Here is a 55615-nt window from a genome sequence, read left to right as displayed (position 1 = left end):
AGAACGCCGCCTCGGCATCGATGCGCCGTGCCGCCGGGCGCACCCGCGTCTCGACGAAGTGGTCGACACCGTCCAGCATCACGCGTCTCCTTCCGAGGGGTAGCAGTAGAGGACGTGCGTCCCGACGAGGCACCGCTCGCCGTCCTGCGTGGTCGCGGTCATCGCCGCGAACGCCTTGCGGGCGGCGAGGTCGAGCCGCTCGATCACGTAGTCGACGGTGACGGTGTCGCCCAGGTACACCGGGTGGAGGAACCGGACCCGGTCGTAGCCGTACGAGACGGCCGTCACGCCGTGCGCCTCGCACAACTGGGCCGCCGCTGTCGACGTCAGCCCCAGCGTCAGCACGCCGTGCGCGATGCGGCGGCCCTGCGGCCGCGACCGCATGTACTCGTCGTCGACGTGCTGCGGCGCGAAGTCGCCGGTGATGCCGGCGAACAGGCCGACGTCGGACTCGGTGACGGTCTTGCGGAACGTGCTGCGCGCGCCGACCGGCGGGAACCACGAGGCGGTCATCGCGGCACCTCCACGACGCCGTCGGCCAGCAGCTCGGCGGCGTCCAGCCCGAGCTCGGCCAGCAGCTCGGCGGTGTGCTCGCCGAGCAGCGGAGCGGGGCGCCGGGCCGGCAGCTGCTCGCCGTCCAGCGTGATCGGGTTGCCGACCAGCTCGACGGTGCCGGCGACCGGGTGCTTCACCTCGAGGCGGCGCCGGTCCCACCGCACGTACGGGTCGGTGGTCATCTCGCGGTGGTCGTTGACCGGCGCGCACCACACGCCGGCCGCGTCGAGCACGTCCAGCAGATCTTTGGCCGGGCGGGCGGCGACCAGCTCGCCGACCAGCGCGTTCAGCTCGTCCCGGCTGGCCGTCGCGGCCTCCTTGTCCGGGAACCGCTCCAGCAGCTCCGGCGCGTCCAGCCCGTCGGCCAGCGCCTCCATCGTGGTGAGCGAGATCGCGACGTAGCCGTCGGCGGCCGCGTGCACGCCGTAGGGCGCCTCGATGTAGGCGCTGCCGGGCGCGGTCGAGCGGCGCGGTGGCTCGCCGGAGTTCACCGTGGCAACCACCTCCTGCACGGTCTGGTGCAGCATCGCGCCGACGAGGTCGACCTCGACCAGGCGGCCGCGGCCGGTGCGCTGCCGCTCCACCAGCGCCGCCGTCGCGCCGAGCGCCAGCATGGTCGCCGCGTGGACGTCGGCCACGAAAGGGCCGGCCGGCGTCGGGGCGTCGCCGGCGGTGCCGGTGAGCCAGAGCGCGCCGGTGCGGGCCTGGGCGAGCAGGTCCTGGCCGGGCTTGCGCGGGTCCGGCACGCCGGCGCCGTAGCCGCTGGCGGTGCAGTAGATGAGTGACGGGTTCACGTCCCGCACCCGTTCCCAGCCGAGGCCCAGCCGCTCCATGACGCCGGGGCGGAAGTTCTGGATCAGCACGTCGGCGGTCCGGATCAGTGCTTCGGCGACCCGCAGCCCCGCCGGGGTCTTGAGGTCGACGGCGAGCGAGCGCTTGTTGCGGTTCATCGCGAGGAACTGGGCGCTGACTCCGTTGAGGAAGGTGGTGCCGGACTGCCGGCCGCGTTCGCCGGTGCCCACCACCTCGACCTTGATGACGTCGGCGCCGAGGTCGCCGAGCATCTCGGCGGCCCACGGGCCCTGCATCATGTGAGCGAAGTCGAGGACGCGGACGCCGTCCAAGGGGAGGTTCGGCATGGTGCTCACCTCCCGTCGAAGACCGGCGCGCGCTTCTCCAGGAAGGCGGCGGTGCCCTCCTGGAGGTCGTGCGTGGCCAGCGTCTCCTCGACCAGCGCCGTCAGCGCCCGGCGGACCCTCGGCAGCCCGGCGGTGACCAGGTCGTCGTTGAGGAACCGCTTGGTCATCCGGATCGCGTGCGGCGACGCGGCGCGGATGCGCTCGACGGTGCCGCGCACCTCGTCCTCCAGGTCCATCGGCGGGACGACCCGGTTGACGATGCCGAACCGGCGTGCCTCGGCAGCGTCCAGCCGGGGCATCTCGTAGGCCAGCTCGCCGGCCAGCTTGCGGCCGCTGACGTGCGGTGCGACGCCGACGGCGACGGTCGGCCAGGCGCCGATGCGCCCCTCGGGCAGGCTGAACGTCGCGTCGGCGGAGGCGATCGCGAGGTCGCTGACCAGCACCAGCTCACAGCCGCCGCCGAAGGCCAGCCCGTTGACGGCGGCGATCACCGGATACGGGTGGGTGGCGATCGCCTCGATGGTCCGGTACAGCCCGCCGATGAAGAAGTCCATGCCGTCCTCGGGCGTGGCGTGCTGCTGGAACGTGACGATGTCGTCGCCGGCGCAGAAGGCCCGCCCCGTCCCCGTCAGCACCACCGGGCCGGGCGCGTCGTCGACGGCCCGCGCCAGATGGTCCGTGATGGCGCGCCAGCCGGACAGGTCGAGCGCGTTCAGCTTCTCCGGGCGCTCGATCCGGATCCAGGCGGTTCCCTCGCGGACCTCGTAACCGACGTACATGCATTTCCTCTCTGCGGCGATCTACTTGATGGCTCCCGCGCCCCAGCCCGCGACCAGGTACTTCTGGACGAACAGGAACGCGATGAGGACGGGCAGGTTGATGAGGACGGCGGCGGCCATCAGCAGCGGCCAGTCCTGCAGGCTGGCGTTGTAGAGGTCGTGCAGCGCGATCGGCAGCGTCTTCAGGTCGTCCTGGGTGATCAGCACCCGGGCGAACAGGTAGTCCTCCCAGGCCAGCAGGAACGTGAACACCGCGACGGCGATCAGCCCGGGTACGGCCTGTGGGAACACGACGTACCACGCGCTCTTGACCCGGTTGGCGCCGTCGACGAACGCGGCCTCCTCCAGCTCCGCCGGGATCGCGCGGAAGAACGGCTGCAGCAGCCACAGGCTGAACGGCACGCCGAACGATGCGTACGCGAGGATCATGCCGAGGTGGCTGTTGATCAGCCCGGCCTCGCGGAACATCCCGTACAGCGGGACGACGATGACGATCGGCGCGAACGTGTACGCGTAGAGGATCGCCGTGCTGAACGCGCGGCTGCCGGGGAACGGGAACCGTGTCAGCCCGTACGCCGCCAGCGCCGACACCGCCACCGACACCACCGTCGCGCCGGTCGCGATGATCAGGCTGTTCCTGGCGTAGGTGAGGAAGTTCGTGGTCTCGAACAGCCGCTGGAAGCCACCGAAGTCAGGCGCCGTCGTGAAGAACGTGGGCGGGTACGAGAACAGCTCCGTCCCCGGCTTCACGGAGGTGAGCGCCATCCAGTAGAACGGGAACCCGTTGATCGCGACGAGCGCGACGATGCCGACCACCAGGTACCAGCGAACCCGGGCCAGCCGGTGCAGTGCGGTGCTCATGCCGTCTCCTCCCGCTCGCGGTAGAGCGTGCGCAGGTAGACCGTCGTGAAGACCATGAGCAGCACGAACAGCACCATCGCGACGGCGGCGCCGGAGCCCAGGCGGGCCTCGCCGAAGATGCGCTGGAAGGTCAGCACGGGCAGCGTGCGCACCTCGGTGCCGGTGCCGGCGAACAGGTACACGACGTCGAACTTGGTGAACATGAACATGAAGCGCAGCAGGATCAGCGTGTACAGCACCGGCTTCAGTTCCGGCAGCACGATGTGCCAGAACCGCCGCCACGCCCCGGCGCCGTCGACGGTGGCCGCTTCCACCGTCGACGGGTCGATGGTCTGCAGCCGGGCCAGCACGCTGATGACGATGAACGGGGTGAACATCCACACGGACACCGCGATCAGCGACCAGAAGATCAGGTTCGGGCTGAGCAGGTTAGGCGGCTCCGAGCCCGGCCAGACCTTGTCGACGAGCCACGAGTAGGCGCCGGTCGTGGGGTCGAGCAGCCAGCGCCACACCAGCGCCACCACGATCGACGGCACCATGTACGGCGCCAGCGCGACCAGCCGGACGACGCCGCGGCCGCGGAACCGCTGGTGCAGCAGCAGCGCGATCAGCACGCCGAGCACGAGCTGCAGGCCCACCGTCAGGCCCGCGTACCAGACCGTCGTACGTACGCTGTCCCAGAAGTGCGGCGCGCGCAGCAGCGCGACGTAGTTGTCGAACCCGACGGAGCTGAACTTCGGCAGGTAGGCGTGGGCGTCGGTGAAGCTGAGCCGCACCAGGTAGGCGATCGGCGCCGCGATGACGCCGAGCACCAGGAAGAACGCTGGGCTGAGCAGCAGCGCACCCCAGAACCAGCCGGGCATCCGGCGGCCGCGCCGCGGCGTGGTGGTCGTGCCGCCGCCGGTGCGGGGCGGCCCGGCCGTCGTCGTTCGCGTCAGAGACATCGTCGTTCCCTTCGCGCGGTCGGTCGTCAGTCGTCGTAGAGGGGGGAGAGCAGTTCGTCGGCGCGGGCCTGGGCGTCGGACAGCGCCTCGTCGATGTCCTTGTCGTTCTCGACGACGTCCATGACCATGTCGACGAGGATCTCCGAGCCGTAGAGGTCGCTCAGGTACGGCAGCTCCAGGTCAGAGGGCTGCGTGACCATGAGCGGGTAGGCCCGGCCGGACTGGAGCATCTGCCGCTGCAGGTCGATCCAGAACCCCCAGTTCTGGACCTCCGGCAGCGCCTGGTACTCGGGGTCGTCGAAGAGCGACGCCCGCACAGGCAGGAGCTGTGTGGGCACGGAGCCGATCCAGCGCAGGTAGTTCTGCCGCTCGAAGAAGAACTCCAGGAAGTCCGCGGCGGCCTCGGCGTCGGGGGAGTCCTTGAACACCACCCACGGCTCGGCGTCCAGCTGGGTGATCCAGTCGTCGCCCGACGGGCCGACCGGCCGGTTCGGCGCGACCTTGATGTCCTCGCCCGGCACCAGCTCTGGCGCCTGGTCCTCGAACGTATACGTCGCCCGGCCGAACGAGAAGATCGTGGCGGCCTCGCCGAGGGCCAGCGCGCTCAGGCTGTCCGCGTACGTCTGCGACGACCACGCCGGCGACAGCGCGCCGCTGTCGCGCAGCTCGACCCAGTACTCCAGCACCTCACGCATCTGCGGCGTGTCGATGGTGACGTGCCCGTTCTCGTCGAACAGGCGCCCGCCGTTGGAGCCGAGCCAGAGGTACACCTCCTCGTTGACGTTGTGCGCGGCGTCGCCGGCCAACATCAGCCCGTACGCGTCGTCGTTGGCCTCGGACACCGCCTTCCACTGCTCGACGGAGTCGTCCCAGGTCTCGAGGTCCTCCGGGGTGCCGGCGCCGGGCGCGTTCGCGTACAGGTCGGCGCGGTAGACGACAGAGTCGGTGCCCCACGCGTGCACCACCCCGTAGTCGTGTCCGTCGGGCAGCGCGAACATCTCGCGCAGCTGCGGCAGGTAGTCGTCGCCGAGCGAGTCGACGACGTCGTCCAGCGGCACCAGCAGGTCCTGCGAATAGAGCGTGCGGACGAACATCGGCTCGACCTGGGTGATCTCCGGCAGGTCACCGGCGGCCAGCGCCGCCTGGAACTTCACCTGCAGGTCGCCCCAGCCGACCGACTCCTGGGTGATCGTCACGCCCGGGTTGGCGGCCTCGTAATCGGCGATGATCTCGTTCAGCGCCTCGACGGTCGTGGGCGTCGACTCGGTGTGCCAGACGGTGATCTCGACCCGGCCGTCGTCGGCGGTCGCGTCACCGCCGCAGCCGGCGAGCGCCAGCGCCAGCGACGCGGCGGCGGCAGCGACGGTGCATCGGCCCTTCGCGCGCATGTGGCCTCCTTTGGCGACATCGTGCGGTGTGGGTTCACATGGATGGAAACCGGTATCCGCCGATGATGGACACCGGTTTCCGTCCTGTCAACACCTCGTCATGTCATACCCGGTCACAGAGGTTCGGGTGTGGCGTTGACGTTCGACGCCGATCGCCGCCGTGGCCGTCGCCGTCGTCGCGACGCGATGGTCGAACAGTCCGGCGAGGGCGGCGGCGCGTACGACGCGGTGCTGCTCGGCCACCTCGTCTACGAGGACGGAGATGCCGACCGGGTCGACGACACTGTCACCGAGCCGTTCGCACCGCTGCTCGACGACGGAGCGTCGCTTGTGCCGGTACTGGGTGCCGCTGTTCGACGAGTACGACGTGCCGCTGGTGCTGGCCGGCCACGACCACGACTATCAGCGGTCGGAGGTGCTCGGCGGCGTCCTGTACGTGGTGTCGGGGGCGGGCGCGAAGCTGCGGCCGACCGGACACGCCGACTTCACCGCCGTCAGCAGCGCCACTCTCCACTACGTCGACCTGCTGGTCTACGCCGACCGCCTGATCGGGCGGGCCATCGACCACTCGGGCGCACTGGTCGACGTCTTCGCCGTGCCGCGCTAGAGCTCAGCCCGGCGGGCCGGCGCCTCGGCCGTCCGGTGGCTTCCCGTACCGGTGCCCGGTGGGGCTGGTCCAGCGGGTGGTGCCGTCGGGTGCTCGTTGGACGGTCCAGTGGCCGTGGTGTTTGAGCAGGTGGTGGGTGGTGCAGAGGGTGTGCAGGTTGTCTGGTGACGTCGGCCCGCCGGCGGTGAACGGAACGATGTGGTCGAGGTCGCAGCTGCGGGCGGGTCGGTGGCAGCCCGGCGTGCGGCAGGTCCGGTCCCGGGCGGTGATGAACTCGGCCAGTGCCGTGGTGGGCCGGTAGCGGGTGCGGCCGAGGTCGAGGAGTTGTCCGGTGCCGTCGGTGCGGAGCCAGCTCCAGATGCCTTCGGTGGCGAGGGTGCGGGCGACGTGGGCGGGGATGGGTCCGTAGCCCTCCAGCTCGCCGGGTTCGTCGCCCAGCCCGGCGAGGGTGGTGAATGGGACGGTGACGTGCACGCTGATCGGTCGCCGCCGCGGTGTCGTGCCGTCGGCGCAGCCGGTGAGGAAGGCCCAGCCCAGGTCGGCGAGGGCGTCGGCGCGGCGTTGGTCCGTGGTGCGGGCCGGGCGGCCGGCGGCGGCGTCGGCGCGTTTGGCGTCCGCGGCGGCGGCGTTCAAGGCGGTGTCCAGCGCGGTGGCGTCCTCCGCCGGCAGCAGCGCCTCCAGGTGCGCCATCCCGTCCGACGCGGGCGTCACGCACACGTAGCGGCGGTCCCTGGCGGCGCGGTTGCGGTCGGCGGTCTCCACCGGCGCCTGCTCGTGCAGCAACTGCTTGATCAGCTTCCGCAGCGCGACCGAGTCCAGGTACGGCGCCTCCGGCAGCACCGCCGCCTCCACCCGCACCCGCACATCGGGGTCCTGGCCGCCGAGCTCGTCGGTGATCACGCGCGCGCGCCGCAGATCGATCACCCCCGACGACAACGCCGCATGGGTGTCGGGGAAGTCGGTGACCAGTTGCACGCCGTGCCCGACCTGGTTCTCCGCCTGCCGGGTCGTGAGCTGACAGCGTGCGGCGATCTCCACCGCGGTGTTGGTGACCGCGTTGACTGAGCGGTACCCGGTCTCATCGGGGCGCATCTCCGGCCGCGACGCCAGCTCCGCCGACGCGGCCGCCTCACCGGCGGCGACCCACGCCGCCAGCCGCGCCCACCCACCGATCGCCTCCACCAGATCAGAGGCGTCCGCCCTCGACGGGTCGGAGGCCGCGAGCAGAGCGGCCAGCTCCGGCCCGGCCGGCACCTGGTCGAAGCCGGTGATGGTGGGGGCGGGTTCGGCGGTGCACAGCTCCCGCAGCAGCACCGGATCGATCTCCGCGACCGGGTCGAACGGGTCCACCGGCATCCAGTCACCGAGCCGCGGATGCCACGCCACCAGCTGCCCCGTCACCGGGTCGACACCCGGCGACGGAGCAGTCAGCAGCGCTTCTTCGAACATGCACACCACCCTACCGACACCCACCGACAAGGTCAGTTCGCCCGCGCCGACCAGGCCGGAAAGGTCAGCTCACGCCTCACTGAGGTCGAGGACGTCGCGCAGCCGCACGAGACCGTCCACGATCTCCGGGGACCGTCTCAGGCGCCGAGCGCGACGCCGGATTCGCCGGTCTGGACGAGGAAGGTGAACGCCTCCTCGAAGTACAGCTCGATGGTGTCGGCGTCGTGGGAGAGGTAGCCGATGGAGAGATCCTGGGCGAGGTGCAGCTCGTAGTCCCCGCCGCGGGCCGACAGCAGCAGGCCGCCGTCGATGGCCGGGGCGAAGACGATCTCGCCGTCGTGGAGGACGCGGGCGACGTGCTCGCGGATCGGGTAGCCGTGGTCGGTAGTCTCCTCGACCGCGGTGTACAGCTCGGCGGACAGCAGCAGGCTGTACGGGCCGCCCACGCCGGCGAGCCGGAGGGTGGTGAGCGCCTGGGCGGCGACGTCGGGGAGCTCGCGGACGTCGCCGGGGAGGGTGATCGGCGCGTTGGTGGTGCCGGCGACGATGCCCTCGATGCCGGCCGCCGCGAAGCCGGCGACGATGGCGCGGTCCTCGGCGTACGCGATCTTCTTCGCGGCGTCCTTCACCGGCTGCCAGTCGGCGTCCTTCGCGCCGCGCTCGACGTCGTCGACGGCCTGACGGTCGACGTTGAACGGGACCCGCAGCTCGACCACCGGTCGGACCTCGCGGCTGCGCGCCAGCACGCCGTCGCCGGGGCCGTCCAGCGTGCGCAGATGCCCGGTCCCGACCCCCTGCAGGACGTCGTCGCCCGGGCCGATGACGTCGACGACGCGGCGGGCGGCGACGTACTGGACGAACGTGCGGCGCGCCTCGGCCTCGATGTCGGCCCAGGCGGCCGCCGAGATGGGCGCGAGTTCCCGGTGCAGGTTGTTCATGAGTCGTCGCTCCTCTTGAGACTGCCGACGTTCAGGCTGCCGTCGGTCGCGGGCGTCGGACTGGGCGGATCGGCGAGGCCCTCGAGGAATTCCACGGTGGGCACGTAGAACAGCGCGCCGGTGACCGCGACGGAGAAGTCGAGGATGCGGTCATAGTTGCCGGGCGGCCGGCCGACGAACATATTGACGAGCATCTGCTCGATGACGTCGGGGTGGGCGGCGTAGCCGATGAAGTAGGTGCCGAACTCGCCGGCGCCCGGTCGCCCGAACGGCATGTTGTCGCGCAGGATCTCCAGCTCTTCGCCATCGTCGTCGGTGATCGTGGTCAGCGCGACGTGCGAGTTGCTCGGTTGCTCGGCGTCGGACAGTTCGATGTCGGACAGCTTGCGGCGGCCGATGACCCGCTCCTGCTCCTCGACGGGCAGCGCGTTCCAGGCGTCCATGTCGTGCAGGTACTTCTGCACGACGACGTAGCTGCCGCCCTCGAACCCCGGCTCGTCGGAGAGGACGGCCGCGGCCGCCGCGGCGCCGGTCGGGTTCTCCGTCCCGTCGACGAACCCCAGCAGGTCGCGCTGGTCGAAGTACCGGAACCCCGGCACCTCGTCGACGACGGTGACCGCGCCGGCCAGCCGCCCGGCGATCAGCGTCGCCAGCTCGAAGCACAGGTCCATGCGCCGCGCCCGGATGTGGAACATCAGGTCGCCCGGGGTGGTGACGGCGGTGTGCTTGCGGCCGGCGATCTCCTGGAACGGGTGCAGCTCGGACGGCGGGTCGCCGCCGACCAGCCGTGGCCACGCACCGGCGCCGATGCCGGCGATGCAGGTCAGGTTGTCCTCGACGCTGCGGAAGCCGACCGCCCTGGTCAGTCCGGAGACGTCGGCCAGCAGGTTGCGTGCGACGTCCTCACCACCGTCGTCGACCGTGACGACCAGGAAGATCGCGGCCTCGGTCAGTGGCCCGAGCACTGCCTGCGGCGTCACGGGATCGGTCACGGTCGCATTATTGCCCGCCGGACTCGCCGCGCGCAGGAAGGGCGCCCGGCTCCATGGCGGAACCGGGCGCCCTCCGTGGTTCACCAGCGCTGCAGGCCGAAGTGGTAGCCGTCGTCGAGCTCGTCGATCCGGACGACCGGTGAGGCCTGCTCGCAGGACCCCTCGAAGTCGCACCGCACCAGCGCCGCCTGCCGCTCCGCACCATCGACGAGGCGGACGCTGATGAGCACGTGCTCATCGTCCTCGAACGTGGCATCGCTGATGAACCGGCCGTCGTACGTGTGGACCACCTCGCCGGTGCGGGCGTCGACCACGACGGCGAGCATGTTGCCCTCGCCGTCCCGATAGTCGTGGGTGCCGACGAGATACCGACCATCCGGGCTGAAGTGGTCGAACGAGTACTCGCAGGTGCTCCAGAGCGGCTCGTCCGCGTCGGCCTCGTACACCGCCGAGCAGGTCCCGTCGTCCCGGATCTCGGTGTAGCCGGCGACCAGCCCGGCGGGCTGCGACACGGCCACGACCCGCACGAAGTCCCAGGGCGGCGTGACCGGAGGCGTCGGGTCGCCCGGTGCGAAGCTGTCGATCCGGATGCCCGCCCACAGCTCGGCGTCGGTCGAGACGTTCGACACCAGGGCGTAGTCGTCCAGGAAGCCGGCCGGGTCGAGCCGCTGGTCGGGAGCCACGTCCCGGCTGCCGGGTCCGGTTCCGCCGCCGTCGGCCTGGCCCGCCCAGACGTGGTCCTCCTCCGGGTCGTAGTACGCGATCAGGAAACCGTCGTAGGAGAGCACCGGGCCATTGCCCGGCCCACGGCTCGCTACGGCGCCGGTGGCGTCGGTCGTGGCGATGTCGGGTATCGGGCCCTCGGTGCCGGGCATCTGACCTATCGCGCCGTCCCGGATGGCGAACGGGCGGAAGAAGTCCTCCGGGATCGGCAGCGTCCGGCCGTCCTCGGTGTGGAAGGTCGTGCCCTCGACCCAGCTGATGGACGGGGGCGCTCCTTCGGCCATGCCGTCCAGCACCAGCTCGGTCGTCCCGCCGACGACGGGCTCCTCGGGCTCATCGGTCTCGGCGGGCGGCGACGGGTCCGCAGGCGGGGAGGACGGGGGAGTGGTCGGGTCCGGCGTCGGCGTCTCCGATGTCGTCGGCGTGTCGGCCGGCTGGGGCGCGGTCTGCGGGACACTGCGCAGCGACAGTGCCGTCGGGACCGCGATGGCCAGCGTGACCGCGGTGACGGCGCTGACGGCGATCGCGCGGCGCCGCCGCACCACGCGCGCCCGCCGCCGGGCACGGGTGGCCATGCCCTCGGTGCCGAGGACGTCGCCGGAGCGGCGGCGGAGCTCCGCTGCCAGCGTGTTCTCGAGATCGTCGAACTCGTTCATCGGTCGTTCCCCCTTCGCTCCTGGAGTCGGGTTCGCAGGGTCGCCAGCGCCCGGCTGGTCTGCGATTTCACGGTGCCCACCGAGCAGCCGAGCGTGGCGGCGACGTCCTGCTCGCTCATGTCCTCGTAGAACCGGAGAACGACGGCGGCGCGCTGGCGCGGCGGCAGTCCCTGGACGACCGACCACAGTGCGTCGCGTTCGACGAGCGTGTGGCCGAAGTCCCCGGCGACCGCGCGCTCCGGGACAGCGTCGGTGGTCGTCTCGACCCGCCGCCAGGCCCGGCGCCACCAGCTGGAGTGCTCGTTGATCATGATTCGTTTCGCGTACGCGTCGACGGCGCCGGCGCGCTCCACGCGGTTCCACGCCAGGTACAGCTTGGCCAGTGCGGTCTGGACGAGGTCCTCGGCCGCGTGCTGCTCGCCCGTGAGCAGGTACGCGAGACGCAGCAGCGCTGCCTGCCGCACCTCAACGTACTGCTCGAATGCACTGTCCCGATCCATCGCGACAAGCGTCGCGTCTGCTTCGACGTCCATCCCACCCCCTTGGGTCATCCCTGAAGACGCGAGCCGGGGGTGCGGAGTTGCATCCGCCTCGGGCCGGGTTCACGCAATCCATTCGCCGCTGTGTCACGTATTACAGCGCGCCCTAGCGAACAACTCATCGTCCACGAGGAGATGTCATGTCCGCTACACCCGTCCCGCTCGTCCGGAAACTCCGGATCGCCCTCGTGCTGCCGCTCCTCCTCGTCGCCACCGTGGCGACGACAGCGGCGGCGCAGGCCGACCGGGACCGCCCCCTTCCCGTCTCCGACCTCCAGGTCGGCAGCGAGGTCGTCGCGACGACCGGGCTCCGGCTCTCCGCCATCGGCACGCCCGACGACGGCAGCGGCCGGCTGTTCGTCGTCGACAAGGCCGGCCGGATCCTGGTGTTCCACCCCGCCACCGGGGCGCTCGACCCGCAGCCGCTGCTGGATCTCACCGGCCGGGTCAGCACCGCCGGCAACGAGCGCGGCCTGCTCGGCGTGGCGCCGTCACCGGACTTCGAGCGCACCCACACGCTGTTCGTCTCGTACACGGCGCTGGGCACCGGCGTCGAGAACGGCGCGCTGACCGTCTCGCGGTTCGTGCTCGACAGCGCCGACCAGGCCGTCGTCGACCCGGCCACCGAGGAGCGGGTGCTCCGCCAGCAGCACAACCTCAACTCCAACCACAACGGCGGCGACCTGACGTTCGGCCCCGACGGCTACCTCTACTGGAGCACCGGTGACGGCGGCAGCGCCGACGACCCGCTGTACGGCGCGCAGAACCTCAGCACGCTGCTCGGCAAGATCGTCCGGATCGACGTCATGAGCGAGTGCGACGGCCGGCTCTACTGCATCCCGGAGGACAACCCGTTCGCCCGCAGCTCGATCGCGCGGCCGGAGATCTGGGCGTGGGGCCTGCGCAACCCGTGGCGGTTCTCCATCGACGCCGAGGACGACTCGATCTGGATCGGCGACGTCGGGCAGAACCGCTGGGAGGAGATCAACCACGTCTCCATCGACGAGGACGACCAGCCCCGCGACGGCTGGAACTTCGGCTGGTCCTGCCGGGAGGGCGACGACATCCATCGCGTCCCCGAGTCCGCCGGCGAGGCGCCCGACCCGTTCCTCGACATCCGCTGCAACCCGCGCGCCGACCACACCGACCCGGTCTTCTCCTACGGATTGGCCGGCAACGACCGGTGCGCCGTGATGGGCGGCGTCGTGTACCGCGGTGAGGAGTTCGAGGACATCGCCGACGGCACGTACGTCGCGGCCGACTACTGCACCGGCCAGGCGTTCGCCATCCAGGAGCTGCGCCGCGGCCGGCACGTCGCCGACGACGCCGTCGGCATGCTGCCGCCGCGGATCACGTCGTTCGGCGTGGACGGCGAGGGCGAGGTCTACTTCGTCACCGACGCCGTCGCCGGCGGCACCGGCCAGATCCACCGCCTCACCTACGCCGAGGCGACGGCGCCCTGACGCCGATCTCTCACCCGTCGCCGTGCGTCCACTCGGCCCCGGCGGGCGAAGGCCGCCCGCGAGGCGCCGGCGCGGGCGCGACGTGGGTGCCGCTGTCGCCGCGGCGCTCATGCACCCGCCGCTGGCCCCCGTGGTCGTGGATTTGGACGCGCCTCGCTACACCGAGCGGCAGGTCGCCGCGGCGTTGGGCAGGGTACTGGACCGGCCGGTGGAGGTGGTCACCGTGCCGCGGCCGGCTTGGCCGGACGTCCTGCGCGACGCCGGGGTGCGGCCTGCTGCGGCCGCGCGGCGACCGGCGGCACCGCTGTGCGACCCCGATCGAGGCGACGCTGCGGGAGCTGGTGGCCGGCGTCGTGGCCCCGCCCCCGCGCGGCCGGGCGGAACCGCTCGCCCGTAGGGTGACCGGGTGAGTGCTGCGCTTCGCTGGTTCCGCATCGCGGCCGTCGCCGAGGGCATCTCCTGGGCCGGCCTGCTGGTGGGGATGTTCTTCAAGTACGTCGTCGTCGAGAACGAGATCGGGGTGCAGGTCTTCGGCCCGATCCACGGCGGCATCTTCCTCGTCTACCTCGTCACCGTGCTCGCCGCCTGGCGGGTCGAGCGCTGGAGCTTCACGACGACGATGCTCGGCCTCGCCTCGGCCGTCCCGCCGTTCATGACCATCTGGTTCGAGCGCCGCGTCGTGCGCGAGCCCGCCGCCGTGGCTCAATAGGTAGCCCGGCCGCCGCTGATGTCGTAGACCGCGCCGGTGGAGAAGCTGACCCGGTCCGAGCACAGGAACGCGATCAGCTCGGCGACCTCCTCCGGCCGCCCGACCCGCTTCATCGGGATGAGGCTGGTGATGTGCGCGAGCACGTCGGGCGAGGTGTTGTCGTTCATCGGGGTGGCGATGACGGCCGGCGCGATCGCGTTGACCAGGACGCCGCTGGTGGCCAGCTCCTTGCCGGCGGACTTGGTGAGCCCGATGACGGCGGCCTTGGAGGCGGAGTACACCGACAGGTTCGGGTTGCCGTCCTTGCCGGCCATGCTGGCGACGTTGACGATCCGGCCCCAGCCGCGTTCGCGCATGCCGGGGACGAACGTCCGCATGGTGTTCACGGTGCCGATGACGTTGACGTCGAAGACCCGCCGCCACTCCTCGGCCGTCGTCGCCTCCAGCGGCCGGTTCGGCCCGACGATGCCGGCGGAGTTGACCAGCACGTCGACCGGGCTCATCTCGGCCGCGACCCGGGCCAGCGCCGCCTCGTCGGTGACGTCGGCCGCGACGTCGGCGTCGCGCAGGTCGAGGGTCGTGACGGCGACGCCGTCGGCCCGCAGCCGCTGCGCCGCCGCGGCGCCCAGCCCGCTGCCGCCGCCGGTGACGAGCGCCGTCCGCGGGCTGCCTTCAGTGGGATTCACGCCTGACCTCCGAACCGCTGGAACCGAGCAGGAAGTCCAGGTCGGCGCCGGTGTCGGCCTGGAGCACGTGGTCGACGTAGAGCCGTTCCCAGCCGCGGGTGGGCCGGGCGTAGCCGTCGACGGTGGCCGCATTGGGGGAGCGTGCGGCCAGCTCGTCGGCGGGCACCTCGACGTCGACGCGGCGCGCGGCGACGTCCAGGCTGACGACGTCGCCTGTGCGCACCAGCGCCAGCGGTCCGCCGGCCGCGGCCTCGGGCGTCACGTGCAGCACGACGGTGCCGTAGGCGGTGCCGCTCATCCGGCCGTCGCACACCCGCACCATGTCGCGCACGCCTTGGGCGAGCAGCTTCTTCGGCAGCGGCAGGTTCGACACCTCCGGCATGCCGGGGTAGCCCCGCGGGCCGCAGCCCCGCAGCACCAGGACTGAGTCGGCCGTCACGTCGAGATCGGGGTCGTCGATGCGGGCGTGCAGGTCCTCGATGCTGTCGAACACGACCGCCGGGCCGCGATGTGTCAGCAGCTCCGGCGAGGCCGCGGCCGGCTTGATCACCGCGCCGCCGGGCGCCAGGTTGCCGCGCAGCACCGCGATGCCGCCCTCGTCGACCAGCGGCGCCGACCGCGGCCGGATCACCTCGGGATCCCAGATCTGGGCGTCGTCCAGGTACTCCACCAGCGGCCGGCCGGTCACTGTCAGCGCGGCGGGGTCGAGCAGGTCGCGCACCTCGCGCAGCACCGCCAGCAGCCCGCCGGCGCGGTGCAGGTCGTCCATCAGGAACCGGCCGGCCGGCAGCAGGTCGACCAGCACCGGGACGCGCGAGCCGATGCGGTCGAAGTCGTCCAGCGTGAGGTCGATGCCGAGGCGGCCGGCGATGGCGAGCAGGTGCACGACCGCGTTGGTCGACCCGCCGATGGCGCCGAGCGCCACGATCGCGTTGTGGAACGACGCCTTCGTCAGGACGGTGCTCGGCCGGCGGCGGGCGGCGACCAGTTCGACGGCGAGCCGGCCGGTGCCGTGCGCGGCGACCAGCAGCCGGCTGTCCGGCGCCGGGGTGCCGGCCACGCCCGGGACCACCATGCCCAGCGCCTCGGCCAGCAGCGCCATCGTCGACGCGGTGCCCATGGTGTTGCAGTGCCCCCGGCTGCGGATCATCGCCGACTCCGAGCGGGTGAACTCCTCCCGCGACAGGGTGCCGGCGCGGACCTCCTCGGACAGCCGCCAGACGTCGGTGCCGCAGCCCAGCGGTACGCCGCGGAACGTGCCAGTGAGCATCGGGCCGCCGGGGACCACGACCGCAGGCAGGTCGACCGACGCGGCCGCCATGAGCAGCGCCGGGATGGTCTTGTCGCAGCCGCCCAGGAGCACCACGCCGTCGATCGGGTTGCCGCGCAGCATCTCCTCCGTGGCCATCGCCGCGAGGTTGCGCCACAGCATCGCCGTGGGCCGCAGCTGGGTCTCACCGAGCGACAGCGCCGGCAGCTCCAGCGGGATGCCGCCGGCCTCGTGCACGCCGTCGCGGACCGACTGCGCCACCTCGCTGAGGTGGCGGTTGCACGGCGTGAGGTCGGACGCGGTGTTCGCGATGGCGATGTGCGCCCGGCCCGTGAAGGCGTCGTCCGGCAGGCCGCGGCGCATCCACGCGCGGTGGATGTAGGCGTCGCGGCCGTCGCCGCCGTACCACTGCGCGCTGCGGAGCTCGGCCACGAGACGCCCTTCCGATTATCGACACGTCGATCTACTATCTGGAATATGCCGGACGCAGACATGGTGACGGGCGGCGACCGTCCGGGTCAAGGGGCCGGCCGCGTCGTCGGGTCCGACCGCGTGCTCGTCGTCCTCAAGGAGCTGGCCGGTCACCCCGCCGGCGTCGGGCTGGACGAGCTGGCCCGCGTCGTCGGCAGCCCGAAGCCGACGGTGCACCGCGCGCTGCGTTCGCTGCGCCGGGCCGGCCTGGCCGCGCAGGACGCCCGCGGTCACTACCTGCTGGGTGACGAGTTCCTCCGGCTGGCGTTCGCCCACCACGAGACCCGGCCCGAGCACGTCCGCCTGCAGCCGGTGCTGGAGACCCTGGCGGTGCGGTTCGGCGAGACCACCCACTACGCGGTGCTCGACGGGCGCGAGGTCGTGTACCGCGCCAAGGTCGACCCGCCCAGCGGCGCCGCGCGGCTCACGTCGACCGTCGGCGGGCGCAACCCGGCGCACTCGACCGGCGTGGGCAAACTGCTGCTGGCGCACCGCCTGACCACGCCGGACGCCGTCGCGGCTTGGGCCGCCGAGGCCCCGCTGGAGCGCCGCACCGCCCGCACCCGCACCACCGTCGCCGAGCTGCGGGACGAGCTGGCGACCATCCGGGAGCGCGGCTACGCGCTCGACGACGAGGAGAACGAGACCGGCGTCGCCTGCCTGGCGCTGCCGGTGTACGCATTGTCGCCGAGCACGCCGTCGGGCGCGCTCAGCGTCAGCGCGCTGACCTACCGCACGCCGCTGGCCACGCTCGTCGACGCCGTCGACGAGGTCCGCGGCGTGCTCGGCCGGCTGGGAGAGGGCGACGCCGCATGAGCCGACCGACTGATGTCGTGAGCACCGGCACCATGCGCGCGTTCGTGCTCACCGGTCCGGGGGAGGGCGCGGTGCTGGAGGTGCCGCGGCCCGTCGCGGCGCCGGGCGAGGTCGTCGTCGACGTCGAGCGGGCCGGCGTCTGCGGCACCGACGCGGAGTTCTTCAGCGGCGACATGGCCTACCTGCGCTCGGGCCACACGACGTATCCGCTGCGGCCCGGCCACGAATGGGCCGGCGTCGTCACCGCGGCCGGCGACGGCGTCGACCCCGCCTGGGTGGGGCGGCGGGTCATGGGCGACACCATGATCGGCGACGGAACGTGCCGGCGCTGCCTGCGTGGCCACCAGCACGTATGTGAGCGGCGGCAGGAGGTCGGCATCCGCGACGGCCGGCCCGGCGCGCTGGCCGAGCAGCTGGCCGTCCCGGTGTCGTCGCTGCACGCGCTGCCGGACTCCGTCGACCCCGTGCTCGGCGCGCTGGTGGAGCCCGGCGGCAACGCGCTGCGCGCGGCCCAGGCGACCGGTGCGGGCCCCGGCGACCGCGTCCTGGTCTTCGGGCCGGGCACCATCGGGCTGATGGCGGCGATGTTCGCCCGCGCCGCCGGTGCCGAGGTGCACGTCATGGGCCGCACCGAGGAGTCGCTGCGGTTCGCCCGCGAGCTGGGCTTCCGCCACGCCTGGCGCGAGGACGAGCTCCCGGACCTGCCGTTCGACGCCGTCGTCGACGCCACCAACGCCGCACCGCTGCCGGCGCGGGCCGTCGAGCTGGTCGAACCCGGAGGCCGGGTCGTCTACATCGGGCTGTCGGCCACGCCGAGCATGCTCGACACCCGGGCACTCGTGCTCGACGACGTGACGGCGGTCGGCATCCTGTCCGCGTCGCCCGGGCTGGCCGCGACCATCGAGGCGTATGCCGCCGGGACGGTCGACCCGCGACCGCTGGTCGGCGCCACCGTCGGCCTGTCCGACGTCGCCGCCGTGCTGGCCGGCGAGCACTCGACCGGTCCCGCGCCCAAGGTGCACGTCGACCCGCGGCTCACCTGACCCCGCTCACGGGGCGAGCTCCAGATCGTCTCGCGCGATGACGTTCAGCAGCGGGTCGCCGGCGAGGTAGCGCTCGAGGTTCCGGGTGAACAGGTCCCAGATGCGCTCGACGAACCAGGTGCTGGAGCTGGAACCGGAGATGTGCGACGTCACGATGACGTTCGGCAGCTCGAAGAACGGGTCGTCCGGCGGCATCGGCTGCCGGTAGTGGTCGTCCAGGGCGGCTCCGGCGATGGTGCCGTCGCGCAGCGCGGCCAGCAGCGCGGCCTCGTCGACGACGCCCGCGCGCGCCGGGTTGAGCAGCACCGCATGCGGCTGCAGCCCGCGCAGCGCCGCGGCGTCGACCCAGCCGCGGGTGGCACTGGTCACCGGCGTCGTGACGACCAGGTAGTCCAGCCCGGCGAGGAACTCGTCGCGCTGCTCCGCGGCGAAAGTCCGGTCGGGTACCGGGACGGAGCCGGCCGGCCGGTCCAGCGGGTCGTAGCGCAGCTCTCGCGCGCCGGGCCGGAACCGCGACAGTGTCCACACCTCGAGCCCCAGCGCACGGCACAACCGGGCCAGTTCGCGGCCGATGTTGCCGTAGCCGAACAGGCCCACCCGGCGGCCGCGCAGCTCGGCCTGGAAACGGGCGTCGCGGTCCCACCGGTGCTCGCGCTGCGCGGCGAGCATGCCGGGCAGGTCGCGGCCGAACGCCAGCATCATCATGACGCACCACTCCGCGATCGGGATGTCGTTGACGCCGCTCGCGTTCGCCACCGTCGTCCCCGGCGGCAGGGTCAGCCCGTTGAGCTGGGAGTACCCGTGCGAGCCGAGCTGCACCCAGCGCAGTCGCGGCATCGCGGCCACGTTGGCCGGGCACAGGTCGGAGAACAGCACGGTCACGTCGCGGACCAGCGCCTCGGGCAGGACGGTGCTGGGGCCGAACGGCTCGACCACCTCGACGACGGCGTCCGGCGCGAGCCGGCGGACGCGGGCCAGGCCTGCGTCGTACAGGGGCTGGGCCACCAGGATGCGCTCGGTCATGTCAGCTCCGAAGTTCCTTGCCGGGAACGCTGGCGAACTCCTCCATGCCGGGCTGGAACGGGAACCGCTTCTTGACCTCGTCGGACAGCGTGACGCCGAGCCCCGGCGCCGTGGGCGGCAGCACGTAGCCGTCCTCGATGACCAGGTTGTCGCCCCACAGGGCGGTGTGCAGCTCGCCCGGGTCCGGCGCCGTCTCGACCATGAGCGTCGACGGCGAGGCGAACGCGGCGTGGACGTTCTGCAGGAAGCCGCCGCCGGCGCTCCAGGCGTGCGAGACGACGTGCCGGCCCTGGGTCGCGGCCAGCTCGCCCACCTTCACGAAGTCGGTCAGGCTGAGCAGCGCGGCGTCGGGCTGGGCGACGGCGAACGCGCCGCGGTTCATCCAGAGCCGGAACTCGTCGTAGGAGAACAGCTGCTCGCCGCCGGCGATCGGCACCGGCGACTCGCTGGTCAGCGCCGCGTACTCGTCCGGATCGTCGTAGGCCAGCGGCTCCTCGAAGAACGCCGGCCGGTACGGCGCCGCGGCCGCCATGACGGCCCGAGCGGTGTCGAGGTCCCACCGGTGCACGCCGTTGCGGTGGCCCATGTGGCCGTCGAGCATGATCTCGAAGTCCGGGCCGAGGTGACCGCGCATCAGCGCCAGCTTCTCCGCCTCGAACTCGGCCGCGGCCAGCGGGCCGGGCGCCGGCAGGATCTCCCTGCGGCCGGACAACTCCAGGTAGCCGGTGGCCACCTTGAGTGCGGTGAACCCCAGCTCGGCATACCGGTCCAGCTTGCGCTTCAGCTCGTCCGGCGGCCACGGCGACGGGCCGCCGGTGGCGTAGGCCCGCAGCTTGTCGTGCTTGCGGCCGCCCAGCAACCGGTGGACAGGGACGCCGGCGGCCTGGCCGGCGAGATCCCACAGCGCCGCCTCGACGCCGGACAGCACCGCCGACCCGGCGCCGACCCGGGCCCAGAACCCCAGGCAGCGACGCATCCGGGTGCTCAGGATCGCGGGGTCGGTGGTGCCGCCGTCGACGAGGATCGGCCGCACGTAGTCCACGACGTGCGGGACCACCTCGGGGAAGAAGTAGCCCAGGTACGTCTCGCCGACGCCGACCAGTCCGGCGTCGGTGCGCACCTCGACAAACGCCGCGGTACGCAGCTTCTTGGCGAACGTGATGTACGGGTCGTTGCTGGACGGGCCGGTGAGCAGCACCGCCGCGACGTCGGTGATCCGCATGAGGTCCATCGTTTGTGAAACACTGTTCCACGTCAATGCTCAGCTCGTCAGCGTCGGCCGGCCGAAGTGCTCCTGGCACGCGTTCCAGGCGTCGACCAGCCCGGCGTGGCGGAGGTACTCGTCCCAGGGCAGCAGCACGTCGTGCCGGTCGATCAGCTCGTCCAGTGCCGCCCGCAGCTCGGCGCGGACCCCGGCATGGGCCGGGTCGTCGATGAGGTTCGTCAGCTGGTACGGGTCCTCGATGTTGTCGTACAGAAGGTAGCCGTCGTCGCTCGCGGACCTGACGAACGTGTGCCGGCGGGTGCGGATCGCCCGCCATTCCCGGTCGCCGCGGTCCTCGGCGTGGTGGCTCGGGACGGGGTTGGCGAGGTAGCAGGCCGCCAGGCCGGCGGCGTCGGCGTCCACCAGGACCCGGTGCAGGTCGGCGCCGTCGACCGGCGCGGCGAACCGCAGGCCCAGCAGGCCGAGCAGGGTCACCGGCAGGTCGACCTGGCCGATCAGCGCGTCCGTCGCTCCGGTGCGCACCACGCCGGGCCAGGACACCAGCAGCGGGATCCGGACCGACTCCTCGTACGGCAGCTGCTTGCGGGTCAGGCCCTGGCTGCCCAGCATGTCGCCGTGGTCGCTGGTGTAGACGACGATCGTGTCGTCGCGCTGCCCCGACCGCTCCAGCGCCGCGAGCAGCCGGCCGAGCTGCTCGTCGAGCGCGGAGATGTGCGCGTAGTAGCCCGCGAGGTCGGCCCTGACGTCGTCACGCGTCAGCCGGGTCGAGGGGGTGTGAGCGATGCTCTCGGGCACGTTGGGACGCAGCGGGAGATCGCGCCCGGCATAGCGGTCGCGGTGGGCTGGGGGAGCGGTGCCATACGGGTCGTGCGGCGGTCCCCAGGAGAGGAACAGCGCCCACGGCTCGTCCCGATGCCGGTCCATGAAGTCGATCGCCAGGTCGGTCTGGGCCACCGGCTCGTAGCCGGGCAGCCGATACAACACGCCGGCCTCGTCGTGATATGCGGCGTCGTTGTAGTCGTGGTGGCAGTTGTAGGCCTTCCACTCCTGGAACCCCAGCCGCGCGCCGGCGGGCACCGGCTGGTCGCGCGGGATGCCGGCGAGGTGCCATTTGCCGATGTAGCCGGTTCGGTACCCCGCGGCGCCGAGCACCCCGGCGACGCCTTCCACCCCTGGGTCGATGGGAAGGTCGTTGCCCACGGCGCGGTGCGTGCGGCCGAACGTCCCGGTGAGCAGGGTGGCCCGCGCGGGCACGCACACCGGCGTGTTCGCGACGCAGTTCTCGAAGCGCAGCGCCTGCGTGGCGAACCGGTCGAAGTTCGGCGACCACACCTCGGCGTTCCCATAACATCCGAGGTCACACCAGCGATGCTGGTCGCCGAAGACGAACAGGAGGTTGGCCCGCGTCACTGGACCGCTCCTCGGACGCGGGCGTCGCGGGCGAGCGGCGAGTAGGCCAGCGGGTCGGCGTAGTACTGGTTCAGCACGAGGGCGCCGGAGGCGCGGGAGAGCGCGCGGTGACCGAAGACGCTGGGGCGGATGAGGTCGGCGACGCCGGGAGCGGCGTGCGAGCTCGCCGCCGCCTGCCGCCGGACGTCGTCGAGGTACTCCGGCGCGTCGAGGATGGAGCCGCCGAGCAGGATGAGCTCGGGGTTCAGCAGGTCGGCCAGCTGACCCACCGCGTTGCCCGTGTGCCGCGCGCGGTTGCGCAGCACCCGGGCGGCGGCGAGGTCGCCGGCCGCGGCCGTCTCGGCCAGCTCCCGGACCGACGCGATGCTCGTGGGCACGCCGGCCTCGTAGGCGAGGCGCAGCACCGCCTCGTCGCTGACGGCCACGTGCAGGCAGTCGCGGCGGCCGCAGAAACACCGGGTCGCGGTGCGCACCCGGACCGACAGGTGGTCGATGCTCCCGGACGCGGACCGGGCGCCGTCGTAGACCTTCCCGTCGATGAACAGCGCGGACGCGACGAGGGCGCCGATCGAGACGTAGATGAAGTTTCGCACCCCCTTGGCCGCGCCCAGCCAGGACTCGAGCAGGGCCATGGCGCGTGCATTGCTGTTCAGGACCACGGGGAGGCCGATGCGCTCCTCGAGCCGGCTGCGCAGGGGAGTGCCGACCCAGTGCGGCCGGACGTGATCCAGGACGACGCCGCGTTCGGTGTCGACCCAGCCGCCGATGCTGGCGCCGACGCCGAGGATCGGCCCGGCGGGGGAGGCGGTGTCCATCAGCCGCCGCGCCGCCGTCGCGATGTCCTCGATCAGCTCGGTAGCCGAGGTGCCGACCTGTTCGACGTCGGTTTCCGCGATGAGGTGCCCGGACAGGTCGATCAGGCCGACGCTGGTGTGCGTGCCGCCGATGAAGAGGCCGAGCACGGAGAGGGCGCCGGGGTCGATGTCGACCGGGACCTTCGGCCGGCCGCGGTCGCGGCCGGGGTTCGGCGGCTGCACCTCCATGACCAGCCCCGCGGCCAGCAGCGACGTGACGATGCTGGTGATCGCCGTCGGGGTCAGGCCGACCCGGCGCGCGATGTCGACCCGCGAGATCGGCCCGTCGATCAGGATCGTGCGCAGCACCGCGGAGTAGTTCTGCCGGCGGAGGGTGGTGCCCTGCCACGAGCGTGGGCCGTCCGGAGCCGAGCCCGACCGGCCCGGCTCCACATGGCGATGCGATGCATCGACGGGCATGCTCACGAGGCATCCTCCAGGTGTCGCGCGTCGTGGCAGGTCGGGGTCCGCACGCTACCGTGATGGCCCATTTCCCGACCGGTCCGACGGCTGTTGACACGTTTCGGACGCTATTTTAAAGTCAGCTCACTTAATTTATCCACCCATCGGGCAGTGTCGCCGGGGAGGCGTGGTGAGCAGAGTCTCGGTCGTGGGTGCCGGCCGCTCGGCGCCGGCGGACCAGCGTGGCTGGCGGCGGCGGGAGAACGCCGCGGCGTTCGCGATGCTGGGGCCGTCGCTCCTGCCGTACATCGCGTTCGCGCTGGTGCCGGTGGGGTGGCTGGTGTACTACAGCTTCTTCCGGTGGAACGGCTTCACCGACCCCACGTTCGTCGGACTGGAGAACTACCAGCGGGTCGCCCGGGACGGCGAGTGGTGGGAGTCGGTGGTCACCACCCTGCAGTTCACCGGCGGGCGGCTGGTGCTGGAGATCCCGCTCGCCCTCGCGCTGGCGTACGTGTTCTTCCGCGGCGTCCGGGCGGAGTCGCTGCTGCGCACGATCTACTTCCTGCCGTACGTGCTGTCGCCGGCGATCATCGGGATCATCTTCGGCTTCCTGTTTCGCGAGGTGGGCGGGCAGTTCAACCAGATACTGGAGGGGCTCTCGCTGATCTCCGCGCCGATCAACTTCCTCGGTGACGCGACCAACGCCCTGCTCAGCCTGATCAGCGTGGGGGTGTGGGCGCACGTCGGCATCAACATGCTGCTGTTCTTCGCCGGCATGATCACGATCCCGCGGGAGCTGACCGAGAGCGCGGCGGTCGAGGGCGCCGGCGAGTGGCAGACGTTCCGCCACGTGGTGCTGCCGATGCTGATGCCGGTGGCCCGGGTGGTCGTCCTCATCTCGATCATCGGCATCCTGCGGTCGTTCGACCTGGTGAAGACGCTGACCGACGGCGGGCCGACCGGCGCGACGGACGTCATGTTCACCTACATCTACCGCTTCTTCTTCGAACCGGAGACCGTGCCGCAGATCGGTTACGCCGCGGCGCTGGGCGTCACCGCGAGCGTGGTGGTCGGCCTCGTCTCCGTCGCGTACCTGCGGGTGGTCCGGAGGGCCGAGGCATGAGCGCCGCGACCGATCTGCGGGTGGCCGGACGCGAGCAGGCGCCGGCGCCGCGGCCACCCCGGCGGCACTCCGGGAGGACATGGCTGCGCCGCGTCGTGCTGGGGGTTCTGCTCACCGGCCTCGCGGTGGTCATGCTCACCCCGCTGGTGTTCGGCTTCTTCGCCTCGGTGTCACCGCTGCGGCAGATCGTCGGCAGCGATCCGGGGCTGCTGCCCGACAGCTGGGACTGGTCGAACTATTCCGACGCCTGGACGCGGGCGAACTTCGCCCGGTACTTCGTGAACAGCGTCGTCGTCACGCTCGTCGTCGTGGTCGTCGACACGCTGGCGTCGAGCATGACGGGCTACGTCCTGGCCCGTAAGCACCTGCCCGGCCAGCGGGTCCTCGAGACCGTCTTCATGCTGACGCTGTTCATCGGGCTGACGACCGCGATGCTCTACCCGCAGTACCAGATCGCCCGCTCGCTGGGCATTGCGAACCTGCTCGGCATCTCGATGGTCGAGTACGCGGGTATCATGATCATCCACGTCTACCTGATCAAGGCGTTCGTCCAGGGCCTGGGCACCGAGATCGAGGACGCGGCCCGCGTCGACGGCTGCGGGTTCTTCGGCACCTACCGGCGCATCGCGCTGCCGTTGATGACGCCGATCCTCGTCACCACCATCGTGCTCGGCTTCCAGGCGTCGTGGAACAACTACCAGGTCCCGCTGGTGTTCTCGCTCGCGGAGGCCGATCTGCGCACGTTGATCGTCGGCGTCTCGGCGCTGCAGTACGACGCCGTCGAGGGCATGTCCGCATACAACACCGTCCTCGCCGGGGCCAACATGGCGCTCATCCCGATCATCGTGGTGTTCGTCGTCCTGCAGCGGTTCTTCGTCCGGGGCTGGACCGAGGGGGCGGTGAAGGGATGACGCACCTGCTCGCCGTCGACGGCCCGGTGTACCGGGTGCTCGCGGGCTGGACGGCGTTCCTGCGGGCCGGCGCCGTCTGGCTGCTGCTGTGCCTGCCGGTCATCACGGCGCCGGCGGCGACGGTCGTCCTCCTGCGCACGATGCACGCGATCGCCTCCGGCGAGCCGGCGCCGAGCCTGCGCGAGTCATCGCGGGCGGCCGGGCGGGCGTTCTGGCCGTCGCTCCGGCTCGCCGGGATCCTCGCGGCCGGCACCGTCGTCACCGTCACCGCGATCCTCGGGCCATCGCCCGGCGGCCCCTTGGGTGAGCTGCTCCCGCTGGCGGTCATCCCGGTCGCCGCGATGTGGGCCCTCGTGAGCACCTGGTCGCTCGCGGTGCTCGAGGAGCGACGCGACGGCGCGCGGAACGCCCTGCGCTACGCCTACCTGCGGGTCGTCCGGCGCCCGGAGCTGGCGATCGCCGCGGTGCTCGTGTGCGCCGCGGTGGCGTTCGTCGGTGTCGTCCTGCCGCCGGCGATCTGGATTCCGTACTGGTTCACCGCACCAGCCCTCTGCGCCGTCGCCGTCACCGTCACGTGCCGGCGGGCGGGCGCCTCCGTCCGAGCGTCGAGCGCTCCCACGATCAAGGAGGATCACCATGGCTGTTCGCCTTTTCCATTGCGGGACTCACCGCCGCCGGGGACCTCGCGGTCGGCGCATGGCTAGCCAAGGCATGACCCGCCGCAGGTTCCTCGAACGCGCCGCAGCGGCGGCCGCCCTGGGCGCCGGCGGCCCGGCCCTGCTGTCCGCCTGCGGCGACGACGGCGGCGACGACGGCGGCGGCGACGCGAGCGGCGGCACCCGCACGGTGGTCGTCTGGGACCGCGCCGGCGCGGAGGCGACCGCCCGGCAGGCGTTCCTGACGGCGTGGAACGAGGGCCGGGGCGCCGAGCTGGGTATCACGGTGCAGTACGAGCCGCAGGCCACGGACAAGTACGAGGAGATCGTCCGCACCGCCTTCCAGACCCAGCGCGGGCCGGACATCTTCCACGGGCCGAGCTCGATCCTCGGCCAGTTCGTCGGCGCCGGCTGGATCCAGCCATTACGCGGCCTGATCAGCGACGACGTCCTGGGGAACGCCGACGCGTACCTGCGCGACAGCAGCGAGCTGGTCTGGGGCGGCGAGCCTTACGGCGTCCCGACCACCACGTTCACCATCCGCAACAGCATCAACCGCGGCCTGTTCCAGGCCGCCGGCCTCGACCCGGACGACCCGCCGACGACCTTCTCGGCGGTGCTCGACGCCGCCCGGGCGATCACGGCCGCCGGCGGCGGCGACGCGTTCGGCATCGCACTGCCGACGGCCTGGGTGGGCTTCCTGGCCTGGATCGTCGACCCGCCCGTACTCGCGTCGAACCCCGATCTCACGCAGCTGGGCCTGTTCGACAGGAGCTCCGGCGAGTTCGCGGCCGAAAACTACGAACCCGTCGTCGAGCTCTATCGGGCGCTGGTCCAGGAGGAGATCGCCTACCCGGGTGCCGAGACGCTGAACAGCGACACCGTGCTCGGCGCCTTCGCCGAGGGCAAGATCGGCATGTACCTCAGCAGCGGCAGCATCGTGGGCGGGCTGCAGAACCTGGGCGCGCAGATCGACTTCGGCGTCGGGCCGATCCCGGTCGCCGACGGCCAGACGCAGCGGCAGTCGCCGATGAACGCCGGCTTCCCGTACTCGATCTCGTCCACCATCGAGGACGAGGAGTCCGTGGCGGCCGTCTTCGAGGTGCTGGTCGGCGCGGAGATGCAGCAGGCGCTGGCCGACGGGGGCGTACCGCCGCTGAGCACCGAGGCGTGGGACTCCGACAGCGCGATGGGCAACGACTGGCTCCAGTTGTTCCGCCCGGCGGACCTCGACACCCAATGGCCGAAGAAGCCCGGCTCGGTCGTCGCGGTCGAGGGCGAGGACGTGACGACGACGATCACCAAGCTGATCCTCGACCCGTCGCAGGACGCACCGTCGACGCTGGCGGACCTCTCCGAGAGGTACCAGCGCGCGTTCGAGACCGGCGTGGACAACGGCGAGATCGACCCTGACGAGTTCCGGGTCTGAGCCGCGGCCGCCACCGACCGATCGACCGACGCGAGGTTCTCGACGTGACTTGCCGGCCCAACGTCCTGCTCATCACCGCCGACCAGTTCCGCTTCGACGCGATCGCCGCCCACGGCAACCCGCACGTCCGCACGCCGAACCTCGACCGGCTGCTGGCCGAGGGCGTGACGTTCCGGCGCGCCTACGCGGAGTCGCCGGTGTGCGTGCCGGCACGGGCGGGCATCCTGACCGGGCAGCTGCCGCATCGCAATGGCATCACCAGCAACTCGACGCCGCTGGCCGACGGCACGCCGACCGTGGTGCGGTCGCTGGCCGCGGCCGGGTACGACACGCAGGCCATCGGCAAGATGCACTTCACGCCGGTCCGGGCCGGCCACGGTTTCGACCGGCTGTGGCTGTCCGAGGAGATCCCGGCCGCGCCGGAGGAGGACGAGTACCTCACCGAGCTGCTCGCGTCCGGGACGGATCACGTGGTGGAGCCGCACGGGATCAGGCACGAGCTGTACTACTCGCCGCAGCCCTCGCAGCTCCCGGCTCACCTGCACACCACCGCCTGGACGGGACGGCGGACGCGGGAGTTCCTCGCCTCCCGCTCGCCCGGGGGCGCGCCGTTCTTCTGCTGGACGTCGTTCATCAAGCCGCATCCGCCGTTCGACCCGCCGTATCCCTACTACCTCTGGTACGACCCGCTCGACATGCCCGACCCGGTCCGGGCCGACGAGGAGCTCGAGCGGCTCGGCTACCACATTCACAACCAGCACCGGGTGAAGTGGACGCATCCGGAGCTGGACCTGACCCGCATCCGGGTGATGCGCGCCTACTACTACGCCTGCGTCTCGCACGTCGACGCCGAGATCGGCCGGATCCTCGACCAGCTCGACGAGAGCGGGCTGCGAGAGGACACGCTCGTGATCTTCACCGCCGACCACGGCGAGTACCTCGGCGACCACTGGGCGTTCGGCAAGCGCGGCTACCACGATGCGGCGGCCCGCGTCCCGCTGGTGCTCAGCCGGCCCGGCACCCTGCCGGAGGGCGTGGCCACCACCACGCTGGCGGGCCTCACGGACGTGGCGCCGACGGTGCTCGCGGCGACCGGGGCGGTCCCGGCCGGCCTCGACCCGGACGGCCACGACCTCCTCCCGGTCGCCGCCGGGGGACAGGAAGGCGTGCGCGACGTCCTGTTCGGCCAGTACCACGTGGGCGCGGAGGCGCTCTACCTCGCCATGAACTCCCGGTACAAGTACACCTACAGCGCGGCCGACGACCGGGAGAGCCTCTACGAGGTCGGAAGCGACGAGACCGCCGACCTGGCCGGCGACGGCCGGTACGAGGCTGAGCTGACGAAGCTCCGCGACGCCCTGCTGGACCGGCTGGCGCGCGACGGCTACGGACGACCGCTGGACGGCGACGGCTGGCGCCGGTTCCCGCCGCCCGGCCCGCGCCCGTCGTACCACGACCGGGACGTGACCGGCCGGGGGCGCCAGTACCCGGTCTGGAAGGATCTTGATGAGCTCCGTCGCGACCCGGTCTGAGGAGGACACCCGCGCATGCATTCGACCCGCGTCGCCGCCGTCCGCGTCGAACGCCGCCGCGACGGCGCGTTCGCCGACACGCCCACGCCGCGGTTGTCGTGGACGGTGGAGTCCTCGACGCCGGGTTGGCTGCAGGCGGCGGCCGAGGTCCGTCTCGACGGCGCGGACGGGGTGACCGTCCGGCTGGACACCGCTGAGTCGGTCTTCGTCGACTGGCCGTTCGCGCCGCTGCGGCCGCATGCCCGCCACACCGTCGAGGCGCGGGTGACCGGCGTCGACGGCGTGACCTCGCCGTGGAGCGACCCGGTGGAGGTCCGGAGCGTGTTCCTCGCCGACGGCGAGTGGCGGGCGGCGTTCGTCGGTCTGGCCGAGCCGTCCGGCGCGGCGTGTCCCGGTCTGGTGCGGACCGAGTTCGACGTGGCCGGGCCGATCGCGTCGGCGCTGCTGTACACGACGGCGCACGGGGTCTACCAGGTGGCGGTCAACGGTGTGGACGTCGACGACGCGGTGCTCAAGCCCGGCTGGACGAGCTACCAGTACCGGATCGAGCACGACGCCGTCGACGTCACGGGGCTGCTGACCGCCGGGCGCAACGCGATCGGGATCCGGTTCGCCGGCGGGTGGTGGACGGAGGAGTACGGCTTCTATGGTCACGCCCGCCGGGTGTACGGCGACCAGCCCGCGGTGGCGGCCCAGCTGCACGTCACCTACGCCGACGGCACGTCGGAGGTCGTCGCCACCGGGCCGGACTGGCGTGGTGCGGCGGCCGGGCCGCTGGTGAGCAGCGGCATCTACGCCGGTGAGCGGATCGACGCGCGCCGCGCGGTGCCGGGCTGGTCCGAGGTGGGGTTCGACGACTCGGGCTGGTCGGCGGTGTCGGTGGCCGATGCCGGCGTCGTCCCGGAGCCGGCGGCCGCCGAGCCGGTGCGGCGCACCCAGGAGGTGCCGGTCCGCGAGGTGATCACGACGCCGTCGGGCCGCACAGTGCTGGACTTCGGGCAGAACCTGGTCGGGCGGCTCCGGCTGCGGGTGGCCGGGCCGGCCGGGCAGGTGGTGACGGTGCGGCACGCGGAGGTGCTGGAGCACGGCGAGCTGGCGGTGCGCCCCCTGCGTGCGGCCCGGGCGACCGACGAGTTCGTGCTGTCCGGCGGCGAGGACGTCTTCGAGCCGGAGTTCACGTTCCACGGGTTCCGCTACGCCGAGGTGACCGGCTGGCCCGGCGAACTCGTCCCGGAGGCGGTCGCCGCGGTCGTGGTGGGCAGCGACCTGCGCCGCACCGGCCGGTTCGAGTGCTCGAACGACCTGGTCAACCGGCTGCACGAGAATGTGGTCTGGGGGATGCGCGGCAACTTCGTCTCAATCCCGACCGACTGCCCGCAGCGCGACGAGCGGCTGGGCTGGACCGGCGACATCCAGGTGTTCAGCCCGGCGGCGTGCACGCTGTTCGACGCCGACGCGTTCCTGGCCGGCTGGCTGCGCGACGTCGCGGCCGAGCAGGCGGCGAACGGCGGCGTCTGCCCGTTCGTGGTGCCGCACGTGCTGGCCGACGGGGACCGGCCGGCGGCGGCGTGGGGCGACGCCGCGACAGTCGTGCCGTCGGTGCTGTTCGAGCGGTTCGGCGACCGCCGTGCGCTGGGCGAGCAGTACCCGAGCATGCGCGCCTGGGTCGACGCGGTGCTCCGGCTGGCGGGGGAGCGGCTGCTCTGGGAAGGGTCGTTCCAGTTCGGCGACTGGCTCGACCCGGACGCGCCGCCGGACCAGCCCGGCCTGGCCAAGGTGGGCAGCGACATCGTCGCCGGCGCGTACCTCGTCCGCTCCACGCGCCTGGTGGCCGACGCGGCCGCCGAGCTCGGCCACACCGCCGACGCCGCCCGCTACGGGGAGCTCGCCGAACGGGTGCGGCAGGCGTGGGTGCGCGAGTACACCACGGCCGACGACCGGATGGTGTCCGACGCGCAGACCGCCTACGCCCTGGCCATCGCGTTCGACCTGGTCGACGCCGACGCCGGCGCGGCCATGGGAGACCGGCTGGCCGAGCTGGTGCGCCGGGCCGGCTTCCACATCGGCACCGGATTCGTCGGCACGCCGATCATCGCCGACGCGCTCACCAGCACCGGCCACGCCGATGTCGCCGGCCGGCTGCTGCTGCAGACCGGCGTGCCGTCCTGGCTCTACCCGGTGACCATGGGCGCCACCACCATCTGGGAACGGTGGGACTCCATGCTGCCCGACGGCACCATCAACCCCGGCGAGATGACCTCGTTCAACCACTACGCCTTCGGCGCCATCGCGGACTGGCTGCACCGGCGGCTGGCCGGTCTGGCCCCGGCCGCGCCCGGCTACCGCCGGCTGCGCATCGCCCCGGTCCCCGTCGCCGGGATCGACCACGCGTCGGCCCGGCAGGAGACCCCGTACGGACCGGCCGAGGCCGGCTGGACCGCTGAGGCGGGCCGGCTGCGAGTGCGCGCGGTCATCCCGCCGAACACCACCGCCACCGTCGAACTCCTGGGTGCCGAGCCCGTCGACGTGGGCTCCGGCACCCACGACTGGACGATCCCCGACCCGCGGCTACGGTGCACCGTTCGCCGGTGTCCACGTGGTGAGAGTTGCCGGCGTTTCGGGGGCCATCATGAGGTCTTCTGGTGCACCAACACGATTGCAGGCGTGTTGAGGCTCGGGTAATCCTGGTGATGTCCGCGAGTGCCCGGATCGGGTCGGGGAGCCTCATACAGGGGTCTTCTGCTGCTTCCGTGCCGCGAGCTCGGACACGTCCCGGACAGCGTCGGCGAACGCGCCGGGCGCCTCCTGTGGGAGGTTGTGCCCGGCATCGGGGACCAGACGGTGCAGCCGCGGGCCGGTGAAGTGGGCCGCGCCCGAGCTGCCGTCGGTGGCGGGGAAGTTCCCGTCGGCCGTGCCGTCGAGGGTGATCGCCGGGACGGTGATCGCCGGCGCGAGCGCGAGTGCGGCCTCGGCCTCGGCGTACTCCGGTGCGCCGGAGACCTCCTCGAGCCGGTGGCGATACGAGTGGATGACGACATCGACCCGGTCCGGCCACAGGGCCGCCGCCACGCAGGCCGCCCGGCCGCCCCAGTCGTATCCGGCGAGGACCGCGCGGTCGATGGCGAGCGCGTCGAGCAGGTCCACGACGTCGGCGCCGAGGGCGGCCTGCTGACCGGAGCGGGCCGTGTCCGGCCGGCGGAATCGGGTCGGGCCGTGCCCGCGCAGGTAGGGCACGACGACCCGGTACCCGGACTCCGCCAGTGCCGGCGCCACGTCGACATAGCTGTGGATGTCGTAGGGGTAGCCGTGGAGGAGGACTACCGGCGGCCCGTCCGCGGGTCCGGCCCCGTGGACGGCGACGTCGAGGACGTCCGTGCTGACGTGCCGCGTCGGTAGCTTCCTCATCGCTGATTCCTCCTGGTTGGGGTTGACGAGGGCCTGCGTTACGCCGCGACGGCGTTGACGGCGTCGAGGATCGACGCGGTCACGGCGTCGGGCTCCGAGACGCTGAGCGCGTGCGACGCGCCGCGCATCTCGCGGGTCCCCTTGGCACCGGCCCGGTCCGCCAGGTAGCGGTGCAGCTCGACCGGGATGTTGAGGTCCTGGTCGCTGAAGACGAACCACGACGGGATCGACTGCCAGGCCGGCGTGTCCGTGGGCAGTCCCGCCGTGAGGGCGAGCTCCGTCACGGGGCGCTGGGTCGCGCACATCAGGGCGGCCTGGGCGGGTGAGACGTCGGCGGCGAACTGGTGGTGGAAGGCGTCCGGCCGGATGGCGAGCTCGTTGCCGCCGGTCGACACCGGGTATGCGGTGAGCGCCTCGCCGAGCGTGCCGCCTGGGAACTTGGTCGACAGCCCGAACGCGGACTCGTCGTGGTCCGGCGCGAACGCGCAGACGTAGACGAGGGCGGCCACGGTGTCGCTGCCGGCGGCCGCCTCGGTGATCACCATGCCGCCGTAGGAGTGGCCGACGAGCACGACGGGCCCGTCGATCGAGGCGATCACGTCGCGGACGTAGGCGGCGTCGCCCGGCAGACTGCGCAGCGGGTTGGCGGCCGCGACGACGTCGAACGATCGCGCCTGCAACCGCTCGACGACGCCGGACCAGCTGGCGGACTCGGCGAAGGCTCCGTGGACGAGGACGATGGTCGGTTTCTGCTCGGTCATGGGACTGCTCTTCTCGTGAGATTCGGATGAGGTTCTGGACGGTGACAGGGACGGTGGCGGCTGCGCGCTAGTCGTGGCCGAGCGCCCTGCGCAGGACGTGGATCGCCTGCTCGACGGCTGCGGTCGAGGCGGCCGTGCCGCGGACCGGGTTGAGCATCATGAAGTCGTGCAGCGTGCTGTTGTAGCGGGCGCTGGTGGTGCGGACGCCGGCCGCGGTGAGCTTGCGGCCGTAAGCCTCGCCCTCGTCGCGCAGGACGTCGTTCTCGTCCACGATCAGGAAGGCCTCGGGCAGTCCGGCGAGCTCCTCGACGGTGGCCCGCAGCGGCGACACGGTGATCTCGTCGCGCTTGTCCATCTCGGGCACGTAGGCGTCCCAGAACCACGCCATGGCCTTGGCGGTGAGGTGTGGTCCGTCGGCGAACTCGCGGTAGCTCTCGGTGTCCTGCCCGGCGTCGGTGACCGGGTAGTACAGCGACTGGTGCACGAACGTCACGTCGCCGCGCCGCTTGGCGAGGATCGTCAGCGCGGCGGTCATGTTGCCGCCGACGGAGTCGCCGGCGACGGCGAGGCGCGAGGCGTCGAGGCCCTCGCCGGCGCCGTGCTCGGTGATCCACCGCGCGGTGGCGTAGGCCTGCTCGATCGCGATCGGGTAGCGGACCTCGGGCGAGCGGTCGTACTCGACGAACACGACGGCGGCCTCCGCCCCGACGGCCAGCTCGCGGACCAGCCGGTCGTGCGTGCCGGCGTTGCCGAGGATCCAGCCGCCGCCGTGGACGTACAGGACGGCGGGCAGTGGTCCGGCGGCGCCGACCGGCCGGACGATGCGCACCCGCACGTCTCCGGCCTCCGTGGGGAGGGTGATCCACTTCTCGTCGACGTCGGGCTTCTCGACGGGAGCGGCCTGGATGTCGTCGAGCAGCTTGCGGGCGCGCTCGGGCCCGAGTTCGTACAGCAGGGGCGGTGTGGCGGCGGCGTCGGCGAAGGCCTGCGCCGCGGGCTCGAGGACGGGTCTGCTCATGGGTTTGCCTTTCTGTGGGCTCGGCTCACCGCGTAAGACCGGACAGCGCGGCGCGGCGTGACAGCCGGCGCCGTCACGAGCGGCGGTGCTGCGCGGTCGTAGTGGTACCTGGGCGCCGACCCGGCGAGCTCCGGCGGTCTCCCGGGCGAGGTGCCGCTCCAGGTCGGTGACGTTGCCAGCGCGCGCGGCGGCGAGGAAGACCTGCACGAGGCGGCTCCGGCTCGCCGCGTCCACCGGCGCCCGCCGTTCGGACGAGAGACGCCGGCGTGCGCGCCGCACGATCTGCCGCGCGTTGGCGGCGCCGAGGTGCAGCACCTCGGCGATCTGGCGATAGGGGTAGGCGAATCCCTCACGCAGCACATAGGCGGCGCGCTCGGTCGGCGTCAGCTTCGCCATCAGCAGCTCGATCGCCAGCTCGACCGCTTCCCGCCGCTCCGTGTGGACGTCGGGACCGCTGTCGTGGTCGGGCCGCTCGGGCAGGTCCGGGCCGACGTCGACCTCGTGACGCCTCCGGGCTGACTGGCCGACGTTGATGGCGAGCCGGGTGACCGTCGTCGCGAGGAACGCCGACGGATCGAGGACGACCGTCCGGTCGGTGCGCTGCCAGCGCAGCCACGCCTCCTGCACGACGTCCTCGGCCTCACCCGCGTTGCCCAGTACGCGATATGCGATCGTGAACAGCCGAGCCCGCTGGTCCAGGAAGATCGACGTCGCCCGGTCCAGGTCGTGATCGGCCTCCAGCACCTGCGTGACCACCTGTGCCTCCTGCGGATGTGCGTCGGCGGCCTCGTGGTGGCGCCGTCGGACACCAACGTCGCCCTTCGGGTGGCGCGGTCGCGCCCCGGAAAGGCCGTGGGCCGGCCCGTGGTGGGGTCCGTGGGGTCCGTGGCCGCCGCCACGGTGCGTGTGCGAGGTCGTCGTGTGTCACGGATCGCGGCGCTGCCCGGTCGTACCTTGTGGGGGACACCATCGATACGGTTGGGGCACCATGAATGACGCAGGCGTGCACCTACAGGCGGCCGTGCTCCACGTCGGCGACCTCGGCCGCGCGATCGCCTTCTACACACAGCTGCTGGGCCTGGAGGTGGCGCGCCGTACGCCGGACGCCGTCGTCCTCGCCACCCGGAGCGGCACCGCGACCCTCGCCATGCGGGAGCGGCACGTCCAGCACGTCACCGACCGCACGGTGCAGGCGCTGGTGTGGCGCCTGCCCACCATGGAGCACCTGGACGACGTCGAACAGCGGGCGAAGCGGCTGACGGGCCGGACCACCAGGCGCGTGCTCACCGAGGACGCCATCACGGTGCTGAGCGCCTGGGATCCCGAGGGGCAGCGCCTGGTGTTCCTGCATCACGACGGCGACAACGACGTGCCGAGGAGCATCCCCGCCGAGGTGTTCTGGTATTGAGACCGGCTCACGCGCCAGGAGGCTGCTCGCCGGCCGCGTCGGCGTTCTCGGCCGCGGCGAGGACTCCCTTCAGCACCGTCTCGTACTCCTCGGCGTCGGACGGGTCGAACCGCCACTGCGCCACCGGCTGCCCCATCACGTCCTCGGGGTGGCTGGACTCGACCAGCCCCAACTCCTCCCGGACCTCGCGTTCGAGCTCCGGCCTGTCCACGGATTCCGTCATCATCGCTCCATTCCCGATCTGGTTGTCAGGTACGACCGGGCACCGGCGACGTTTGTGACACAGGGGATGATGGTGTCCGGGAGCGCCCGCCACGGGCGCGCGAGCGAGGAGGGTTGATGTCCGGGTGTTGCGCGCCGTCGGCCGGTCATGGGGGTTCGGCGCAGCCGGTGGAGCTGTCGTTCGTCCCGCCGGTGCGTGCTGCGGCAGAGGTGGCGCGGGGGATGGTGCGCATCGCGGGCGGGCAGTTCTGGATGGGCGGGGACGACCCCGACGCGTTCCCCGACGACGGTGAGGGACCGGTGCGGGCGGTGACGGTGTCGCCGTTCCTCATCGACGCCACGGCGGTGACGAACCGGCAGTTCGCCGCGTTCGTCAAAGCCACCGGGTACGTGACGGAGGCCGAGCGGTTCGGCTGGTCCTTCGTGTTCCACCTGTTCATCGGGCCCGAGCAGCGTGCACATGTGATGGACGCGACGGTACCGGCGGCGCCGTGGTGGCGGGCGGTCGACGGTGCGTACTGGAAGGCGCCGGAGGGTCCGGGGTCCGATGTGACGACCCGGCCGCAGCACCCGGTGGTGCACGTGTCGTGGAACGACGCCACCGCCTACGCCGCATGGGCGGGGAAGCGGCTGCCCACCGAGGCCGAGTGGGAGCTGGCGGCGCGCGGTGGCCTGGAGCGGGCCAAGTACGCGTGGGGCGACGAGCTGGTGCCGAAGAACCGGTGGCGGTGCAACATCTGGCAGGGCCGCTTCCCGACGGTGAACACCGCCGACGACGGGTATCCGGGGACGGCGCCGGCGAAGTCGTACCCGCCGAACGGCTACGGGTTGTACGAGGTCGCCGGGAACGTGTGGGAGTGGTGCTCGGACTGGTGGTCCACCACCTGGCACGCCGAGGAGCGCCCTGAGACCCGGGTCGACCCGCACGGTCCGCCGTCCGGTGAGGCCCGCGTCACCCGCGGTGGCAGCCACCTGTGCCACGACTCCTACTGCAACCGCTACCGGGTCGCGGCGCGCACCAGCAACACCCCCGACAGTTCCACCGGCAACATCGGCTTCCGCTGCGCCGCCGACCTCCCCTGAGGCAGGGTCGGCGGCGCGCGGACGGCGTCAGCGGGCGAACGAGACGGTCTGCTCCTCGGTGAACTCGTACAGCCCGGACAGCCCGCCCTCCCGGCCGAGCCCGGCGCGGCCGAAGCCGCCGAACGGGACCTCGGGGGTGTTGGGCGCGCCGTTGTTGACGCCGACGATGCCGATATCGAGGCGCCCGGCCAGCCGCGCGGCGTGCTCGGCGTCGGCGGACATCACGTAGCCGCCCAGCCCGGTGCGCCAGCCGTTGACCTCCGCGACGACGTCGTCCTCGGCGGCGTACGGGCGTACGGCGCACACCGGGCCGAAGATCTCCTCGTGCCAGAGCCGTACGTCGGCCGTCGCCTCGAGGAGCGTGGGCGCGACGAAATAGCCCCGGGTGGTGGTCAGCGGTGCGCGGGCGACGGCGCACCCGGCGCCCTCCGCTTCGGCTACCAGCCGCTCCAGGCGCTCGACGTGCGCGGGCCGCAGCAGCGGGCCGACGTCGACGGCGGGGTCGGACGGCGCGCCGCAGGTCAGCGACACGATTCTGGACCGCAGCGCGCCGACGAACTCGTCGTACACCGACTCGTGCACGAACACGTTGTTGGCCGCGATGCACGACGCGCCGTTGTTGCGGAACTTCGCCACCAGGAGCGCCTCGAGCGCGACGCCGAGGTCGGCCCGCTCGGTGACGACGAACGGGCCCTTGCCGCCCAGCTCCATCGTCACGCGGGTCATCGACCGCATGGCGCGCGCCGCGACCGACGCGCCGACCGGCGTCGAGCCGGTGAACGTCACCGCGGCGACGAGCTCGGAGTCGACCAGCGCGGTGGTCAGCTTCTCGCCGTCGCCGACCACGACGTTGACCGCGCCGGCGGGCAGACGGCGCTCGCACAGCTCGGTGAACGCGAGGCTGGTCAGCGGGGTCAGCTCCGAGGCCTTCTGCACGACGGTGCACCCGGCGGCCAGCGCCGGAGCGACCTTGCGCGCCGGGATCGACAACGGGAAGTTCCACGGGCTCACCGCCGCGATGACGCCGACCGGCCGGCGCGACACGGTGAACCGGCGCTGCGGGGTCACGACGCCCTCGTCGCGGGGCATCGTCGCGGCGTCGGCGAACCAGTCGAAGTACCGGGCGGAGAAGCCGACCTCGGCGGTCGCCTCGCTCAGCCGCTTGCCCGACTCGGCGCTGATCACGGCGGCGAACGCGGCGGTGTCGGCGCGCAGATCGGCGGCTATCGCGCGCAGGGCGGCGGCGCGGTCGCGGGCCGGCGTCGCGCTCCAGCCGGGGAGCGCCTCGTGCGCGGCGCGGGCGGCGTCCTCGGCCGTCGCGGGGTCGACCCAGCCGACGGCCGCCAGCGTCTCGCCGGTGGCCGGGTCGGGCAGCTCGTGCGGGTCGCCGTCGACGCCGGCGCCGGCGATCCGCGCGCCGGGGGCCGTGGTGCCGGGAGCCGGGATGAGGGTGCGGGGCTCAGCGGTCATGGATGGTTCGCTCCTCCTCGTGGATGCGGAACCGGGCGACGGTGGCGGGGTCGAGCTCGATGCCCAGCCCGGGCGCTTCGGGCACGCACAACGCGCCGTCCTCCCAGCCCAGCGGCGTGGTGAGCAGGTCGGTGCGCAGCGCGTTGGGCCGCACGTCGGCTTCCACCCAGTCGACGGTGTCGAAGGCGGCCGCCAGGTGGGCGCTGGCCGCGACGCCGACGGCGCTGGAGTAGCAGTGCGGCGCAACCCGCAGTCCGGACGCGGCCGCGTACCGGGTCACCTCGCGGGCGACGGTGAAGCCGCCGGACTTGGCGAGGTCGGGCTGCACGAGCGCGACGGCGGCGGAATCCATGCAGGCCTCGAACGCGTCGAGGCCGTAGACGTTCTCGCCGGTCGCGAGCGGGACGTCGCTGTCGGCCGCCAGCTTCTGCAGGTCCTCGACCCGGTCCCCGGACAGGGGCTCCTCGATCCACCGGACGCCGTGCGCCGCGAGCATCGGCATGATCTGCACGGCCGCGGCGACGTCCCAGGCCTGGTTGGCGTCGGCGAACAGCTCGACGCCGGCGCCGATGCGGGACCGGGTGACCGACAGCGTCCGCTCGTCGCGCTCGGTGCCGAACCCGAGCTTGGTCTTCACCGCGCGGTAGCCGTCGGCGAGGGCCACGTCGCACAGCGCCTCGACGTCGGTCGGCCCGATGCCGCTGGCGTAGGCGAGCACTCCGGCGCCGCCCGCCGCCGTCCCCGTCGCCGTCGTTCCGCCGAGCAGCCGGTGGACGGGGAGACCGGCGACCTTGCCGGCGAGATCCCACAACGCGATGTCGACGCCGCTGATCGCCTGCCAGATCGGCCCGGCGCCGCCGGCCTGGCGTCCGATCGGCAACAGCCGGTCGGCCAGCCGCCGCAGCACCGCGCCCGGGTCGGCGCCGTCGGTGCCCAGCAGCAGCGGGGCGACGCCGTCGCAGTAGGTGGCCAGCCGCTCGGCCTGCGCCCAGGACGGGTAGTTGATCCAGCTCTCGCCGACCCCGGTCACGCCGTCGGCGTCGACCTCGACCAGGCACGCCCGCCGGTCCCTGAGCTGCCCGAACGACATGTCCACCGGGCCGGTGATCGGGGCGGAGAGGATGGTGACGCGCAGCCGCTCGATGGTCAGGACGTCGCCCGCACTCAACGGGCGCCCCCGGCCTCGGCGTAGGCGCGCACCAGTGCGCCGCTGTCGCGCGGCCCCAGCCCGTGCTCCAGGCCCAGCTCGTTGACGTCGACGACGGCGCGCGCGAGCGGCGCCGGCGAGCCCGACGTCTCTGCCAGGTCGAGTGCCAGCCGGTTGTCCTTGGCCAGGAGCTCCAGGGCGAAGGCGGGATCGTCGTCGCCGGTCACCATCTTCGGCGCGATCTCCTTGAACAGGTTCGAGACCGTGGCGGCGCCGGACTCGGCGACGGTGTCGACGAAGACGCGGCCGTCCACGCCGTTGCGCCGGCACAGCGTGATGGCCTCCGCCGTGACGGCGTTGATGGCGCCGAACATGAGGTTGTTGGCGATCTTCACCACCGAGCCGGCGCCGGTGTCGCCGACCCGGACCACCCTCGCGGCGACAGTGGCGGTGAGGTGCGGCCGCACCGCGTCGATCGACTCCGCCGGCCCGCCGCACACCAGCGTCCACGACCCGCATCCGGCGGGGCGGCCGAGGACGGGCGCGTCGACGTAGGTGACACCGTGCTCGGCGAGGTGGCCGGCGGCGGTGCGGGCCGTGGCCGGGTCGATGGTCGACAGATCCACGACGACCGCGCCGGCCGGGGCCTTGACCAGCACCTCGGTGGCGAGTGCGCGGACGTGCTCCGGGCGCGGCACGGACACCAGCACGAGGTCGGCGTCGACCACCACGGCGGCGGCGTCGTCGCTCACCCGGACGCCGGCCGCGGCGGCCGCGTCGCGCGCGGCGGGGGAGGGGTCGTACCCGAGGACGTCGTAGCCCGCGGCGACCGCCCCGGCGGCGGCGCGGCCGCCCATGGTGCCCAGACCGAGGACTCGGATCTGCTGTGTCATCACTGCTCCCTCACTGTTCCTTCCACTCGGCGTAGGCGTCCAGGAGGATCCCGGTGTCCACGAACTCGCCCGGCTCGACGTACTCGTCGATGCCGCCCAGCTCGACGAAGATCTGCTCGACGGCGCCGATGCTGTCCTCGAGCTCGCCGGACTCGTACATGCGCGCCCACTCGTCGTTGGGGTACAGGCGCGAGAACTCGAACTGCCGCAGCGTGTCCTCCAGCTCCTGGCTGTCGGCGTACGCGGCCTCGTGCACGGTCGTCATCGCCGCCTCGGTGTCCTCGAGCAGCCGATGGTTGACGTCGAGCCAGGCGGCCGCGATCTTGACGAGGGTGTCGTGGTCGGACTCGTAGAAGTCGTCGTTGGCCACCCAGCCTCCGATGATGGACGACTCCGGGTAGTAGTCCTTCGCCGAGCTGATCAGCTCGGCGTCGGGCTTCTCGTTGCGCACGGTCTCGTCGAACGGCACCCACAGCACGACGGCCGGCACCTGCCCGGCGACGAACGCCGTGACGGCCGACGGCATGTCCGCGTTGACGACTCTCACGTCGGCCGGGTCGACGCCCTCCTGCTTCAGCGCGTTGTGCAGGTACACGTGGGCGGTGGTGCCGGTGGCCGTCATCACCTGCTGGCCGGCGAGGTCCGCGACGGAGCGGATGCCCGACGACGGGTCGACCCACAGCTGCGCGGTGTCGAACTCGACGTCATTGGCGAGGAAGACGGTGCCGGCCCCCTGCGCCGGGAAGTTGGACAGCACCGCGCCCATGATCGCGACGTCCACCGAGCCGCCGGACAGCGCCTGGCTCAGCGCGGTCCCGGTGTCGAACGCGACCGGCTCCAGCTGCACACCGTGCTCGGCGAAGATCGCCTCCTCGGTGCCGAGCCACATGTGGGAGTCGACGGCGACGGTGTGCAGGTAGCCGACCCTGACGACGGCCAGGCCGTCGTCGCTGGTGGTGGGGCCGCTGCTCTCCAGCGCGCACGACGACAGCAGCGCCACGCCTGTGACGGCGGCGACGGCGGCCGCGAATCGCCGGCGTCGCGGCGCTCGCGCCGTCATCGCGGGCCCCCCTCAGCCTCCGTGGACTCCGAGCGCAGCAGGCCCTCCATCCGCCGCCGCAGCTCGACGAACCGGGGCGACAGCCGCGTCTCGGCCGGCCGCGGCGCGGGGATGGCGATGTCGACCACCTCGCGTACGCCGGTCGGCCGTGCCGACAGCACGACCACGCGGTGGGAGAGGAAGATCGCCTCCTCGACGCTGTGCGTGATGAACAGGACGGTGCGCCGCTCGGTGAGCTGGGTCTCGTGCAGCAGTTCCTGCATGCGCTCGCGCGTCTGGGCGTCGAGCGCGGCGAACGGCTCGTCCATCAGCAGCACCTGCGGGTCGGTGGCGTAGGCCCGGGCGATGGCCACCCGCTGGCGCATGCCGCCGGACAGCTCCTTCGGGTAGGCCGACGCGAACGGCTCCAGGCCCATCAGCTCCAGGTAGCGGCGCACCACCCGCTGCCGCTCGGCGCGCGGCCGGCGGTTGGCCCGCAGCGTCAGGCCGAACTCGATGTTCTTGGCCACGGTGAGCCACGGGAAGATCGCGTACTGCTGGAACACCACCCCGCGGGACGGATGTGGACGGGTCACGACGGCGTCGCCGACCCGCACCGTCCCGTCGTCGGGCGCGGTGAACCCGGCCGCCATGTTGAGCAGCGTGGTCTTGCCGCAGCCGGACGGCCCGATCACCGACACGAACTCGCCGGGCTCGACGGTGAACGAGCACTGGTCGAGCACCTGCAGGTGATCGCCGCCCCGGGCGTAGTGCTTGCCGATCTGATCGAAGACGATGCGGTCCGACGTCGTCGCGTGGTTCGCCTCGGCGGTGAGGGTCATCGCGTCTTCTCCTGCCAAGTGGTGAGCCGGGACTGGACGAGCTTGAGGACGAGGTCCATGAGCAGCGCGGTCGCGCCGATCATGGCGATGCCGACATACATGTCGGGGATGCGGTAGAACGTCGCGGCGTCCTGGATGGCAGCGCCGAGGCCCCGCTGGGCGGCCACCAGCTCCGCGGCGACGACGGTGGCCCACGAGACGCCGAGCGCCACGCGGACGGCCGTGAACAGGTGGGGCACCGACGCTGGCACGACCGTCCGGGCGAACACCTCCCACGGGTTGGCGCCGAGCACGCGAGTGGCCCGGACGAGCAGCGGGTCGATGCTGGAGATGCCCTCGAACAGCACGATCACCGCGGCGAAGAACGACGCGTAGACGAGGATCGAGATGCGGGCGTTCTCGCCGATGCCGAAGTAGACGATGACCAGCGGCACCAGTGCGATGGGCGGCAGCGCGCGGAAGAAGTTGACCAGCGGTTCGGCCATGGCACGCAGGGTGGGATACCAGGCCAGCAGGAAGCCGACGGGCAGCGCGAGCAGCGAGCCGATGGTGACACCGATGCAGACGCGGGTCATGCTCACCCGGATGTCGAACAGCAGATCCTGCTCGGTGAACAGCACCCAGCCGGCCGACAGCACCTCGTCGGGACGGGGCACACCCCGCCCGGAGACGATGCCGGAGACGGCGACCAGGTACCAGATCGCGACCGCGATGGCGGCGCCGAGCACGCCGAGGGCGACGCGCCGGGAGGTTCCGCTCACGGCGCCGGCGGCCGGCCGGCGGCGTCGAGGGGCGGAGCGAGTGACGGTGGTCGTGGTCATCTACGCGCCCTTTCGGTCGACGGTGTGTCCGCGACGTTACGAAGGACTGCATGCAATTGCAAGAGGAATCGGCGTGGAATCTCGCCTTTTGGGCGTCGGGCGCGCTAGATTACATGCAACGTCGAGCGGAGGGGCGATGACGACGGAGACGAGCAAGCGCGAGCAGGGGCTCGCCGAACGGGCCTACCTCGCGCTGCGCGAGGCGATCCTCGGACACGAGCTGGCACCCGGGACCCGCCTGTCGGTCCCGAACGTCGCCGAGTGGCTGGGGGTGAGCCGCAGCCCGGCCCGCGAGGCGATCGCCCGCATCGCCTACGAGGGCCTCGCCCACGTCGAACCGAACAAGGGCGCCGTCGTGGCGGACCTCGACGCGGAGTCGCTGGTCGAGATCTATGAGGTCCGCGAGGCGCTCGAAGGGCTCGCGTGCCGGCTGGCCAGCCAGCGGGCCCACGACGGCGACATCGCGGCGCTCCGCGACCTGCTGGCGCAGCACGTCGCGGCCGTGGAGGCCGGCGACGTCGAGCGCCATTACGACCTGGACATGCGGTTCCACGCTCGGGTCCGCGAGCTCGCCGGCAACAGCCGGCTGACCGCTCAGCTCGAGGTGCTCCAGCAGCAGATCCGGCTGGCGATGTACACGACGCACCGCTCGCCCGGCGGCATGCCGCTCGCCGTCACCGAGCACCGCCGGATCGTCGACGCCCTGGAGTCCGGCGACCCCGTGCTGGCCGAGGCCGCCGGCCGCTCCCACATCGCCCGGCTGTTGCGCGACCTGTCGGCCGCGGAGAAGGACCCCACCGGCCGGTACCGGTGACACGGTCGGGCCCGGCCTGGACGGTACGGCGCCACTACCCGCGGTGCACTCCCTGGTGTTGATCTTGGAGTTGTTCGGCCATCTATCGGACATTTCATGCCGCGATGGCCGAACAACTCCAAGATCAACGCGGGACAGCTGAAGAGCTCATTTCCAGACGACGGAGTGCGCGTCAGGCCTGTCGCGGTGCGGCGGCCGACAACAACGCCTCGGCGAGGCGCCGTGCCTGCCCGGCGGGGCCGTTCGGGCCGAGCGACTGGCCGGGTCCGGGAACGGGCTCCGCGCTCTGCACGTGCCGGGCACCCCGCTCGTCCTGCCGAACGCGCTGGACGCGGCCTCGGCCCGGATGGTCGAAGCCGCGGGCTTCCCGGCCGTCGCCACGAGCAGTGCGGCGACGGCGGCGGACCTCGGGTACGACGACGGCGAGGCGGCGCCGGTCGAGGAGGTGCTGGCCGCCGCCGCGCTGCTCTCCGCCGTCGCCGCCGGCAAGGACCCGTTCACGCAGTGACGTCGCGTCGGCTGCCGCCGTCGGTCACAATCCGGTGCCGGCCCTGCTGAACGGGGCGTCCGCCGAGCTAGATTGGTAGGAACCGTCCTGGATGCCCGGGAGGTCGGTTCGATGTCGTGGATCGTGTGGCTGCTGGTGGCCGCGGCGCTGGGCGCGGCGGAGTTCTTCACGCTCACGTTCGCGTTCGGGCTGCTCGCCGGTGCGGCACTCGTGGCGGCCGTCGTCGCAGGACTGGGCGGACCCTGGCTCCTGCAGATCGCGGCGTTCGCCCTCGCGGGCGCGGCCGGACTGCTGGTCGTCCGTCCGGTCGCCCGGCAGCACATGAGCCATCCGCCGCTGACCAGCGAGGGCAGTGACGCGTTGATCGGCAAGAAGGCCGTCGTGGTCGAGGAGGTCACCGCCGACCACGGGCTCATCAAGCTGTCGGGTGAGATGTGGTCGGCGCGCGCCCTGGACGACGACCACGTCATCCCGGCCGGAGCGGTGGTCGACGTCATGGAGATCGAGGGCGCCACGGCCATCGTGTACCCCCGGGAGCTGCTGCCCTGAGACGACCACGGAGGAGACATGGAACTCTTGGTGCTCATCATCGTCATCGTCGCCGTGGTGGTGTTCGGGGTGGCGTCGACCGTGCGGGTGGTGCCTCAGGCGCGTCGCTACAACGTCGAACGGTTCGGCCGTTACCGCACGACGCTCCAGCCAGGCCTGAACTTCATCATCCCGATGGTCGACCGCATCAACACCAAGCTGGACGTGCGCGAGCACGTGTTCTCGTCGCAGCCGCAGCCGGTGATCACCGAGGACAACCTGGTGGTGAACATCGACACGGTGCTCTACTACCAGATCACCGACCCACGCGCCGCGGCGTACGAGGTGGCGAACTACCTGCAGGCGATCGACCAGCTCACGGTCACCACGCTGCGCAACGTCATCGGCAGCATGGATCTGGAGAAGACGCTCACCTCCCGCGAGGTGATCAACGCCCAGCTGCGCACGGTCCTCGACGAGGCGACCGGGAAGTGGGGCATCCGGGTGAACCGGGTCGAGATCAAGGCGATCGACCCGCCGTCCACCATCAAGGAGGCCATGGAGAAGCAGATGCGCGCCGAGCGCGACAAGCGTGCGGTGATCCTGCATGCCGAGGGGGAGCGGCAGTCGAAGATCCTCACGGCTGAGGGCACCCGGCAGCAGGAGATCCTGGAGGCGCAAGGGCATCAGCAGGCCATGATCCTGCGGGCCGACGGTGAGGCGCGGGCCATCGAGCGGGTCTTCCAGGCGGTGCATCAGAACGACGCCGACCCGAAGGTGCTCGCTTACAAGTACCTCGAGACGCTGCCGCACCTCGCCGACGGCGGCAACAACACGTTCTGGGTCATCCCCGGCGAGCTCACCGAGGCGATCCGCTCCGTCACCAGCGCCTTCGGCGGCCACGCAGGCACCGTCACCCCGCCGGCGGCCGACCACGGCGGCGGCGATCGGCCGGCCGAGCTCGACCACGACGGGCACCGCGAACTCACCGCCGGCGACCGGCTCTCCGCCGACGCCGCTGCGGCCGCGGACCAGGTCGCCCAGCAGGCCGAAGCGGCGGTCGAGGACGCCAAGGCAGAAGCCGCGGCAGCCGAGAGCGGCGTCGAGAAGCGACCGGGCCGGACCTCGCGTCCATGACCTGTCGTGCACGTACTGCGCGCCGCCCGGGAACCCCTACGCCAAGGCCCGCTGGCCCAGCGTGGCGCGGATCTGCCGGCGGGAGGTGATGCCGAGCTTGGCGAAGACCTTGCGCAGTTGCCATTCGACGGTGTGCGGGCTGAGGAAGAGCTGCGCACCGATCTCCGGGTTCGTCAGACCCTCGCCGGCCAGCCGGGCGATCTGGGCCTCCTGCGGGGTGAGCGTCGTGCTGGGGCGGACCGTCTGGCGGGGGACGACGGCCCCGGTCGCCTCGAACTCGCGCCGGGCGCGTTCGGCGAAGCCGTCGGCACCGGTCTGACTCAGCAGCTCGTGGGCGAGGCCCAGGTGCTCCCTGGCGTCGGCCCGGCGGTTCTCGCGCCGCAGCCGGATGCTCGCAGCTGGACGTACTCGAGAAGCGCGGTCTTGCCGACGCCGGCCTCGCCGTGCAGGACGACGGTCGCGCTGAGGCCGCCCTGGACGCCGGCCAACAGGTCGTCGAGGGCTTGGGACTCGTTTCGCCGTCCGAGGAGACCCTGCGGCGACCGGTTGTTCGTCGTCATGGTCGTGGCACCGAGGCTACCGGTGCGACGTGGTCGCGAGCCAGGCCGCGGCAGACCCCGCCGACGCATTGTCACGTCGGGCCGGGCCGTCCGGTCGGTAGGGAGAGGTGATCGGGCGGATCCGCACGACTGGCCGAGCCGCGAGGTAAGAGCGGGAACACCGGGTTTCAGACGGCTCCGGGGCGACTGGGGTAGGCGTCAAGCAGACCGCGGCTGGTCCCACCCGCCGCCAGTCGCGGCGGACTCGTCCGGTCACCTGCGAGTGGTGAGTCGCGTGACGGCGGAGCGAGCGATCAAAGGTGCTACCTTTTACCTGATCTCCCGCCCACCCCGTCGAGGAGCGTGAAACGCACCATGGATCTCCGGCTCATGGTCCCGAACACGCTCGACGGCCGGTTCGCGCTGCCGCAGGGGATCAGTGCGGAGATCTATGACGTGACGGCACCTGTCGACGCCCGGCTCGAGCAGGCCGACGCCCTGGTGGTGTGGGGAAACTCGCGTGAATGGGTGCGGTCGGCGGCGCAGCGGATGACGCGGGTGCGGTGGGTGCAGTCCCTCGGTGCCGGAGCCGAGCAGGTCTCGGAGGCGGGCTTCGGCTCGGACGTGGTACTCACCTCGGGTGCCGGGCTCCACGACCGTCCGGTGGCCGAGCATGCGCTCGCGCTCCTCCTCGCCGCGGCACGACGGCTGGACCTGCTGCGCGACGCGCAGCTGCGGCACGAGTGGAGTGACCGGGGCGGCCGGCAGCCCGGTGACGACGCGCCGGAGTTCAGCACGCTGCGAGGGCGCCGCGTGGCGGTCTGGGGATTCGGCGGGATCGGGCGCACGCTGGCCGGCTACCTGTCCATGCTCGGCGCCGACGTCATCGGCATCGCTCGCAGCAAGGGCCGGCGCGACGGCTTCGACGTTGTGGACGATGCTGATGTCGACGCGCTGCTGCCCACCGTCGACGTCCTCGTGCTCGCGCTCCCGGGCGGCGACGCGACCCGGCGACTCGTCGGCGCCGATCGGCTCGCCCTGTTGCGGCCGACGGCCTGGATCCTCAACGTCGGCCGTGGCACGGTCCTCGACGAGGGCGCCCTGATCGACACGCTGCGGAGAGGGGCGATCGCAGGGGCGGCGCTCGACGTCTTCGAGACCGAGCCGCTCCCAGCCGACTCGCCGCTGTGGGAGTTGCCAAGTGTCATCGTGTCTCCGCACGCGGCGGGCGGACGGCCGCTGGGGTACGCGGCACTCATCGAACACAACGCTCGAGCCCTGCTCGGCGAAGTGGAGTGGCGGAACCGGATCGTGAGGGGGAAGTGATGGTGGCGACGGTCCTGCACTCGGGCGTCGTGAACGCGCTGGGCGCGGACATCGTGAGCGGGCGGATTCCCGTCGGCACGGCGCTGACGCTGGAGGGCATTCAGGAGCGGTTCGACGTGTCGCGCACGGTGGCCCGCGAGGGCATGCGCATCCTCGAGGCGATGCACCTGGTGACGTCGGAGCGGCGCCACGGCATCGTGGTCCAGCCGCCGGAGTCGTGGCACGTGTTCGATCGCCGGGTCATCCGGTGGCGCCTGGACTCGGAGCACCGCCCGGCGCAGTTGCGCTCGCTGACGGAGCTGCGCATCGGCATCGAGCCGTTCGCGGCCCATCTCGCCGCGGCGCGGGCGACGGAGGACGAGAAGGACGCGCTGCGTCAGGCGGCCGGCGAGATGCGGGTCTTCGGCGAGGCGGGCCGGCTCGACCGCTATCTGGCGGCGGACATCGCGTTCCATCGCACGGTGCTGCGCGCCAGCCACAACGAGATGTACGTGGCGCTGATCGAACCGGTGATCGAGGCAGTGTCCGAACGGCCGCTGCACGGTCACAGCCATGCGTATCCGGTGCCGGCCGCGATGGACCTGCACGAGGCCGTCATGCTGGCCATCGCCGACGGTGACGGCGCGGCAGCCGAGGCGGCGATGCTCGGCATCCTCAGCGACGTCCGCTCCGGCATCGGTGCCGCGCTGCATGCGGACGACGTGACCGCCGGCTGAGGCCGGCGGCCACGTCAGGGCGGTCAGCGGAAGGCCATGGCCCACGAGGCCGTGTGCAGCTCGCTCTCGGCGCGCCAGCGGGTGATCGCGCCGAGCAGCCGGGAGCGGTCCGCCGCATAGGCGGGATCGTCCCAGAGGTTCACTTCCTCGTGCGGATCCGCCTCCAGGTCGAAGAGCTGTCCTTCGTCGGAGTCGACGAACGCGACCAGCTTCATCGAGTCGTCGCGCACCATCGTCATGAGGGCGGTGCCGGTCAGGATGCGATCGCGCGCGTGCTCGGCGAAGACGTACTCCCGTCCGGCCCATCCGGTCCCGGTGAGCGCGGGCACGAGCGACTGTGCCTCCATCCACTCCGGCGGCTCGATGCCGGCCAGGTCCAGCACCGTCGGTCCCAGGTCCATGACCGAGGTGAGGCCGTCGAGCTGCCGGCCGCCGGCGACCCGGCGCGGGGTTCCAGATGATCGCGGGGACACGGACACTCGGGTCGTACATCGTCCACTTCTGGCTGTGTCCGTGGTCATTGAGGCAGTCCCCGTGGTCGGACGTGAACACGACGACGGTGTCGTCGAGGACGCCACGAGCGTCGAGCGCGTCGATCAACAGCCCGAGTTGGTGGTCGATCATGGTGACGTTCGCCAGGTAGTGACGGCGTTGCCGCTCGAGCTGCTCCCGTGACGGGTTCTCCAGATGGACGATCCCGTCGTGGTCGACCGTGAGGTGGTCCCGCCGGAGCTCCTTCAGAGCGGCCGGTTGACTCGCCAGGTCCGCCGCCGTCATGTGCGGCGGCTCGACGTCGCGGTCGTCGTACATCGCCAGGAACTCGGGGGTCGGGTCGTACGGCGGATGCGGTCCTGGGAAGCCGACCTGGAGGAAGAACGGCTCGGCGCCGGTGTAGCGCTCCAGCCACAGCCCGGCGAGCCGGCCGACGAAGTTGTCCGAGTGCAGGTCCTCCGGGCCTTCCCACGCGAACGCGCCGAGGCTCTCGGCGTAGTCGGTCCGGGAGCGGAGGATCGTCCGGTCCGGCTTCGGCACGCCCGCGGTCCACAGCGCCTTGTCCCACTGGTCCAGGAAGAACGGCAGCCGCGGGTTGCTGCGGTCCTTGTTCTCCACGACGTGCCGCTCGTGGAATCCCAGCGGCGTCTCGTACGGGATCGTGTGCATCTTCCCGACGTTGACGCACCGGTAGCCGCGCTCGGCGAGCAGCTCGACCCAGGAGTGCGACCAACGGTCGTTGTTGCGCCAGACGCCGGTGCTGTGCGGGTACATGCCGGTGAACAGGCTGGCCCTCGACGGCGTGCACGACGGCGCGGTCACATAGGCGCGGGTGAACGAGGTGCCCTCGCGGACGAGCCGGTCGAGGTTCGGGGTGATCGCCTGCTCATGGCCGAGTGCGCTGATGGTGTCGAACCGCTGCTGGTCGGTGATGACGAAGAGGAAGTTCGGTCGCGAGTCTGCCATGGGGCTACCTTAAAGATTGCACCTGTCGAATCAATGGTGTTACTTTACGCCGCATGACTGGCGCGCTCATGAACATCCCGCTGCTGCCGGTGTTCGTGAAGATCGCTCAGATCCCACCGGGCACCATGGCGACGATCACTGTCGCCATCCTCGCGATCGGCGCCTACAGCATCAACGGCAACCCCTTCGACGTGGCCGTCATGATCGGTGCCGGGCTCGTGGGGTACCTGCTGCGCAAACTCGGGATCCCGCCGGCACCGCTCGTGCTCGCCTTCATCCTCGGCCCGATCTTCGAGACGAACTTCCGGCGATCGCTCGTGCTCTCCGACGGGGATATCACGGTCTTCGCGTCCTCAGCCGTCTCCGTGGGGCTGCTGGTGCTTCTCGTGCTCATGGTCGTCTGGGCGGCGATCTCGCTGGTCATGCGGTCGCGCCGCCCGACGCGGGCCGACGTCGCAGCACGGCGCTGAGACGTTCGGCAGAGCGCCGCTCGCGACGTCGTCCGCCTTGAGCGGTTCGAGCGTGTGCCCAGCTCGGCGGCGAGCAGCGCGCCGATCGTCGACCTCCCGGAGCCGGACACGCCCATGACGACGACCGGAGGTGTCACGGGGTGCCCCACTGCCGGACCGCCGCCGAGACCGTCGCGGCGAACGCTTGGTCGGCGGCCAGCGGCTCGGAGGCAAGCGACAGGAGTGCTGTGCCGGGCTCGGGCTCGCCGAGCGCACGACGGACATCGGCACGCCCGGCGTCCGGCAGGTCGATGCCGCGCAGCAGCGCTGCGATCCACGACGCGATGCCCTGTGCGCAGCCGCGGGCGGGACGTCCCGCCCGCCGCTCCTGCAGGGCGACCGGCACGATCCGGATCCGGAGCTTTGTGAGGCCGTCCTCGGCGATCTGGCTCAGCCGGTGCTCGATGCGCGGGTTGCCGAACCGTCCGAGCAGCGACGCACGGTAGCCCGGGACGTCGACGTGCCGGGGGAGAAGCTGCTCGGCGTCGTCCCACAGCCGCTCGACCGCCGCGCGGCAGTCGTCGTCGGCGACCGCCGCCGCGACCGTCGCGTATCCCCGTGACAGCCCGCCGAAGGCGAGGACGAGATGTGCTCCGTTGAGCAGCCAGAGCTTGCGCAGCTCGTACGGTTCGAGGTCGGCGACGAACCGGGCACCGGCGGTCTCCCAGGCCGGTCGGCCGGCGGGGAACTCACCCTCCAGGACCCAGTCGGAGAACGGTTCGGTGACGACGGGGGCGGCATCGTCCCACCCTGTGGCCGCGCGCACGGCGGTCGCCAGCTCCTGGTCCGGCCGCGGGGTGATCCGGTCGACCGAGGTGCTGACGAAGGAGACGCCGTCGGCCACGGCGCGCTCCAGGCCAGGCGAGACCGCCTCGGCGAGGCCGAGCAGGACGGACGCCAGGCGCCGGCCGTTCGACGGCAGGTTGTCGCAGGAGACGACGGCGATCGGCGGCCCGTGGAGCAGCGCCCGCCGGCCGAGCGCGAGCAGCAGCCTGGCCGGCACCGTCCGGGGCGGCGCCGCGGTCCGGCCTGCGAACGCATCCTCAAGCAACTCGAGGTCGGCGGCGACCTCGGGATCGGTCAGGTCCGGGCCGTCGTCGGGTGCCAGCCGGTAGCCGGCCTCGGTGATGGTCAACGTGACCACTGAGGTCGTGGGCGCGCTCACCGCGGCCACGAACCGGTCCAGCCGATCGCCCGGCACGGCGGCGACGACGCTGCCGACGTGCGAGAACCGGTCGCTGTCGGTCCTGCGTTCGACGAGCGTGTAGACGCCGCCCTGTGCGCCGAGGAGATCGGCCATGGCGGGCGAGCGGCCGGTGAACCCGACGATGCCCCACTCGGCTGCGTCGTCCGCGCGGGCGGTGTACCAGGCCTGGTGGGCGCGGTGGAAGGCGCCCAACCCGAGGTGGACGATCCGCTCCGGCGGCGCCGGCAGCACCTCGCCGGCGGCCGCGAGTCCCTCGCGGGTCAGGGGGCGCCGGTCGGCCTTCGACGCCGTCACAGCTTGAACACCCGTCGCGGGATGGCGTCGACGAGATCGTCGGCGACGGACGCTTGCGGCGACCGGCTGCTTGTCGTCATGGTCGTGGCACCGAGGCTACCGGTGCGACGTGGTCGCGAGCCAGGCCGCTGCAGACGCCGTCGACGTCTTGTCACGTCGACCCGGGCTGTGTGGTCGTAGAGGAGAGGCGACATCGCGGCCGGATGGTACGGATGGTGCCGATGATCATGAGGCGGGTGCCGCGGCGGCTGACATGTCAGGTGCGGCGGTTCCATTCCTCAGCGAGGAGAGCGTAGCCGAGGCCGTCGAGCCAGCGGCCGGAGCGGTGCAGCGAGTCACGGATGTTGTGCGACTCGCGGCGCATGCCGACCCGTTCCATCAGACGCCAGGAGGGCTCGTTGTCGGCGAAGCAGAGCGCGGTGACCCGGCGCAGGCCCAGCTCCACGAAGCAGAGCCGCAGCAGTTCCCGTACGGCCTCGGTGGCGTAGCCCTGACCTTGATGGGCCGGGTCGAAGACCCAGCCCAGCTCCGCCTGGACCGCGCGGGCGCCGTCGGCCACCTCGGCCTGGGCCCAGGCGTCCTCGACCCGGACCATGAGGTCGCCCATCACGTGTCCGTCGCGCTCCACGACCAGGGTCTTGGCAAGCCGCTCGGGAGCCGCGAACCGGGCGCGGAAGGCGTCCGCGTCTGCGGGCAGCTCGGTGAGCCACCGGGCCACCGGCTCGAGGCGGCGGTAGTGCCAGACGGGGTCGGCGTCGGCCGGGCGGCCGGGGCGGAGAGTGAGGCGGTCGGTGCGGACCGGCCAGTCGATCCGCTGGAGCACACCGGGGGTCGAGGCGGGGAGAGCGCGGACCGACAGCAACGTGGTGCCGGTGTCGCGCAGCCGCGCCAGCAAGTCGTGCAGCGCTGCCTGGTCGGCGACCGGGCCGGTCAGCGTGGTGGTGCCGTCGCCGTGGTGTTCGGGGCGAAGGTCGCCCAGCACGGCATCCCGGTGGGCGTCCAGGTGACCGTCGATGCGGAACTCGTAACTGCTCATCGGACGCTGAGCGTATCCGGCCGCCACGAGGGCGCGGCAGCTGTGCGGGGCCGTCTGTGGCGCTGACCGCGCTGATCGCCGCCGCCGTCCTCGTCGGCGTCGCTGCCGCACCGAATGACCCGCCCCTGCCCTTGATCCCTCTGCCCGGTGGCAGGGCCCAGCGCGGCGATAGCACCTCTGCGCGCGTTCCGGTTTCAGCAACAACGGTTATGTCCGGTCGCCGCGCGGAACGTCGCCGAGGCGCTCGTCGATCTGGCGACCACCGACCAACCGCGGTCCATGGTGGAGATCGCCGGGCCGCGGGTGGAGAACCTGGTCGACCTGGGCGCCATGCTGGCCGCCAGGGACGGTGACTCCGTGAAGGTCGAGGGCGTCAGCGACCCGGACGACGCGGACGGCGTCCTGTACGAGTCGGGCCAGGTCCTGCCCGGCCCGAACGCCATCATCGCCGGCCCGACGTTCGCCGAATGGCTGGAGGGGGACGGACACGGCAGGTAGCACGAGCTCCGCACGCAGCCGACATGCCAGGGGTCGTCGACCGCGACCTATCGTTGATGGTGGTCAACCACGGCACCGCGAGGAGTGGGGGATGCGCCGGCCGAGCACCTGCGCGCGCGGTTTCCCGGCGTGCCGGTCGACCACTTCCCGCGGGGCTGTCAGTACCAGACCGTGAGCGCCTGAGCCCCACGGGGCGGGCGCGGATCCGGAGGCGGAGATGTGTTGTACGGCACCGCGCGGGCTCGAGCTGCCGCCGGACGTCGCGGGGATGCTGCTGCGCTACCAGGACATGGTCCGGGCGGACCCAGACGGGTTGTGGGGCGACCGGACCGACGTGTGGACCCGCATCGTGCTGCGCCGCTGCCCGTTCCTCGGCGAGCACCGGCACCGCGAGCTCTGGGCGCTCCTCTGGTCCGAGCCCGGCTGGGTCGACTCGCCCGCGTTCCCCGACTGGGTGCGGCGGGCCGTCGCCGACGACGGCCGGCCCGCCGAGCTGTCCGTCGTGCACGTCGGGGCCGACGGCGCGGTCACGGTGCATCCGGCCACTCCGGTCCGGCTGCTGCCGGGCGGCGACGCCGTCGGCCGCTCGCTGCTCGTCGACTCCGCCGGCCCGGCGGCGCTGCCGGTCCGCGTCGGCGAGGTGGAGGTCGACGTGCCGGCGGGCGGTGCGGCGCTGGTCCGGCTGGAGCTCACGGCCGATGCCGGCGACGTCGCGGTGAGCGTCGCCGGCGTGACGCACTCGCTGCGGCTGGTGACGCCCGCGGACCCGGCGCGGCTGCGGCTGCGCTCGCGCCGCACAGTGCGCTGGTCGGTCGTCGACGACCGCGGCACCGGCCGGTTCCCCGCCGGGCTGCCGCGCAAGTTCGACTACCACGACCGGCCGTTCTTCCACGGCGACGATGTGACCGTGGACGTGCCCGCGGACGTCCCGCTGCTGGTGCGGGCCACTCGCGGCCTGGAGTACCGGCCGGCCCTGACGACGGTCAGCGCGGCGCCGGGCGACACCGTCGAGGTGGAGCTGGAGCCGGAGCAGTGGATCGACCCCGCCGCCGACGGCTGGTACGGCGCCGACCTGCACGTGCACATGAACTACGGGTGCGACCTCGTCATCGGCCCCGCCGACGCCGCGCTCATGCAGTGCGGCGAGGGCCTGCACTTCATGAACCTCGTCGCGGCGAACGAGGCCAGCTCGCTGATCTACGACCGCGAGGCGCTGGAGGCCTGGCCGGGCGAGGACCTGCCGTGGTCGACGGCGGACATGGTGGCCCGGATGGGCGTGGAGTACCGCAACGACCTGCTCGGGCACTTCCACGCCACCGGCCCGGCCGCGGCGCCGCGGCACTTCCACAGCGGCCACGCCGGCAGCGACGCCGACGAGGACTGGCCGCCGAACAGCGTGGCGCTCGAGCACTTCCGTGGCCTGGACGCCGTCACCGCCTACTGCCACCCGGTGCAGTCGCCGCTCGACGACGACGCGCCGCCGGACGTCGTCTTCGAGCTGTCGCGGTCGGTCGAGTGCCGTGAGCTCGTCGCCGACGCCGCGCTCGGGCTGGTCGACGGCATGGACGTGGTGTCCAATCTCGACGACTGGGCGGCCGGCGTGGTGTACCGGCACCTGCTCGGCGCCGGCATCCCGCTGGCGGCCACCGTTGGCTCGGACAGCATGCTGTCCGTCAGCCGGTCCGCGACGTTCGGCAACCCGCCGGGCTGGGCCCGCATGTACGCCCGGCTGGACGGGCCGCTCAGCACCGAGGGCCTCAAGGAGGCGATCCGGGCCCGCCGGACTGTGGCGACGAACGGGCCGTGGCTGGAGCTCACCGTGGACGGCCACGGGCCGGGCCGCCGTCTCGACGTCGCGCCGGGGACGACGCTGCGGGTCCGGGCACACGTGCGCGGCCCGGGGGCGGAGCGGCTGCGCGTCTACACCGCCGACGGCGTGCTCGCCGAGGCGGCCGCGACCGATGGCGAGGCCGAGCTGGCGGCGACGCTGGCCGTGACCGAACCGACGTTCGTGGTGGCGGTAGCCGACGGCGGCGGGCATGCCGAGGTCCTCGCCGACCGTGCCATGGCGCACACCAGTCCGGTCCACGTCGACGTCGCGGGGGAGCGGGTGGCGCGCCCGGACCACGCCCGCTGGTGCCTTGAGTGGCTCGCGCGGCTGGAGAAGCTGGTCGCCGACCACGGCGTCTTCCACGAGCCGGCGCATAGGGAGGACCTGGCCGCGGTCATCGAGCAGGCCCGCGGGTACTACCGGTCTGTCGCCCGGTCCCGCTGATCCCTTGCGGCTCTTCTGCTGCTCCGGGTGTCATCGGGGGGCTCCGGCCGCCCAGCCAGCCCGGC

53 protein-coding genes and 4 pseudogenes (1 of these 57 running past the window's edge) are annotated in these 55615 nt (G+C 72.2%); 22 read left to right on the top strand and 35 right to left on the bottom strand.

The window, feature by feature from the left end; all coding sequences use genetic code 11:
- The 8 genes from E1262_RS14635 to E1262_RS30345 all read right to left on the bottom strand — a co-directional run.
- Window positions 1–79: the start of an acyl-CoA dehydrogenase family protein gene (locus E1262_RS14635; protein WP_132103869.1), read on the bottom strand. Its footprint begins 1094 nt before the window's first position; 79 of the gene's 1173 nt are visible here — the first part of the coding sequence; it begins with the start codon at window positions 77–79; its stop codon lies off the left edge, out of view.
- Window positions 79–513, bottom strand: coding sequence for a MaoC family dehydratase (locus tag E1262_RS14630; protein ID WP_132103868.1), 435 nt, complete (start codon window positions 511–513; stop codon window positions 79–81). Before E1262_RS14630 ends, E1262_RS14635 begins: the two co-directional genes overlap by 1 nt.
- Window positions 510–1694 (bottom strand): CaiB/BaiF CoA transferase family protein, encoded by a 1185-nt coding sequence (locus E1262_RS14625; RefSeq protein ID WP_132103867.1) that lies wholly within the window; start codon window positions 1692–1694, stop codon window positions 510–512. The genes E1262_RS14630 and E1262_RS14625 overlap by 4 nt, the downstream gene beginning before the upstream one ends.
- Before the next feature lie 5 nt (window positions 1695–1699).
- Window positions 1700–2473: an enoyl-CoA hydratase/isomerase family protein gene (locus tag E1262_RS14620; RefSeq protein ID WP_132103866.1), complete on the bottom strand. Its 774-nt coding sequence runs from the start codon at window positions 2471–2473 to the stop codon at window positions 1700–1702.
- 21 nt (window positions 2474–2494) lie between these two features.
- Window positions 2495–3334, bottom strand: coding sequence for a carbohydrate ABC transporter permease (locus E1262_RS14615; RefSeq protein WP_132103865.1), 840 nt, complete (start codon window positions 3332–3334; stop codon window positions 2495–2497).
- The gene (locus E1262_RS14610; RefSeq protein ID WP_132103864.1) at window positions 3331–4278 is read right to left on the bottom strand and encodes a carbohydrate ABC transporter permease; all 948 of its coding nucleotides are present in this window, start codon (window positions 4276–4278) and stop codon (window positions 3331–3333) included. Before E1262_RS14610 ends, E1262_RS14615 begins: the two co-directional genes overlap by 4 nt.
- A gap of 26 nt (window positions 4279–4304) precedes the next feature.
- Window positions 4305–5666 (bottom strand): ABC transporter substrate-binding protein, encoded by a 1362-nt coding sequence (locus E1262_RS14605; RefSeq protein WP_132103863.1) that lies wholly within the window; start codon window positions 5664–5666, stop codon window positions 4305–4307.
- 87 nt (window positions 5667–5753) lie between these two features.
- Window positions 5754–5909 carry a hypothetical protein gene (locus E1262_RS30345; RefSeq protein ID WP_162605913.1) on the bottom strand — a complete coding sequence of 52 codons (156 nt, stop codon included), beginning with the start codon at window positions 5907–5909 and terminating at the stop codon, window positions 5754–5756.
- Window positions 5910–5994: 85 nt separating this feature from the next.
- Between E1262_RS30345 and E1262_RS14600 the strand changes: the two genes are divergently transcribed.
- Window positions 5995–6273 (top strand): metallophosphoesterase family protein, encoded by a 279-nt coding sequence (locus E1262_RS14600; protein ID WP_132103862.1) that lies wholly within the window; start codon window positions 5995–5997, stop codon window positions 6271–6273.
- 3 nt (window positions 6274–6276) lie between these two features.
- On the opposite strand, the gene E1262_RS14595 is transcribed toward E1262_RS14600, so the two are convergent.
- The 5 genes from E1262_RS14595 to E1262_RS14575 form a co-directional block, all read right to left on the bottom strand.
- A complete protein-coding gene (locus E1262_RS14595) occupies window positions 6277–7722 on the bottom strand; it encodes an HNH endonuclease signature motif containing protein (protein ID WP_132103861.1) in 1446 nt (481 codons plus the stop codon).
- A 137-nt stretch (window positions 7723–7859) separates the two neighbouring features.
- The gene (locus E1262_RS14590) at window positions 7860–8660 is read right to left on the bottom strand and encodes a family 1 encapsulin nanocompartment shell protein (protein WP_132103860.1); all 801 of its coding nucleotides are present in this window, start codon (window positions 8658–8660) and stop codon (window positions 7860–7862) included.
- The gene (locus tag E1262_RS14585) at window positions 8657–9652 is read right to left on the bottom strand and encodes a Dyp-type peroxidase (RefSeq protein WP_132103859.1); all 996 of its coding nucleotides are present in this window, start codon (window positions 9650–9652) and stop codon (window positions 8657–8659) included. The genes E1262_RS14590 and E1262_RS14585 overlap by 4 nt, the downstream gene beginning before the upstream one ends.
- 80 nt (window positions 9653–9732) lie before the next feature.
- Window positions 9733–11031 (bottom strand): hypothetical protein, encoded by a 1299-nt coding sequence (locus tag E1262_RS14580; protein WP_132103858.1) that lies wholly within the window; start codon window positions 11029–11031, stop codon window positions 9733–9735.
- Complete coding sequence (locus tag E1262_RS14575) at window positions 11028–11564, bottom strand: SigE family RNA polymerase sigma factor (protein WP_203453872.1); 537 nt, start codon at window positions 11562–11564, stop codon at window positions 11028–11030. Before E1262_RS14575 ends, E1262_RS14580 begins: the two co-directional genes overlap by 4 nt.
- Window positions 11565–11710: 146 nt before the next feature.
- Between E1262_RS14575 and E1262_RS14570 the strand changes: the two genes are divergently transcribed.
- Window positions 11711–13033 (top strand): PQQ-dependent sugar dehydrogenase, encoded by a 1323-nt coding sequence (locus E1262_RS14570; protein WP_132103857.1) that lies wholly within the window; start codon window positions 11711–11713, stop codon window positions 13031–13033.
- A gap of 406 nt (window positions 13034–13439) precedes the next feature.
- On the top strand, window positions 13440–13742 hold the full coding sequence (locus tag E1262_RS14565; RefSeq protein ID WP_132103856.1) for a DUF3817 domain-containing protein: 303 nt from the start codon (window positions 13440–13442) through the stop codon (window positions 13740–13742).
- On the opposite strand, the gene E1262_RS14560 is transcribed toward E1262_RS14565, so the two are convergent.
- Window positions 13736–14428, bottom strand: a complete 693-nt coding sequence (locus E1262_RS14560; protein ID WP_132103855.1) for an SDR family NAD(P)-dependent oxidoreductase — start codon at window positions 14426–14428, stop codon at window positions 13736–13738. The genes E1262_RS14565 and E1262_RS14560 overlap by 7 nt on opposite strands.
- Complete coding sequence (locus E1262_RS14555; RefSeq protein ID WP_132103854.1) at window positions 14415–16130, bottom strand: IlvD/Edd family dehydratase; 1716 nt, start codon at window positions 16128–16130, stop codon at window positions 14415–14417. Before E1262_RS14555 ends, E1262_RS14560 begins: the two co-directional genes overlap by 14 nt.
- A gap of 45 nt (window positions 16131–16175) precedes the next feature.
- Between E1262_RS14555 and E1262_RS14550 the strand changes: the two genes are divergently transcribed.
- Together E1262_RS14550 and E1262_RS14545 are read left to right on the top strand one after the other, a co-directional pair.
- Window positions 16176–16985 carry an IclR family transcriptional regulator gene (locus E1262_RS14550; protein WP_132103853.1) on the top strand — a complete coding sequence of 270 codons (810 nt, stop codon included), beginning with the start codon at window positions 16176–16178 and terminating at the stop codon, window positions 16983–16985.
- Window positions 16982–18028 carry a zinc-dependent alcohol dehydrogenase gene (locus E1262_RS14545; RefSeq protein ID WP_203453871.1) on the top strand — a complete coding sequence of 349 codons (1047 nt, stop codon included), beginning with the start codon at window positions 16982–16984 and terminating at the stop codon, window positions 18026–18028. Before E1262_RS14550 ends, E1262_RS14545 begins: the two co-directional genes overlap by 4 nt.
- 6 nt (window positions 18029–18034) lie before the next feature.
- Here the strand turns inward: E1262_RS14545 and E1262_RS14540 are convergent, their stop codons facing one another.
- Genes E1262_RS14540 through E1262_RS14525 form a run of 4 tightly spaced genes read right to left on the bottom strand, consistent with a single transcriptional unit; the run spans window position 18035 to window position 22960 of the window.
- Window positions 18035–19051, bottom strand: a complete 1017-nt coding sequence (locus E1262_RS14540; RefSeq protein WP_132103852.1) for a D-2-hydroxyacid dehydrogenase — start codon at window positions 19049–19051, stop codon at window positions 18035–18037.
- Window position 19052: 1 nt separating this feature from the next.
- Window positions 19053–20273, bottom strand: a complete 1221-nt coding sequence (locus E1262_RS14535; RefSeq protein WP_162605912.1) for a mandelate racemase/muconate lactonizing enzyme family protein — start codon at window positions 20271–20273, stop codon at window positions 19053–19055.
- Window positions 20274–20312: 39 nt separating this feature from the next.
- Entirely contained in the window at window positions 20313–21686 is a 1374-nt protein-coding gene (locus E1262_RS14530) for a sulfatase family protein (protein ID WP_132103850.1), read from the bottom strand.
- Complete coding sequence (locus E1262_RS14525; RefSeq protein WP_238992934.1) at window positions 21683–22960, bottom strand: ROK family transcriptional regulator; 1278 nt, start codon at window positions 22958–22960, stop codon at window positions 21683–21685. The genes E1262_RS14530 and E1262_RS14525 overlap by 4 nt, the downstream gene beginning before the upstream one ends.
- A gap of 172 nt (window positions 22961–23132) precedes the next feature.
- Here E1262_RS14525 and E1262_RS14520 point away from each other — a divergent pair, with 172 nt between their 5' ends.
- From E1262_RS14520 to E1262_RS14495, 6 genes are read left to right on the top strand one after another with little or no spacing between them, the layout of a single operon-like run.
- Complete coding sequence (locus E1262_RS14520) at window positions 23133–24068, top strand: carbohydrate ABC transporter permease (protein ID WP_132103848.1); 936 nt, start codon at window positions 23133–23135, stop codon at window positions 24066–24068.
- Window positions 24065–24979 (top strand): carbohydrate ABC transporter permease, encoded by a 915-nt coding sequence (locus E1262_RS14515; protein ID WP_132103847.1) that lies wholly within the window; start codon window positions 24065–24067, stop codon window positions 24977–24979. Before E1262_RS14520 ends, E1262_RS14515 begins: the two co-directional genes overlap by 4 nt.
- The gene (locus E1262_RS14510) at window positions 24976–25683 is read left to right on the top strand and encodes a YesL family protein (protein ID WP_132103846.1); all 708 of its coding nucleotides are present in this window, start codon (window positions 24976–24978) and stop codon (window positions 25681–25683) included. Before E1262_RS14515 ends, E1262_RS14510 begins: the two co-directional genes overlap by 4 nt.
- 7 nt (window positions 25684–25690) lie before the next feature.
- Window positions 25691–27064: an ABC transporter substrate-binding protein gene (locus tag E1262_RS14505; RefSeq protein WP_132103845.1), complete on the top strand. Its 1374-nt coding sequence runs from the start codon at window positions 25691–25693 to the stop codon at window positions 27062–27064.
- 44 nt (window positions 27065–27108) lie between these two features.
- Window positions 27109–28596: a sulfatase family protein gene (locus E1262_RS14500; protein WP_162605910.1), complete on the top strand. Its 1488-nt coding sequence runs from the start codon at window positions 27109–27111 to the stop codon at window positions 28594–28596.
- 15 nt (window positions 28597–28611) lie between these two features.
- Complete coding sequence (locus tag E1262_RS14495; protein WP_132103843.1) at window positions 28612–31278, top strand: alpha-L-rhamnosidase; 2667 nt, start codon at window positions 28612–28614, stop codon at window positions 31276–31278.
- 42 nt (window positions 31279–31320) lie between these two features.
- Here the strand turns inward: E1262_RS14495 and E1262_RS14490 are convergent, their stop codons facing one another.
- The 4 genes and pseudogenes from E1262_RS14490 to E1262_RS32115 form a co-directional block, all read right to left on the bottom strand.
- The gene (locus E1262_RS14490; protein ID WP_132103842.1) at window positions 31321–32001 is read right to left on the bottom strand and encodes an alpha/beta fold hydrolase; all 681 of its coding nucleotides are present in this window, start codon (window positions 31999–32001) and stop codon (window positions 31321–31323) included.
- A gap of 38 nt (window positions 32002–32039) precedes the next feature.
- On the bottom strand, window positions 32040–32762 hold the full coding sequence (locus E1262_RS14485; protein WP_132103841.1) for an alpha/beta fold hydrolase: 723 nt from the start codon (window positions 32760–32762) through the stop codon (window positions 32040–32042).
- Window positions 32763–32829: 67 nt separating this feature from the next.
- Window positions 32830–33780, bottom strand: a complete 951-nt coding sequence (locus tag E1262_RS32120; RefSeq protein WP_420810529.1) for an alpha/beta hydrolase — start codon at window positions 33778–33780, stop codon at window positions 32830–32832.
- 264 nt (window positions 33781–34044) lie between these two features.
- Window positions 34045–34524 (bottom strand): annotated as a pseudogene (locus tag E1262_RS32115) (sigma-70 family RNA polymerase sigma factor); the annotation flags it as partial.
- A 244-nt stretch (window positions 34525–34768) separates the two neighbouring features.
- Here E1262_RS32115 and E1262_RS14475 point away from each other — a divergent pair.
- Window positions 34769–35188, top strand: a complete 420-nt coding sequence (locus tag E1262_RS14475; protein WP_132103839.1) for a VOC family protein — start codon at window positions 34769–34771, stop codon at window positions 35186–35188.
- 7 nt (window positions 35189–35195) lie between these two features.
- Here the strand turns inward: E1262_RS14475 and E1262_RS14470 are convergent, their stop codons facing one another.
- Window positions 35196–35411 (bottom strand): hypothetical protein, encoded by a 216-nt coding sequence (locus E1262_RS14470; protein ID WP_132103838.1) that lies wholly within the window; start codon window positions 35409–35411, stop codon window positions 35196–35198.
- A gap of 116 nt (window positions 35412–35527) precedes the next feature.
- Between E1262_RS14470 and E1262_RS14465 the strand changes: the two genes are divergently transcribed.
- The gene (locus tag E1262_RS14465; RefSeq protein ID WP_132103837.1) at window positions 35528–36493 is read left to right on the top strand and encodes a formylglycine-generating enzyme family protein; all 966 of its coding nucleotides are present in this window, start codon (window positions 35528–35530) and stop codon (window positions 36491–36493) included.
- Between the two features lie 27 nt (window positions 36494–36520).
- Here the strand turns inward: E1262_RS14465 and E1262_RS14460 are convergent, their stop codons facing one another.
- From E1262_RS14460 to E1262_RS14435, 6 genes are read right to left on the bottom strand one after another with little or no spacing between them, the layout of a single operon-like run.
- Complete coding sequence (locus E1262_RS14460) at window positions 36521–37963, bottom strand: aldehyde dehydrogenase family protein (RefSeq protein WP_132103836.1); 1443 nt, start codon at window positions 37961–37963, stop codon at window positions 36521–36523.
- Window positions 37953–39131, bottom strand: a complete 1179-nt coding sequence (locus E1262_RS14455; RefSeq protein WP_132103835.1) for a mandelate racemase/muconate lactonizing enzyme family protein — start codon at window positions 39129–39131, stop codon at window positions 37953–37955. The genes E1262_RS14460 and E1262_RS14455 overlap by 11 nt, the downstream gene beginning before the upstream one ends.
- On the bottom strand, window positions 39128–40003 hold the full coding sequence (locus E1262_RS14450; protein WP_132103834.1) for an NAD(P)-dependent oxidoreductase: 876 nt from the start codon (window positions 40001–40003) through the stop codon (window positions 39128–39130). The genes E1262_RS14455 and E1262_RS14450 overlap by 4 nt, the downstream gene beginning before the upstream one ends.
- A 10-nt stretch (window positions 40004–40013) precedes the next feature.
- Window positions 40014–41063 carry an ABC transporter substrate-binding protein gene (locus E1262_RS14445; RefSeq protein WP_132103833.1) on the bottom strand — a complete coding sequence of 350 codons (1050 nt, stop codon included), beginning with the start codon at window positions 41061–41063 and terminating at the stop codon, window positions 40014–40016.
- Entirely contained in the window at window positions 41060–41884 is an 825-nt protein-coding gene (locus E1262_RS14440) for an ABC transporter ATP-binding protein (protein WP_132103832.1), read from the bottom strand. Before E1262_RS14440 ends, E1262_RS14445 begins: the two co-directional genes overlap by 4 nt.
- Complete coding sequence (locus E1262_RS14435; protein WP_132103831.1) at window positions 41881–42705, bottom strand: ABC transporter permease; 825 nt, start codon at window positions 42703–42705, stop codon at window positions 41881–41883. Before E1262_RS14435 ends, E1262_RS14440 begins: the two co-directional genes overlap by 4 nt.
- 136 nt (window positions 42706–42841) lie before the next feature.
- On the opposite strand from E1262_RS14435, the gene E1262_RS14430 reads away from it, so the two are divergent.
- The 4 genes and pseudogenes from E1262_RS14430 (at window position 42842) to E1262_RS14415 (ending at window position 45692) form a co-directional block, all read left to right on the top strand.
- A complete protein-coding gene (locus E1262_RS14430; protein WP_162605909.1) occupies window positions 42842–43519 on the top strand; it encodes a GntR family transcriptional regulator in 678 nt (225 codons plus the stop codon).
- 226 nt (window positions 43520–43745) lie between these two features.
- Window positions 43746–43991, top strand: a pseudogene (locus E1262_RS14425) (isocitrate lyase/phosphoenolpyruvate mutase family protein); the annotation flags it as partial.
- Window positions 43992–44138: 147 nt separating this feature from the next.
- On the top strand, window positions 44139–44576 hold the full coding sequence (locus tag E1262_RS14420) for an NfeD family protein (protein WP_132103829.1): 438 nt from the start codon (window positions 44139–44141) through the stop codon (window positions 44574–44576).
- Window positions 44577–44594: 18 nt separating this feature from the next.
- Window positions 44595–45692 (top strand): SPFH domain-containing protein, encoded by a 1098-nt coding sequence (locus E1262_RS14415; RefSeq protein ID WP_132103828.1) that lies wholly within the window; start codon window positions 44595–44597, stop codon window positions 45690–45692.
- A 36-nt stretch (window positions 45693–45728) separates the two neighbouring features.
- Here E1262_RS14415 and E1262_RS32110 read toward each other — a convergent pair.
- Window positions 45729–46076: pseudogene (locus E1262_RS32110) on the bottom strand (helix-turn-helix transcriptional regulator); the annotation flags it as partial.
- Window positions 46013–46252 carry an AAA family ATPase gene (locus tag E1262_RS14405; RefSeq protein WP_162605908.1) on the bottom strand — a complete coding sequence of 80 codons (240 nt, stop codon included), beginning with the start codon at window positions 46250–46252 and terminating at the stop codon, window positions 46013–46015. The gene E1262_RS14405 and the pseudogene E1262_RS32110, both read right to left, overlap by 64 nt.
- Window positions 46253–46606: 354 nt before the next feature.
- On the opposite strand from E1262_RS14405, the gene E1262_RS14400 reads away from it, so the two are divergent.
- Together E1262_RS14400 and E1262_RS14395 are read left to right on the top strand one after the other, a co-directional pair.
- On the top strand, window positions 46607–47557 hold the full coding sequence (locus E1262_RS14400; RefSeq protein ID WP_132103826.1) for an NAD(P)-dependent oxidoreductase: 951 nt from the start codon (window positions 46607–46609) through the stop codon (window positions 47555–47557).
- The gene (locus tag E1262_RS14395; protein WP_132103825.1) at window positions 47557–48273 is read left to right on the top strand and encodes a FadR/GntR family transcriptional regulator; all 717 of its coding nucleotides are present in this window, start codon (window positions 47557–47559) and stop codon (window positions 48271–48273) included. Before E1262_RS14400 ends, E1262_RS14395 begins: the two co-directional genes overlap by 1 nt.
- A gap of 23 nt (window positions 48274–48296) precedes the next feature.
- Here the strand turns inward: E1262_RS14395 and E1262_RS32105 are convergent.
- A pseudogene (locus E1262_RS32105) lies at window positions 48297–49731 on the bottom strand (sulfatase family protein).
- A 53-nt stretch (window positions 49732–49784) separates the two neighbouring features.
- Between E1262_RS32105 and E1262_RS14385 the strand changes: the two are divergent.
- Window positions 49785–50201: a tripartite tricarboxylate transporter permease gene (locus E1262_RS14385; RefSeq protein WP_132103824.1), complete on the top strand. Its 417-nt coding sequence runs from the start codon at window positions 49785–49787 to the stop codon at window positions 50199–50201.
- Between the two features lie 133 nt (window positions 50202–50334).
- Here the strand turns inward: E1262_RS14385 and E1262_RS14380 are convergent, their stop codons facing one another.
- Together E1262_RS14380 and E1262_RS14375 are read right to left on the bottom strand one after the other, a co-directional pair.
- Window positions 50335–51741, bottom strand: a complete 1407-nt coding sequence (locus E1262_RS14380; protein WP_203453869.1) for a mannitol dehydrogenase family protein — start codon at window positions 51739–51741, stop codon at window positions 50335–50337.
- Window positions 51742–51997: 256 nt separating this feature from the next.
- Entirely contained in the window at window positions 51998–52777 is a 780-nt protein-coding gene (locus tag E1262_RS14375; protein ID WP_203453868.1) for a GNAT family N-acetyltransferase, read from the bottom strand.
- 279 nt (window positions 52778–53056) lie between these two features.
- Between E1262_RS14375 and E1262_RS14370 the strand changes: the two genes are divergently transcribed.
- Complete coding sequence (locus E1262_RS14370; protein WP_132103823.1) at window positions 53057–53275, top strand: hypothetical protein; 219 nt, start codon at window positions 53057–53059, stop codon at window positions 53273–53275.
- Between the two features lie 217 nt (window positions 53276–53492).
- Window positions 53493–55550 carry a CehA/McbA family metallohydrolase gene (locus E1262_RS14365; RefSeq protein ID WP_132103822.1) on the top strand — a complete coding sequence of 686 codons (2058 nt, stop codon included), beginning with the start codon at window positions 53493–53495 and terminating at the stop codon, window positions 55548–55550.
- Window positions 55551–55615: the final 65 nt, after the last annotated feature.

The sequence above is a fragment of the Jiangella aurantiaca genome (assembly GCF_004349105.1).
In the GTDB taxonomy this organism is placed as follows: domain Bacteria; phylum Actinomycetota; class Actinomycetes; order Jiangellales; family Jiangellaceae; genus Jiangella; species Jiangella aurantiaca.
The sequence above is the reverse complement of the archived record's forward strand: the minus strand, read 5'-3'. Positions and strand labels throughout refer to the sequence as shown.

Coding starts and splice junctions, on each gene's coding strand:
- E1262_RS14630 (WP_132103868.1), bottom strand. CDS start 513: ATGACCGCCTCGTGGTTCCCGCCGGTCGGCGCGCGCAGCACGTTCCGC.
- E1262_RS14625 (WP_132103867.1), bottom strand. CDS start 1,694: ATGCCGAACCTCCCCTTGGACGGCGTCCGCGTCCTCGACTTCGCTCAC.
- E1262_RS14620 (WP_132103866.1), bottom strand. CDS start 2,473: ATGTACGTCGGTTACGAGGTCCGCGAGGGAACCGCCTGGATCCGGATC.
- E1262_RS14615 (WP_132103865.1), bottom strand. CDS start 3,334: ATGAGCACCGCACTGCACCGGCTGGCCCGGGTTCGCTGGTACCTGGTG.
- E1262_RS14610 (WP_132103864.1), bottom strand. CDS start 4,278: ATGTCTCTGACGCGAACGACGACGGCCGGGCCGCCCCGCACCGGCGGC.
- E1262_RS14605 (WP_132103863.1), bottom strand. CDS start 5,666: ATGCGCGCGAAGGGCCGATGCACCGTCGCTGCCGCCGCCGCGTCGCTG.
- E1262_RS14595 (WP_132103861.1), bottom strand. CDS start 7,722: ATGTTCGAAGAAGCGCTGCTGACTGCTCCGTCGCCGGGTGTCGACCCG.
- E1262_RS14590 (WP_132103860.1), bottom strand. CDS start 8,660: ATGAACAACCTGCACCGGGAACTCGCGCCCATCTCGGCGGCCGCCTGG.
- E1262_RS14580 (WP_132103858.1), bottom strand. CDS start 11,031: ATGAACGAGTTCGACGATCTCGAGAACACGCTGGCAGCGGAGCTCCGC.
- E1262_RS14575 (WP_203453872.1), bottom strand. CDS start 11,564: ATGGACGTCGAAGCAGACGCGACGCTTGTCGCGATGGATCGGGACAGT.
- E1262_RS14570 (WP_132103857.1), top strand. CDS start 11,711: ATGTCCGCTACACCCGTCCCGCTCGTCCGGAAACTCCGGATCGCCCTC.
- E1262_RS14550 (WP_132103853.1), top strand. CDS start 16,176: ATGCCGGACGCAGACATGGTGACGGGCGGCGACCGTCCGGGTCAAGGG.
- E1262_RS14545 (WP_203453871.1), top strand. CDS start 16,982: ATGAGCCGACCGACTGATGTCGTGAGCACCGGCACCATGCGCGCGTTC.
- E1262_RS14540 (WP_132103852.1), bottom strand. CDS start 19,051: ATGACCGAGCGCATCCTGGTGGCCCAGCCCCTGTACGACGCAGGCCTG.
- E1262_RS14535 (WP_162605912.1), bottom strand. CDS start 20,273: ATGCGGATCACCGACGTCGCGGCGGTGCTGCTCACCGGCCCGTCCAGC.
- E1262_RS14525 (WP_238992934.1), bottom strand. CDS start 22,960: ATGCCCGTCGATGCATCGCATCGCCATGTGGAGCCGGGCCGGTCGGGC.
- E1262_RS14515 (WP_132103847.1), top strand. CDS start 24,065: ATGAGCGCCGCGACCGATCTGCGGGTGGCCGGACGCGAGCAGGCGCCG.
- E1262_RS14510 (WP_132103846.1), top strand. CDS start 24,976: ATGACGCACCTGCTCGCCGTCGACGGCCCGGTGTACCGGGTGCTCGCG.
- E1262_RS14505 (WP_132103845.1), top strand. CDS start 25,691: ATGACCCGCCGCAGGTTCCTCGAACGCGCCGCAGCGGCGGCCGCCCTG.
- E1262_RS14495 (WP_132103843.1), top strand. CDS start 28,612: ATGCATTCGACCCGCGTCGCCGCCGTCCGCGTCGAACGCCGCCGCGAC.
- E1262_RS14490 (WP_132103842.1), bottom strand. CDS start 32,001: ATGAGGAAGCTACCGACGCGGCACGTCAGCACGGACGTCCTCGACGTC.
- E1262_RS14485 (WP_132103841.1), bottom strand. CDS start 32,762: ATGACCGAGCAGAAACCGACCATCGTCCTCGTCCACGGAGCCTTCGCC.
- E1262_RS32120 (WP_420810529.1), bottom strand. CDS start 33,780: ATGAGCAGACCCGTCCTCGAGCCCGCGGCGCAGGCCTTCGCCGACGCC.
- E1262_RS14475 (WP_132103839.1), top strand. CDS start 34,769: ATGAATGACGCAGGCGTGCACCTACAGGCGGCCGTGCTCCACGTCGGC.
- E1262_RS14470 (WP_132103838.1), bottom strand. CDS start 35,411: ATGACGGAATCCGTGGACAGGCCGGAGCTCGAACGCGAGGTCCGGGAG.
- E1262_RS14465 (WP_132103837.1), top strand. CDS start 35,528: ATGTCCGGGTGTTGCGCGCCGTCGGCCGGTCATGGGGGTTCGGCGCAG.
- E1262_RS14460 (WP_132103836.1), bottom strand. CDS start 37,963: ATGACCGCTGAGCCCCGCACCCTCATCCCGGCTCCCGGCACCACGGCC.
- E1262_RS14450 (WP_132103834.1), bottom strand. CDS start 40,003: ATGACACAGCAGATCCGAGTCCTCGGTCTGGGCACCATGGGCGGCCGC.
- E1262_RS14445 (WP_132103833.1), bottom strand. CDS start 41,063: ATGACGGCGCGAGCGCCGCGACGCCGGCGATTCGCGGCCGCCGTCGCC.
- E1262_RS14440 (WP_132103832.1), bottom strand. CDS start 41,884: ATGACCCTCACCGCCGAGGCGAACCACGCGACGACGTCGGACCGCATC.
- E1262_RS14435 (WP_132103831.1), bottom strand. CDS start 42,705: ATGACCACGACCACCGTCACTCGCTCCGCCCCTCGACGCCGCCGGCCG.
- E1262_RS14430 (WP_162605909.1), top strand. CDS start 42,842: ATGACGACGGAGACGAGCAAGCGCGAGCAGGGGCTCGCCGAACGGGCC.
- E1262_RS14420 (WP_132103829.1), top strand. CDS start 44,139: ATGTCGTGGATCGTGTGGCTGCTGGTGGCCGCGGCGCTGGGCGCGGCG.
- E1262_RS14415 (WP_132103828.1), top strand. CDS start 44,595: ATGGAACTCTTGGTGCTCATCATCGTCATCGTCGCCGTGGTGGTGTTC.
- E1262_RS14405 (WP_162605908.1), bottom strand. CDS start 46,252: ATGACGACGAACAACCGGTCGCCGCAGGGTCTCCTCGGACGGCGAAAC.
- E1262_RS14400 (WP_132103826.1), top strand. CDS start 46,607: ATGGATCTCCGGCTCATGGTCCCGAACACGCTCGACGGCCGGTTCGCG.
- E1262_RS14395 (WP_132103825.1), top strand. CDS start 47,557: ATGGTGGCGACGGTCCTGCACTCGGGCGTCGTGAACGCGCTGGGCGCG.
- E1262_RS14385 (WP_132103824.1), top strand. CDS start 49,785: ATGACTGGCGCGCTCATGAACATCCCGCTGCTGCCGGTGTTCGTGAAG.
- E1262_RS14375 (WP_203453868.1), bottom strand. CDS start 52,777: ATGAGCAGTTACGAGTTCCGCATCGACGGTCACCTGGACGCCCACCGG.
- E1262_RS14370 (WP_132103823.1), top strand. CDS start 53,057: ATGGTGGAGATCGCCGGGCCGCGGGTGGAGAACCTGGTCGACCTGGGC.
- E1262_RS14365 (WP_132103822.1), top strand. CDS start 53,493: ATGTGTTGTACGGCACCGCGCGGGCTCGAGCTGCCGCCGGACGTCGCG.